Below are 57,671 nucleotides of genomic sequence, written 5' to 3'. Positions count from 1 at the left end.
ACTTCTACTTGAAGTGCAAGAGCTTTTTTAGAGAATAAGTTGTCAGCATTTAAGTTATGTTCACTTAGTATTCTGCTATCTAGCTCTTTTTGCAGGTTGAATAGTTTCTTCAAATTCATTAATAAAGCCGCCTTTCTATAACTGTTATATAACATATATTTTATATTAAATTCATAAATAATAAAAGATTATATAAACGATTACATGAAAAATTAATTAAATTCATGATAATTTAATAATAAAAGATAATATTACCTATTAATTAAGTAAATTTATATATAAATTAAGAAAACCTAGTTAAGATCTATATACCATATTAGGTTTGTATTAGTACATAAATTTTATTTTATCCGATGACTAGCCGATGTAACACTCCACCTTCTAAAGGTGAAGATAACTGTAAACAAATGAGTTACATAATAATTCGTTTGTTTACAGTTATTGTAAGCATAAGTAAATTCAGATAAACAGAGTTCTTTGTTTCAGGTGGAGTTTTTTTCTCCAGCTGAAACTTACTAACAGAGTTCTTAGTATCGGTATTTTCGATACTTAGAAATCGTTGTCCAGGGACGTGGCAGCCGTTATCTCCCACTTTGATAAAAGATGGGAGATAACGGCTGGTAGTCATCGGATAAATTGATTTTAGTTTCCTAAAATAGGCAATGTATTAGCACCCTTAGGCATTAGTATAGTTTCCAAATTTTTGCCTTTTTTCTCGTAGACTATGTTAAGAGCCTCATCAATAGTACTAACTACTTTTATGTTTGCGTTTTTTACCAAATTCTGATCTATATCAGAAACCATTATAAAATCATATTTTTCTGCTAGTTCACAGACATAGTATCCTATGAATTTTGATATACTGTATCTTTCTCTAAGAGATTTTTCTCTATCTAAAATATTATCATAATTTAATATTATATCCTTAATATCTGAGTCTCCACCAAGGCCTTCCCTACATTGGGATATAAGAATTAAAGCAGCACCATCCTTAGCGGCTTCATTCATATTAATCAGTGTTTTACTACTTTGATATAAATTTATATCCTTAGGATATCCACCAGCACTTCCAATAACAAGATCAGCTTTTTTATGAATTTTAACTCCATCTATCTTATTTACTAAATCTCTACCTACTGCATGAGCTTCTACATAATCACCTGAAACTGCAGCTGCAATATTGCCATCCGAACCCATAATTACATTAAACATAAAGCTAGGTTTAACAAATGCGGTAGCTTCCAGCATGTCATTATGCACAGGATTATTTGCAATACTTCCTGATCTAACCAGTGGATTACTTCCATCACCTATATTCTCTCCAAGAGAAAGGGCGTGATTCGACATAATAGTATCATAGCCGGATATTCCAGGAAGAATAGATTTTTTACCACCTGCCCATCCAGCAAGCAAATGATAGACTATTGATCCTGTTATTACTATATGATCACATTCCATGGCTATTTTATTTATCCAGACAGGAGTTCCGTAACTTGTTTCACCTAGATATACTAAATTATCCTTATCAAGACAATCATGGTCAATAACATCAAATCTCTTATGTAATTCAGCTCCCAATAGATTTTCATGTTCTTCTTCAGTCTGTTTTCTATGAGTACCTGTAGCACTTAAAAAAATAATATCCTTATCTGGTATATCAGCATTATTGAGCTCTTCCACAATGGCAGATAGAAATTTATAAGGTTTTTGCCAAGCTCTGGTAACATCTGAAATTACAATACATATCTTCTCACCACTATGGACTATATCCTTTAGTCTTGGACTGTTTATAGGATTTGCAAGAGAATCTAGTATGATCTCGTCTTCAGTTTTCCCTAAATTAAATGGATTACTTTCTATTATCTGTACAATATTGTTTTCATCAATAGGAAAAGTAATATGTGTATCTCCATATTTCATATCAATGTTTTTCATATAATAAACTTCCTTTAAATTTAACTTTAGAGTCATCAATAAAATAATTAATAATTATAAATTTATTTTATTGATGCTGCTTTAGCGTATAAAAATTAATATACAGGAGTACAGTATTTAGAATATTTAGGATTTTTGCTTGAAGTTATTTCAAAGAACAATTCTTTAATTTTCTTTGATATTTCGCCTTGCTTTCCATCACCTATTACTCTGTTGTCTACTTCAATTACAGGAGTAACCTCCATAGCTGTTCCACTGAAGAAAACCTCATCAGAAGCATACAGTTCAGTTCGTGTTATACTTCTTTCAACTACTTCAAGATTCAATTCATTTTTTGCAAGTTCCATAACAGTGTCTCTTGTTATTCCTTCAAGTATATTATCGCTTGGAGGAGGAGTTATAAGTTTTCCCTTTTTAAATATAAATAAGTTTTCTCCAGGACCTTCACAAATGTTGCCATTACTAGTTAAGAATATAGCTTCATCATATCCATTTTGCTTTACTTCAAGAGAAGCAAGTGCGGAATTAAGATATGCTGCTGTAGCTTTAGTTCTTGGAGGAAGCATATTGTCTTCAAGTCTTTGCCAAGAAGTTATAGCTACCTTAAGTTCTTCCTTACCAGTGTAACTACCTAATGGTTGACAATATATTACTAGTCTATCATCTTCATCCATTAAAGTTGGTCCAATATCCTCTCCACCTTTATAGGCTATAGGTCTTATATAAGTTGTAGATTTAAAATTGTTTTTCTTTAAGAGTTCTACAGTTAAAGAACATAATTCATCTACTGAATAAGGTAATTTAATGTTAATAGTCTTGCAGGACTGTAAAAATCTCTGATAATGTTCTTTTAGTCTGAAAGCATAAAGTTGCTCATCTTCCTCAAGCCAATAAGCTCTAATTCCTTCAAAGCAGCCTAAGCCATAATTAAAGGCTTTACATCTAATACTTATACTTACCTCGCTTTCAGGAACTATTTTACCGTTGTAAACTACATAAGAATTATTCACAAAAAAACCCCCTTATAAAATTTTATTAATTGAGGCATCTTCAAAAAAAACCTTGACTTCTTATTTATTTTCAGATGCCATATCAAAAAAAGAGCAGACAATGTCCCTTATGGGGCGAAGTCTGCTCGCGGTACCACCCAAATACTTACTTGAAAATCATAACGGCCATGCCGGCTTAGCTTACTAAGAATTCAGCTTGCAACTCAAGGGTGATTTTCGGTAATACTTAGTTTGTGGGCTCTCACCTAACCCCACTCTCTTTAAAACATTTATATTACTTACTTTTCCCAATCATAGTTTTTATATGTAAATAAAATTATACAATTAATAGTATATTCGCTTTACGCTTAAATATACTATCTGCCAAAAGTTATGTCAATACTTAAATGAAAAATATATTTAATCATCAATTTATCCTAGGAAAAGGGGCTTAGAATTGATGATTTAATATTCTTTTAATGCAAAACTTTTAATTGTCATAGTTTTTTTATTATTAATTGGTTTCCAAAGTTCAAGTCTATCTATTCTTGCTACTTTTTGTGGATTAGCATTTTGAGTATTTTGACAGGCAATTTTATATTCATCTGTAGACCATTTTCTAACGGCATAGTTTGTGTTGGCTAAGGAAACATGTAGATCCCAACTATTGATATCTTCTCTTACCTTAAAGTGATGAATTTTTAAATTTTCATTAATATGCCTTACTAATCTTGTTATGTAACCTTTATTTTCTACCTTCAAATTTACTGATTTATATGGAGGATCAAAACAAATAACTCCATTAAGTTCTACCCTGAACCTTTTGTAAGGCTTCATTATATCTGATACTATTTTATCAAGCTTATCAATATCAGGGTCATCAATGACCTCAAGAGTAATGTGCAGCACAGGAAGTTTTCTATATAACTTATATTTTTTACATATATTCCTCTGTATGCTTTCAACAAATGAATAAGAATCTTTATCAAATAATGCCACTAAATAATACTTCATTTATATTCCTCCAAGTGTGATATATAAAATGATTGAACAAATTAATTATAACATATAAGGCATCTGAATAGAAATAGCAAGTAAATTTTTGAATTTTGTTAGTCAAACTATATAATTATTATTAAGAAATTGTTGGTTAGCATCCAGGTAAAACCAATGAAATTATGGCTTAGTTATATATTTAACAGTATAAGCTATATAATTAAATAAGAGAACATTATAACATGAATTATTTAACTTTAAACTTAATATAAATGGTATAAAATGATAGGTTTATTATTTTAAAATTAATTACAAAAAAAACTGTAATTATGCTATAATATAATTCGTGGTTATCTTAAATAAGAATTTATGTAAAATTTATATATATATAGTGAGGATGGATAAGGGAATGGACAAATTAATTATAAAGGGCGGTAAAGAGCTTTTTGGAAGTGTAGAAATAGGTGGAGCTAAAAATGCGGCAGTAGCAATTCTTCCAGCAGCTATTATGGCTAGTAAAGATATATGTGTAATAGATAATATTCCTGAAATAGAAGATATTCAATGCGAAGAGAGAATTATTGAAAGTCTTGGATGCAAAATTACTAGAGTTAAAAACTCAGTTACTATAGATAGTACTATGTTGAAAAATGTGAATGCAAATACTGATGATGTGAGAAAAATGAGAGCTTCTTATTATTTAATCGGATCACTTCTTGGAAGATTTAAAAAGGCAGCGGTGGAACTCCCTGGGGGATGTCCTATAGGCGTTAGACCAATTGATCAGCATATAAAAGGATTTGAAGCATTAGGTGCCAAGGTTAATATTGAGCATGGTACAATAACTGTAGAGGCAGAGAGACTTATAGGAACGAATATATACTTTGATGTTGTAAGTGTAGGCGCAACTATAAATGTGATGCTTGCAGCAACTTTGGCTGAAGGGACTACAGTGCTTGAAAATGCAGCTAAAGAGCCACATGTTGTGGATGTAGCTAATTTTTTAAATACTATGGGAGCCAATATAAAGGGTGCGGGAACAGATGTTATAAGAATAGTAGGAGTTAAAGAACTTACAGGATGTAATTATAGCGTTATTCCAGATCAAATTGAAGCAGGTACATATATGGTTGCGGCAGCAGCTTGTGGAGGCTCTGTAACTATAAATAATGTTATACCTAAACACCTTGAGTCTATATCAGCAAAGCTTGTAGAGATGGGTGCAGAAGTTATTGAACTTGATGATTCTGTCACTGTTAAGTCAAATAAAGGTTTAAGAGGTGTAAACATAAAAACTCTTCCTTATCCTGGATTTCCAACAGATGTGCAGCAGCCTATGAGTACACTTTTATGTGTTTCAGAGGGAAGAAGTATAATAAATGAAAGTATATTTGAATGTAGATTTAAGCATATAGATGAGCTTAAGAAGATGGGAGCCTGCATAAAAGTTGAGGGGCGAATTGCTATAATAGATGGAGTTAAAAAGTTAACAGGAGCTGTAGTTAAAGCAAGTGATTTAAGAGCAGGTGCAGCCATGGTTATTGCTGGTCTGATTGCTGAAGGCACTACAGAAGTTACTTCAATAGAGCATATTGATAGAGGGTACCCTCATATAGAAAATAAATTTAAAGCCTTAGGGGCTGATATAATAAGAGTACCTATAAATTAGAACATAGGACTTTTTAGGATGTAGGAGAAAATTATGAAATTTTGTTCACTTTACAGTGGGAGTAGTGGTAACAGTATATTTATTGCATCTGAAAATGCAAAAATATTAATAGATGCAGGTCTTCCGGGGAAACATATAGAAGAGGCCTTAGCTAAAATAGGAGAAAGCCCTAAAAATATAGATTGTATATTTGTTACCCATGAACATACAGATCATGTAAAGGGAGTAGGTGTACTTTCAAGAAAGTATGATATACCTGTATATGCTAATGAACCTACATGGAAGGGCATGTTTAAAAGTGTCGGTAAAATAAAAGAGCACAATATTAAAATTATGGATAAAAATAATGTATGCATTAAAGATTTAGATGTAGTAGGCTATGATATACCTCATGATGCAGCAAAGCCTACAGGTTATTCTGTAATCTGCAAGGGCAAAAAAGTGTGTGTAGCCACGGACTTAGGATATTTTTCGGATCAGGTAAAAGAACAGCTTGTAGATGCAGAGGTAATACTTTTAGAAAGCAATCATGATGTAGAAATGCTTAAATTTGGACCATATCCATATAATTTAAAGCGGAGAATACTAAGTAATATAGGTCATTTGTCAAATGAGGATTGTGGAAAAGCTATTATGGATATAATGGGTTATAAAAGGAAAAAAATTATTTTAGGCCACTTGAGTAAAACAAATAATTATCCAGAGTTAGCCTTTAAGACTGTAGTAAATGTGTTGAATGCTTCTGGTATAAAAATAGATAAAGATATAGAAATAACTATGGCAAAAAGAGATATGCCAAGTGGATATACTGAATTCTAGCAATTTAATTCTATGACTGGTTATTATAAGCTTATATAAAACTTCACAATGGCATGATTTAAGTGGTGATCTAAACTGGGGAGGAAAATAAACCTTATTTACGCAAAGATTTATTTTATAGAGGAGAGTTTCCATGAAAAGAGTATTAGGTTCCAGTATGTGTATTGTACTGGTATGTTCTAGTTTAATGTTGAGTTCTTGTTCATTAAGGAATGAGAAAGCTAATGAAAACTTAAACAGCAAAATAGAAAATGTAAAGTTATATAAGGAAAATGGGCAGGCGATTGATTTAAATCTGTACTTTGATGCATCACAAAGCGAAAAAAAAGCAGAGATAGCTCAAGAGGAAAGATTAATTAAAAAGGATGAACTTATAGGAGAATTGATTATTAACGAGCTTATAAAAGGACCGGGCTTAGAAAGTAAGTTAAAACCTGTTCTACCTAAGAGCACTAAGCTTTTAAGTTTTTCTATAAATAATGATATTGCATTTATAAATCTCAGTGATGATGCCAGAGTTCCTATGACTCCAATTAAGGAAGAGGCGGTATTAAAGAGTTTAGTGGCATCTTTAGAACAGCTATCCTCTGTAAAAAAGATAAAAATACAAATTGACAATAAAGATACGGATACTCTTGGTGGGAATTTTGATATATCAAAGCCTTTTGGAAAGGATGATATAGATGGAAGAAGAAAAAAGTAAATATTTCTGTGAAGAGCATTTAGATAGAGCTTTTGATGACTATCTCGTAGAAAATGAAGAATTTCCTGATGTAATTGAGGTAACAGGACATAAATGTGATTATTGCGAAAAACAGGCTAAATATAAATTAAGTAGATAAAAGGAGAAATTACATATGAGTTTATATAAAAATTGGACAGATATGGTAGTGGAGTATGTAAAAACTAGAGGGGAAGCAGCTTTTTGGCAGGAATATGGAGCTATTGAAACAAAAGTATATACAAAGGTATTAGCTAATCATGACAAACATATAGATGGAAAAATTGAAGATTTGGCAAAAGAATTTGAAATTGATAATATTTTTTTCATGGGCTTTTTAGATGGAATAAATGATAGTTTGACTGAACCATTGGATTTAGAGAAACTTAGTGAAGATGATAATATAGTAATAAATATAGATTTCGAAAAATTGTATTTTAATATGCTGGAAGCAAAGGCAGACTATTTATACGAGCTTCCTCAATGGGAAGGAATTTTTTCAAAGGAAAAGAGAAAAGAAATACATAACAATTGGAAAAATTCAAAAACTGTAGTGAATAAAAATAAAGTCGGCAGAAATGAACCATGTCCTTGTGGCAGCGGTAAAAAATATAAGCAGTGCTGCGGTAAAAACTAAATAATATTTATACATAGTTATAAAGACGGTAACGAGAGGATTGATAGAGTATGCCACAAATAAGTGAGAGGTTAAATGGTTTTACAGAATCGGTTATTCGTAAAATGACGAGAATATCAAATAAATATGGTGCTATAAATTTATCACAGGGATTTCCAGATTTTGATCCACCAAAGGAAATTAAAGAGGCTCTTGTAAAAGTAGCAGAAGAAGGACCACATCAATATGAAATTACCTGGGGGTCACAAAAACTAAGAGAAGCATTGGCAAAAAAGCAGACAAAATTTATGGGCATTCCCATAGATCCAAATAAAGAGATAGTTGTTACCTGTGGAAGTACAGAAGCAATGATGGTTTCAATGATGACAGCTTGTGATCCAGGTGATAAAGTTGTAGTATTTTCTCCTTTCTATGAAAACTATGGGGCAGATGCTATTCTATGTGGGGCAGTGCCTATATATGTTCCTTTAAAACCACCGGAATTTAATTTTGATAAAGAAGAACTTATAAGAGCATTTCAGCAAAAGCCAAAGGCAATCATATTGTGTAATCCATCTAATCCAACAGGAAAGGTTTTTACCATAGAAGAACTTCAGTTTATTGGGAACTTAGCTAAAGAATATGATACCTTTGTAATTACAGACGAAGTATATGAACACATAGTTATGAAACCATATAAGCATAATTATATGACAGCATTACCGGGAATGTTTGAACGTACAATTTCCTGCAGTTCACTATCTAAAACCTATGCCATAACAGGGTGGAGAATCGGATATGTTATCGCCCCAGAAGGTATAATAGAAAATGCCAAAAAGGTTCACGACTTTTTAACCGTTGGTGCAGCAGCACCACTTCAAGCAGCGGTTTTAGCAGGGCTCAATTTACCTGATGAATACTATGAATCTCTAGGAGAATTGTATACTAAGAAAAGGGATCTTTTCCTTAAAGGGCTTGATGAGGCTGGCCTCAAGTATACAAAACCTGAAGGTGCATATTATGTTATGGTGGATATATCAGAATTTACTAAGGGTAGTGACATGGAATTCTGTGAATGGCTGGCAAAAGAAGTGGGAGTAGCAGCAGTACCTGGTTCAAGCTTTTTTAAAGAAGATGTAAATAACTACATAAGATTTCATTTTGCAAAGAAGGATGAGACCTTAATTGAAGCTGTTAAAAGATTAGCAACTCTTAGAGAAAAGGCAAAGAGTAGAAAAATTTAGTTAGAATCTGCTTAGATGCAATGAATATAATTTATTGCAATATATGAGGTAAATAAACATGAAATATTCCTATGGAAACAAGAATAATTCAATATTATCTTTTTCTGATATGAGTTGCAGCAATCTGCGAGCTGACTGCGAAAACTGTTTCGGCTTTTGTTGTGTTGCATTGTACTTTTCAGCTTCAGAAGGCTTCCCTATTGACAAAGATGCTGGTAAGCCTTGTATTAACCTACAATCAGACTTTCGATGCGGCGTTCACAAAAGTCTCAGAAAGCTGGGACTTAAAGGGTGCACTGCCTATGACTGTTTTGGTGCGGGTCAAAAGGTTGCTCAAGTCACCTATGGTGGGCATGACTGGCGGCAAGTTCCAGAATCCGCTAAGCAAATGTATGAGGTCTTCCTGATTATGCGTCAGATCCATGAAATGCTCTGGTATCTGGCAGAATCACTTACGCTGCAACAGGCCCATCATATCCAAGATGAACTCGGCTCCATGCTTAATGAGACTGAACGACTCACTTGCCTCAGTCCTGACTCCCTCATAGCACTAGATTTGACAGCACACCGTGGACATGTTAATACTCTACTTCTACAGACTAGCGAATTGGTGCGAAGCAAAGTTCCCCGTGGGAAGAAGACTTCTTCAATGCACCAAAAGACTCTTGGTCGAGGATTAGACCTTATTGGCGCAGATCTCAGAAAAAAAGATCTGAGATGTGAAAATTTGAGAGGAGCCTACCTTATTGCGGCTGATCTCAGAGGCGTGGATTTGAATGGGGCTGATCTCATCGGAGCTGATTTGCGAGATGCTGACCTTAGAGGAGCTAACCTCACCCATAGTATCTTTCTTACCCAAGCCCAGATTAACACGGCGAAAGGTGATTCTCACACAAAGTTACCCATATCACTTACTCCACCAATATACTGGTCAAAATGATTATAGGAGAATAGCATTGTGAATATAACTCTAATTACAGTAGGAAAAATAAAAGAAAAATATCTTAGGGACGCCATAGATGAATATAGGAAAAGGCTTTCTAGATATTGTAAGCTAGATATAGTAGAAGTTCAAGATGAAAAGACTCCCGATAATGCCTCTTTAAAGGAAGAAGAAAGCATAAAGGATAAAGAGGGAGAAGGCATACTTAAATGTTTAAAGGATAATGCTTACGTGATAGCTTTGGATTTAAAGGGTAAAATGTTATCTTCTGAGGAACTATCGGATTTTATTAAAGACCTAGGTATAAAGGGAGAAAGTAACATAGCATTTGTTATCGGTGGATCACTGGGTTTATCCTCAGTAGTTTTAAAAAGAGCAGATTATAAACTGTGTTTTTCTAAGATGACATTTCCGCATCAGTTAATGAGAGTTATATTGCTGGAACAGATTTATAGAGGATTTAGGATTATGAAGGGTGAACCGTACCATAAATAACGTAGATTTTTTCGGTAAAAATGTTGGAGGACTTACTGTGAGAAGTAAGTCCTTGAAGCAGACTATAAGAAAGATGTGACAGAACTAAATCTAAAATTAAGTTACACGTGTCTACACTAATATACTAACATCAATAAAGTCAATGACAAACTGTGGAGGCAGATTGTCAAAAACAGGACAGACAATGCCGATTGTTTCATCCTGAAAACTCAAATTATCATTATTAATAACCTGCGGGATACTGATAAGATTTGCGTCAAACTGCTTTGCTACATACAGACTATTGCCAGTGGCAGTAAAATAAAATCCCATTGTTTTTCTCCTTCTGTCCACAAATTATTAAATCTCTATCGAATAAAATTGGTCCCAATCCTAGTCTCTTTTTCTGGTAAGCCGAACTTTTCTTTTCCTAATGAAATACTCTTGATTAAAAATGCCATATTTTTACCCAATGTACGCATTGTCTGCAATCCTTCTTCGTCTTTTCGAACATCATCTGGTGTATATCCATGAACACTGTTCCAGTATTGACTAGAAGCAACTGGCATACCTGAAATCGTAAAATATTTATTGATTTCATCAAAAGTAGCTGAGCATCCACCTCTTCTTGCTGAAACAACTGCTGCACCAACCTTCATTGTTTTGTCAAATGGAACACTATAAAATAATCGATCAATAAATGAGACAAGAGTTCCGTTTGCCGAAGCAAAATATACTGGCGAACCAATAACTATTCCATCACACTCTTCAAATTTAGGCGCAACTTCATTAATTAAATCATTAAATACACATTTTCCATTCTTTTTACATTGACGACATCCAATGCATCCACGAAGATCTTTATTGCCAACATGAATGATTTCAGTATCGACACCTGCTTCATTTAAAGTTTTTTCTACTTCTGTTAATGCTGTATAGGTACATCCATTCATATTTGGACTGCCATTAATTAATAATACTTTCATTTCATTTCCCCCCTGGATACCTTTTCTATTGTATATTTCGTCTTTTATTAATAAGTTCCACGAAGAAATCAACAGTACTTGCTTCTTGATGTGAAAAGAATAAACTATTACCTGTATCTAATGTCTTTATTGCATCCATATCCTCCTTAGACAACTCAAAATCAAATATATCGAAGTTTTCATGCATTCTTTCAATATGTGTAGATTTTGGTAAAGCAACGACATTTCTTTGAATTAACCATCTTAAAATAACTTGAGCTGCTGACTTTTCATATTTTTCACCGATACTAATCAAAGTAGAATTAGTAAACATATTATTTTTGCCTTCACCAAAGGGAGCCCATGCCTCAATTTGAACTTTGTTCTTAACCATATTCTCTTGAGCCTTTATCTGTTGGTTCAACGGATTTGTTTCTACCTGGTTTACCTGAGGAGTGATTTCGTTAAAAGCACAGATATCAGACAGTCTGTCAGGATAGAAATTACTCACTCCTATAGCTCTTATTTTCCCTTTTCTATACAGTTCCTCTAAAGCACGATAAGAACCATAATAATCATTAAAAGGTTGATGCAACAAAACCAAATCCAAATAATCCGTTTTTAACTTTTTCATTGATTCAAAAACAGATGCTTTTGTTTTTTCATAACCATAGTGTTCTATCCATACTTTCGTGGTAATAAATAATTCTTCACGAGGTATGCCACATTTTTCAATAGCATTTCCCACTGATTCTTCATTAAAGTATGATTGTGCAGTATCAATTAAACGATAGCCCACCTTAATTGCGTCCAATACACATCTTTCACACTCTTCTTGGGATACCTGAAAAACTCCATATCCTAAAAGAGGCATTTTTACCCCATTGTTTAATGTTACAAATTCCATTTTTTCTTCCTCCTAAATTATAAATTTATATTAATTTTATTGTTATCTCTCTTTCAATTTTTATTCTTCTTGATTCATAACGTATTTTGTCGTACAATACGATTATAGTTCACGGTTGTTACTACCGGTCAATACTTGAAATATCTTTTTTTGGGGGGGAAAATAATATGTATACAATGAAAGAGGCATGCCAAAAAGTAGGCATGACATATGAAACTCTAAAGTTTTATTGCAATGAGGGATTAGTCCCAAATGTGAAAAGAGATAAAAACAACTATAGAATTTTTGATGATAGAGATATTAATTGGATTAACAGCCTATTTTGCCTTAAAAAATGTGGAATGAGTATTAAAGATATGAAAATCTATCTTAGCCTATGTCTGAAAGGTCAATCAACCATTCCTGAACGCAAGAGAATGTTAAATAAACAGAAAGTAGATTTAATGAATAGAATACTAGAATTGAACGAATGTGTTGATTTTATTGACAATAAGCAACAATTCTATGATGATGTACTTGTTGGAAAAGTTAAGTATAATAGCAATCTAATTAATATTGAGGATTAAAGCATCCCCAAAGATTCATGCGACAACATGCTTGACAAACACCGATTAATTCCATTTACTCTCCTCCTGTCTAAAATCGCACGTTTTCATTTACCTATTCGCATGGAAACCCCTGCGATTTAAGCAGGAAGATTTATATGAAAATATAATACATAAATATAGTAAGAAAAATGCCTTAAAACACTAAAATGTCGGCACTACCAGCAATGCATTAGAAAATAGCATTGTAATAGTGCCGATACTTACGGCTGATTTTGTGGGCTGAAACAAATTTTACTATAAGAATATAGGTAATTAAGAGGATAACAAATATATTGGTGTTAGCGGTTGCAAATAGCCAAAAGTGTGCCAAGAATTGCTACCCCCTTTTGTTTTTGCTCTAAATAGATTTGCACTTTGTTTTTTGCTAAAACCCCATTAGCTTCTTAACATTGTTGCAATTTTCTTTAGATGTAAGTATCTCTAAAAGGTTGAAAGCCACATCGAAAGCAGTTGAAGGATTATAGGAAGTGATTATATTTTTATCTACAACAATAGGCTCATAACCAAGAACATTTGCACCAAATTCAGATAATTGTTTTTGTCTTTTACCATTTCCTAAATTATACGTTGTGGCATTTCTACCAACTAGTACTCCGCTTTTCCCAATAGGAAGTGCACCAACACAAATAGAAACTATTATTTTTCCTGCTCTGTTAAATTCTCTGATTAAGTTTAAAAAATCTTCACTAAAAGCATCTTCATAAAATCCTGCTTCTTCAAATCCTCCTGGTATTGCAAGTGCATCAAATTCATCAATGTTAACTTCACTGATGTGTATTTCAGGAATCACTGTGAAGTTAAAGGCGCATTTCAATTTTTCTCTTATTCCAACAGTTATTAAATCTGTAGTACCATCACCGTCTGATTTATTCCAACCTATAACATCAGTAAAAACACTTGCTTCTACGGCTTCAAAACCATTGGCAAGAAGTAATAATACTTTTTTCATACTTAACATCTCCTTTAATTATATATATTTGAGACTTAGTTTTCTTAATTATAACTCTATGTGTACTATAAATAAAATTGAAATAAATGAAGCAAATAATCGAAATATATGATACTGTAATATTATATATTTAAAGTATAAAGGAATGAGATTTATGGAAATTAGGCATTTGCAAACATTTATAACTATAGTTGAACTTGACGGATTTACAAAAGCAGCAGAGCATTTAGGGTATGCTCAGTCCACTATAACATCTCACATTCAAATTTTAGAAAATGAGCTAGGAGAAGCCTTATTTGACCGTTTAGGTAAAAAAATTATTTTGACTAATGTAGGTAAGGAGTTAGTTCCTTATGCTAAACAAATGCTATATGTATATAAAGAAATTAAGAACATGACATCAGAACAAAATGGTGTATCCGGTGATTTAATTATTGGAGCAGGAGAATCATTAACCATATATCGTTTAGGAAAAATTTTAAAGGAATATAAAAAAAATTTCCCAAAGGTAAACATCATTTTAAAGGATTCAATTTGCAGCGATTTAAGAAGTAAATTACACAGTGGAGAATTAGATATTATCCTTACTATTGAACCAGAAATTATGGATACAGATTTAGTTGTTAAAAATTTAAAAGATGAATGTATGGTCATTATTGGTGCACCAGATGCAGATTTAGAATTTTTATCAACAAATTTTGAAGGTGAAGCAGCAAGAGAAAGTATCATATTTAGTGAAAAAGGATGTAGTGCTAGAATAGCCTTTGAAAATTACTTAAAACAGAAAAAAATAAGGTATGTAAATCCTTTAGAATTTTCAAGTATAGAAGTTATTAAAAAATGTGTAATGAATGGGCTGGGAATTTCTTTGTTACCTTATTATACAGTTAGAAATGAGATAAAGGAAGGAAGGCTTAAGATGATAGAAGTAACAGAACCATTCAATAAGTTTAAAACTCAACTTGCGTATCATAAAAATAAAAGTATATCATTACCAATGAGTAAATTAATAGAAATTACATTAAAAAACTCTAGTAATTGGAGATAAAGATAGAGGGTATTCATAAGTTAAGATGAATTCAATTTGAGGGTATTAATAATATACTTGATAAATGCATTCTAAATTTATAGATTTTTGGAAAGTATACATCGTTTTATTATAAATAAAGTAATATATTAAGTTTGACTTAAATGTGATTGGTAAGGGTCTACGTTAAAATTGTAACGGTGAACCATATCATAAATGACGGGGACTTTTCATTAGTAATAGTTAGAAGTAAAGAGTTTAAATCATTTTATCAAGGTTATGAAACGTTTTTTTAAGTTATTTTTCTTCAAAAAAATTAGGTTAGGCGATTTTGAAACTAAGACAGGTTCTAAAAATGGAAAACCTTTTAGCGGGCTATACCGGTAGCATATATTCTTATCTTAATATACTTTCACTAAGTAGTGATGATAAAATTATTGATAGCTCTTCCGGTGAAGACTTTTCTGTTAATAAATAATTTTTACATAGCATTAATGCATTTGTTACTAAAATGTCAGCAAAAATATCGGCAGCAAAAATAGGCTTTATATAATTGATATTTGCCTCTATTTTTAAATTTTCTTTCACTATATCTGTTAATTTGTTTATAACTTTATCACTGTTTCTATTTAATACTATTCCAATAATCATAATCTCTTTGTTTTCTAAAATGAATTTAAATAAATTCTCCAGAACATTCTTAATCCTATTGCTACTCAATGTATTTTTATCAATTTGTGTTAGTCTAAGTTTTCTAACTTCACTTTTTAGTTTCATAGTGCATATATTTACTAATTCATCAAATATAGCTTGTTTACTTTCAAAGTATAAATAAAAAGAGGGTTTTGTTAGATTAGCTCCCCTTACAATTGTATCCACCTTAGTATCGTTGAAACCCATTGCTGCAAATTCATGGGCTGCAATAGACAATAATTTATTTTTTGTTTCTATACCTTTTAATCCTATTTTCAATTAAAACACTTCCTATTATAGATATTAAGTTACTAAAATGCTATCGAAAGTAAAGTACTGATTATATTATATTATATATGTAAGTAGTTTTTCTAGATATATTAGAACTTGATATATTTTCTTGGCTAAGGGAAATAGATAGAAAGGGAGAAAAGTGAATGGGGGATGTAAAATTTATAAGTATTATTTGGTTATTGCCACTTGTATTTATGTTACATGATTTTGAAGAAATTATATTAGTAGTTCATATAATTCAATGGATAGTATTTAAAAAATATATACCTGCTATTTCAACTACAGTTCCAGCTTAGTATTAATGTTAATTAAAAATAAGGTAATATGGAGAGGGAAATATGATTTGGATATTAAAAAAAGTATATTATAGAACAATTCAGGCAGTAGTTAGAACAGGAACTAAACTTGTTAAGTTCAAAGAACCTAAATTAGTGTCTGGTGCAGGTAGTGTAAATAAGTTATCAGATATAATGAAAGAGCAGCATATTGATAAGGCACTAATTATAGTAAGCAAAACTATAATGAAATCAGGATTATTGAATAATTTTTTAGAAAAGCTAAAAGAAAATAATGTTGATTATGAGATTTATGATAGTGTAAAGCCTAATCCAACCATAGGAAATATTGAGGAATGTCTGAAAGTTTATCAAAATAGCAATTGTAATGCTATAGCTGCAATTGGAGGAGGTTCTCCAATTGATTGTGCAAAGGTGGTGGCAGCAAGAGCTACTAATAGTAAGTTACAAATTAAAGATTTAAGAGGCTTTTTAAAAGTAAAAAAACCTATACCACCTCTTTTTGCAGTGCCTACTACAGCAGGAAGTGGTTCAGAAGCTACCGTTGCAGCAGTAGTAACAGATTCAATCACACATGAAAAATATGCAATTGCAGATTTTAAACTTGTACCGGATTTTGCAATATTGGATCCAGAATTAACTGTTGGGGTTCCACAACATCTCACTGCTTCAACTGGAATGGATGCATTAACTCATGCTATTGAAGCTTATGTGGGTAAAAATGGAACAAGTTATACAAATGACAAAGCACTGAAGGCAGCAAAAATAATTATAGATAATTTAGAAATTGTATATAAAGATGGAACCAATGTTGAATGTCGTAATTTTATGTTAATGGCATCAAATTATGCTGGAGAAGCCTTTACTAGGGCTAATGTAGGATATGTACATGCAATAGCTCATAGTATTGGTGGTTTGTATGGAGTAGCTCATGGTCTAGCTAATGCCATAATACTTCCTAAGATGTTGGAATATTATGGAGAATCAGTTTATGAAAAGTTATCTAAAATTTCTATTTATTCAAATTTAGGGAATAAAAATGAATCCCAAGAAGATTTAGCTCTAAAATTAATATCAAAGATAAAGGATATGAATAAAAATATGAATATTCCTTTAGGCATTAAAGAGCTAAGGGAAGAGGATATACCGTTAATTGCGCAAAGAGCTATTAAAGAAGGAAATCCAGGCTATCCAGTACCTAAAATAATTAGAATTAATGAGTGTGAAGAACTTTTAAGAAATTTAAAGTTATAATAATGACTGGCTTTAGGAGAGATAACATTCTTTTAAAGCGTATCATAATCTAAGTAAATTACAAAATATATGTTTATCTTTAGTTATATTTTATATAAAATTTTGGTAAAATATAAATAAGAAACGATTAGTGTTAGTAACATGAAGAATTCTTTAAACATCTATTTTGTTTTAGGAATGTTAGATGAATAAAATAATGATTTGATTAAGAAAAAAGCACACTAATCGTTGCAGTTTGAGTGCTTTTTCTTTGCCTTCAATTTTTTTCTACATGACAAAGGATAAGTCTTCCTATATAATAATAAAGTGCTAAAAATTTTGAAGAGAGGTTAAAGAATGCCATGAAAAGAATAAATGAAATTTTTAGTGATTATGCAGCAAATGGTAACATAAATACTGCCATTGTAGAATCGGTAGTATTAAGCAAAAAAAGCAAACGTCTAGATATGGAAATCAGTTCAGATAAATATATTGAAATAAGAGAATTTGAAGATCTTAACAGGTTTATAAGGAAAAGATTTGCCTTAGAAGATTCTATAATTTCTGTAAAGTATACTGATGGAATGGATAAAAAGCCCATAGAAGAGGAACTTAAAAATATTGTGTTTTTACTGGCAGATAAACAGCCTGTCTTAAAAACAGTGCTAAATAATAGTGAAATTAAAGTAGATAAGAATACCATAAATTTTAATTTTAAAATTGCGGTATCAGGTTTTTTAAAAGCCATGAATTATGATAAGCAGCTTCATAAGGCAATAAAAACCCTTTACGGTACTACATATAATATAAATTTTGTTGATAATATAAGCAGTGAAGAATTAATACTTCAAGAGGAAGCACGTGAACAGGAAATACTTGCTATTTCAAAGGAAGTTAAGGCTGCTCTAAGCAATAATGCTCCTAAATTACCTAAGGAAGCTGCAGATAAAAAACCGGAAGTAAAAGCAGAAACCGATGGTGGTAAAAAGGTTGATTCATCCTTAATATTAGGCAGAAACGCTAAGATTAAGGAACCTGTAATAAAGATTACTGACATTACACCGGATGAGGGAAGGGTAGCTTTAGAGGGTGAAATATCCAATATGGAAGCAAGGGAATTAAAGAGCGGAAAAACATTAGTTTCCTTTGATCTATATGACGGCTCAAGCTCCATGACTTGTAAGTCCTTCTTGAAGCCCGGTGAAGATGGTGAGGTATTATCTAGGCTTAAAAAAGCTAAGGGCGTTAGGCTTGTAGGAAATGCAGGTTATAGCAAATTTTCCGGGGAAGTTGAGATGATTGCCAATACTATAATAGAAACAGCAGGCGTAAGGAGAGCTAAGAGGCAGGATAATGCAGAGGTGAAGAGAGTAGAGCTGCATATGCATACACAGATGAGCCAAATGGATGCCATGACCAGTGCTACTGATTTAATTAAAAGAGCCATGAGTTGGGGAATGAAATCTATTGCCATAACGGATCATGGAGTGGTGCAGGCCTTTCCAGAAGCCCATAAGCTTTTAGGAAGAAATAATCCTGACATGAAGGTGATATATGGAGTGGAAGCCTATTTAGCACCGGATAAAAAGCCATCAGTAACAAATCCCAAGGGACAAAGTATCGATACCACCTATTGTGTGTTGGATTTGGAAACCACAGGCTTTTCACCAGTAACTGAAAAAATTACTGAAATAGGAATAATGAAACTTCAAGATGGAAAGGTAATAGATAAATTCAGCTGCTTTGTGAATCCTGAAAAACCGATTCCAGCAAGGGTTATTGAGGTTACTAATATAACTGATGATATGGTAAGAAATGCTGAAACCATAGAACAAGTTTTCCCTAAGATGTTGGAATTTATTAAGGGTAGTGTATTGGTTGCTCATAATGCTGGATTTGATGTGGGCTTTTTAAAGCATAATGCTAGAGTTTTAGGCTATGACTTCGATTTTACATATTTGGATACCTTGTCCTTAGCACAGGAGATTTTCCCTGATTTTAAAACCTATAAATTAGGAAGAATTGCTAAAAACCTTGGTATAAAAGTTGAAGTTGCTCACAGAGCCTTAGATGATGTTGATACTACTGTTAAGGTGTTTCAGGTAATGCTTGAAAAGCTAAAGGAAAGAGGAGCACAAAGCCTTGAGGATATAGATTTATATGGTTCAGATGAAGAGGCTAAAAAACAAGAATATAAAAAGCTTAGAACATATCATGCAATAATATTTGCAAAAGATTATGTTGGTTTAAAGAATTTGTATAAACTTGTATCTTACTCAAATTTGGATTATTTCTACAAAAAGCCACGTATATTAAAGAGCATGTATAGAAAATATTCAGAGGGATTAATCCTCGGTAGTGCCTGCAGTGAAGGAGAATTGTATCAGGCAATACTTCTTGGAAAATCTGATGAGGAAATTGAAGCTATTGCAGAGGAATACGATTATCTGGAAATCCAGCCTCTAGGGAATAATGATTATTTAGTAAGGCAAGAGCAGGTACCTGATAGAGAATTTCTAAAGGAAATCAATAAAAAGATTGTACACCTTGGAGAAAAGCTGAATAAGCTTGTAGTGGCTACGGGTGATGTTCATTTCATGGATCCTGAGGATGAAATATACAGACGTATACTGGAAGCAGGGCAAGGCTTTAAGGATGCAGATAATCAGGCTCCTTTATATTTAAGGACCACTGAGGAGATGCTTCAGGAGTTCTCCTATTTAGGAAGGGAAAAGGCCTATGAGGTGGTAGTTACAAATACTAATAAGATAGCGGATATGTGTGAGCAGATAAGTCCAATATCACCGGTAAAAGCTACGCCGCATATAGATGGCTGTGAGCAGACCATTAAGGATATTACTTATGAAAAGGCCCATGAACTGTATGGGGATCCTATTCCTGAGCTAGTTCAGCAAAGATTGGAGAAGGAGCTGGATTCCATTATAAAAAATGGTTTCTCCGTAATGTATATAATCGCTCAAAAACTAGTATGGAAATCAAATGAGGATGGATATTTGGTTGGTTCCAGAGGTTCCGTTGGTTCTTCTGTAGTAGCATATATGACTGGTATAACGGAAGTAAATGCACTGCCTCCTCATTACAGGTGTCCAAAATGCAAGTATTCGGATTTTACGGATTACGGCTTTAAAAACGGTTTTGATTTGCCGGATAAGACTTGTCCTGTATGTGGAGAAAAGCTGTTTAAGGATGGCATAGATATCCCCTTCGAAACCTTCTTAGGATTTAATGGAGATAAGGAGCCGGATATAGACTTAAACTTTTCAGGGGAATATCAGGCAAAGGCCCATAGATATACAGAGGTTATCTTTGGAAAGGGCACAACCTTTAAGGCCGGAACCATAGGTACCATAGCGGAAAAAACAGCCTTTGGATACGTAAAAAAGTATTTTGATGAAAAAAATCTTACAGTAAATAAGGCAGAAATCATGAGAATCTCAAATGGCTGTACAGGAATAAAAAGAACCTCAGGGCAGCATCCTGGTGGAATCATAGTTGTGCCTAAGGGAAGAGAAATTTTTGAATTTTGTCCCGTTCAGCATCCTGCTGATGATTCAAATTCGGATATTATAACAACCCATTTTGACTATCACTCCATTGATCAGAACCTATTGAAGCTGGATATACTGGGTCACGACGATCCAACAGTTATAAGAATGCTGCAGGATATAACCGGAGTAGATCCCCAAAAGATACTTATGGATGATAAGGAGACAATGTCTATATTTTCGTCTACGGATGCTCTAGGTGTAACACCGGAGCAGATAAATTCTAAGGTGGGAACTTTTGGTATTCCTGAGTTTGGTACCAAGTTCGTACGAGGAATGCTTTTAGATACAATGCCAAAAGCCTTTACAGATTTGATATGTATATCAGGACTTTCCCACGGTACTGACGTATGGCTGGGAAATGCCAAGGACTTAATTGATCAAGGAATAGTTACCTTAAGTGAGGCAGTATGTACAAGAGATGATATAATGATTTATCTTATTAAAAAAGGTTTGCCTCCAAACTCTGCCTTTAAGATAATGGAAACTGTACGTAAGGGAAAGGCGCTTAAGGATCCTAAATTTGTGGAATATGAGGCTTTAATGAGGGAACACGAGGTGCCAGAATGGTATATAGATTCCTGTAAAAAGATAAAATATATGTTTCCTAAGGCTCATGCAGCAGCTTACGTAATGATGGCCTTCAGAATAGCCTGGTTTAAGGTTCACATACCTAAGGCCTATTATGTAGCATTCTTTACCATAAGGGCAAAGGCCTTTGATGCAGAATTTATGATTTTTGGAAAAGAAAAGGTTAAAGCAAAGATGAAGGAAATTGAAAGTATGGGAATGCAGGCTCCTCCTAAGGATAAGGATATGTACGATGACCTAGAATTGGTCTTGGAAATGTACGAGAGAGGTATTAAATTCCTTCCTATTGATTTGTATAAGTCCCACGCTACACAATTCCTGGTAGAGGAGGAGGGTTTAAGGCCGCCTATAAATAGTATATCAGGTATGGGAAATGTGGCAGCAGAAGGTATATATAATGCAGTACAAGAGGAAACGCCTATAAGTTCTGTAGAAGATCTAAAGAAACGTGCTAAAATAGGAAATTCCGCTATAGATTCACTTAAAAAGTTTGGATGTTTAAAAGGTCTTCCTGAAAAAGATCAATTGAGCTTTTTTGATGTAGTTTAACAGGTTAAAGCTCATACTATGGGGTGATAGTGCCAAGTACTATTCAACTAAAGTAAATCACTTTTATCCGATGACTACCATCCGTAATACTCCCATCTTCTATTAAAGTGGGAGATAACGGCTGCTACGTCCCTGGATAACGATTTCTAAGTTTCAGCTGGAGAAAAAAACTCCACCTGAAACAAAGAACTCTGTTTATGCAGTGATAATAAGTAAAGCAGCTCTGGGAAGTTTCTGGGGCTTTATTTTTATTATTAGTTATAAAAAATAGTAGCAGCCAATTGTTATATAGGCTGCTATTTTTTTGAGACTACCTTTCTACAAGAGTACATTTAATTTTTTTCATTATTATATAATCAGAAATACTAAACATATTATCTATAAGCTCAGTTCTAAAACTGCCTGTTCCTTTCGCATCTTGAGAAAGTTCACCACATATCCCCATTAATACTGCTGCAAGAATAGTTCCATAAAGTATATCTCCAGAGGAAATATAACTTGCTGTAAGTGCTGTAAGCATACATCCTGTGCCGGTTATCATTGAAAGCATCTCACAGCCATTTCTTATTAAATATGTGTATGTACCATTTGTTATCACATCTACAACTCCTGTTACGGCAATAACAGAACTTATTTTCAGTGACAATGCTTTTAACATACTTATACTTTCATAAATATTTTCATCTGTTATAATATCAGATTGTCCAACATCAATTCCCTTTGCATCACTTTTAATATCACAAAGTGCTTTTATTTCAGACATATTGCCCTTAATAACATTCGGGTGACACGCTTCAATAAATTTTTTTGCATAATCCAAGCGAAGTTTGCTACAACCTACACCTACAAGATCAATTATATGTGGAATTTTCTTTTCATTGGCTGTTTTGCCTGAAATAAGCATTGACTTCATTCTAACATCCGTTATATTCCCAAGATTAACCGCTAATCCTTTTGAAACAGCAGTAATTTGTGAAACTTCTAGAGGATGTTCTGCCATAATAGGCTTTGCACCAGCAGCGAGTACAACATTTGCACAATCATTTATCGAAATTGGATTTGTAATGCAATGAATGAGTGGTTTTTCTACTCTAACATTACGCTTAATTTGCAGTAAGCTCTCTATCATCATCTCTTGATTTATCATATACCTTTGCCCCCAGGTTTTTCTGAATTTTTGTAAGTACACCTATTTTATTTAGTGCTCTTAGGAATATGAAAGCAATTGTTCCTCCAATAATTGTTGCTGTAAAAAATAATGGTATATAAAATAACCATGTAAGTCCTGCTTTACCCCAGATAAATCTCATAACAGGATATGATGCTACAGCTCCGATAATACCTGTTCCTATAACTTCACCTAAAACTGCAAAAATTATTTTTCCATTAGATCTCCTATATAGAATTCCAGATAATGCGGCTCCAAATACTGCACCAGTTAAAGCTAAAGGTGGAATTCCCATTAGTGTCATTCTTAGAATTCCTATAATTACAGCACATAATAGTGCATACCATGGTCCAAGAATCACTGCACATACAATGTTAATAACGCTAGACATAGGACACATTCCTTCCAAACGCAATATTGGTGAAATTACAACTCCCATAGCAACCATTATTGCCAGCATGATTTTGCTTAATAATTTTGAGTTTCTTTCCATAATAAAAAACCTCCCTAATAATATTTATTTTCCTGCTATGTCATATAGAAAATAAACACATCATGAAGGTATAGCTGCAGTGCACCTAAATAGCAATTTCCTATATGACATAAGCCATACAAGTCGGTCGAAGCTCAAAAGCTTCCTCTCACCTTGAAACACAAGTTCCATCGCTATTTGGTTGTATTTTTGCTATATAAGTTCAAGACGCTTCTCTATCACTTACCAAAGAAATAATCTTTGAAGCATAAAAAATAGAATACACCAAAATAAGGCATATTCCATTTATACTCATAAAATATACAAGTAAAAGTACAAATTAAATATTTCCTTACGTCGGTATTATCCGAATCAAGTTATGGGTCGAAGTGTAAACTTCCTCTCAGCCTGTATCCAGGCTCCCCTTTTCGGAAAAATTATATCACATGCTTTTAATAATTTCAACAAAATTTGATAAGCGTTTAAATCTAGGTGGTATTGATAAAATAATATAAAAATGATATATTGAATATATAATTTTTAAAAGGGTGGTGTCTGTTTGTTAATTGTTCTGTAATAAGCATTTATTAATTTATTTAGTATAGTAAATTTGTTGGTTTTCCAACTTTATTTGTTATACCTATAATGCCTTAAAGAAAATACAAAACTGACACTTAACGGGTTATATATTACAGGTATAGTATTTTGCTATGCCTGTTTTCTTTTTTGTAAGGCAGATATTAACAATAACTATGTTAGTACAAAATACAAGGAGGATTATATAATGGTTAAATTTGAAATGTGCAAATTTAATAAGATTAAGGAAAAAGTATGTAGATATTATAATGAAAATGATATACTAGTTGATTCATTTTGGGAAAAACATGTTATTAAATCTAATTTCTATAATATAATATTCAATGGAGAAATAATTGGATATTGTGGTATTTGCGATAAGAGACTAATAACATTATTTAATTTAGAGAAAAAGTATAGCTATTTAGCACAAGAGATATTTATGAAGGTAAAATACCTTGAAGAGGTATCAGAGGCTTTTGTTCCTACTGGAGATGAACTTTTACTAAGCCTTTGTTTGGATAATTTTAATAATATAGAGAAACAAGCATATTTTACTAGAGATTTAAATATCAATAATGTTGTTAATAAGGAATATATAAGTTTGAGAATTGCTACAGCTTCAGATAAACAAATAGTAGAAAAATATAGTGATGATTTTTTTGATGATATAAATAAATATATAAGTAAAGGATGTATTTATATAGCAGAAAAAGAAAACGAATTAGTAGGCTTTGGGGTAATTGAAGCTGGTATAATCAGAGAGGATTTACAAAGTATTGGTATGTTTGTTAGGAAAGAATTTAGAAGGTTGGGAATTGGAACTAGCATATTAAATGGATTAAAAGATATTGTAAAAACCAGAAGGAAAAAAGCAATATCAGGATGTTGGTATTATAATCACAATTCCTTAAAAACACAATTCAAATCAGGAAATTATTGTTGTACTAGATTACTCAGAGTAAAGTTTTAATTTAGCTATATATAATAAAAATAGGGTGTTTGTAGCACCCTATAGTATGCAATTTTAGGTAACTGGCATCAATATATTTTCAGCTAAAACTAAATACTATACTTGTAATAATTCATTACAGACTTTTTCTCAAAACCACAAGATTTATATAAATTTAGGGCAGTATTGTTCTGGCATTCCACATCCAATTCTATATTATGTATATTCTTGCCATTTATTAAGCTTAAAGCTTGCTTTAGTGCTGATTTTCCATAGCCTTTACCTCTGAAATCAGGCAATATTCCAAAACCACATATAAAAGCTGAATTATCACTGTAGTCCATTCTAATTTTTCCTATAATTTCTTCCTTTAATTTAACCATATATGTGACCTGGTTTATGATTTCCTCTTCCTCTGGAAAACTCTCACTTTCTTCTGTATCATTAAAAAATAGTGCATTCTGTCTTGCTATTTCCTTCCAGTCAAACTTCTCTGCTTCTCTTAAACTAATAGAATTTATGCTTTCTGAAGAAGCTTTGATAAGTAATTTCATTCTATACTCTGAAAAGTCATATTTTCCTCCAAAGGTCTTTATAAACTCAACTCCTGAGCTGGATTCACCATCTGATAATAGCAACAGCTTATTAAACCCTCTATTACGGCATTCCTCTATTGCAAGTTCAAGGAGCTTTTTAAATAGTCCTTTTCTTCTCCAATCCGGATGAGTCATTCCATTGATTTCACCTATATTATTTCCAAAGCTTGAAATGCCAAGGTAGGCTACCAATATCCCATCTATATAATAAAGAAATTCATTAATAGTTTTTAAGCCTATTTCAGAGTTCTTAGGTATATTTAGTTTATAATCTAATTCTAACTTTAGATTGGTTTTGTCTTTTGAACTGCAAAGTTCCTCAAGTTGACTTATCTCTTTATACTCCTTTTCTGATATATATTTCTTTAAACAAATGGCTTGATTTAATACTTTTTCAGACATTTTAAAATCTCCTTTTTATGTTATTTAAACGCTTCTAATCTCTAAAAATGGGCAGAAAAATACCGCAGAAAGCAACCTCAAAACTGGATGCTATCTGCGGACATAAAAAACAGGAACACCTGTAGTGATACTTGTCCTTAATAGTCAGTATATTATGAAAGGTTATCGATAATTGCGGAAACACAAACAAAGGATACAGCAGTCCTTAAAATCACGTTTTCGCCCATATTTAGTTTTATGAAGCAATCACCTTTAAATTAGCTATCATATAACATTTCTCCTTTCATAAGAACATATTGTATTTTTACAACAGATCTTTTTATGGGTAAAATTATATCATTGCAAGAAATTTATGTCAATTGATAAGTTAAAAAGTGGCTATATTGTGCCCGTTACGAAGAAATGTAACATAAATGAGGTAGACTTTTGTAGTAATGTGCTGCGATATATAAACTCTTTCAAGACTTTAGGTGACATATACATGAATTATGGGTTGCTTTTAAATAACTATAACTGCTTGTTTACAATAAAAATCTAGTAGGTTTAGTCTAGTACAATAAATAACTAGAAATTGATAGACACTTATTATCAGGATATACTATAATTGCATATATAAGTTAAATAAATTTCAAAGTAGTCATTGCTTTTATAGGATGCGTTTGAAAAAACTTATATAGTCCCAGATAAGAAAGGGGTATAGTTTTTATGAGAAGATATGTTATTTATGCTTAGCAAGGGCTATAGCATAATAATTAATGGTTAATAATATGAAAGCCTTTGCTTAATCCTAAGATAATACTATATTTAGGAGGGCATTATGAGCTATATTAAAGCAACAGATGTGTTGCCAGGAGAATTGTTGGATTTAATTCAGAAATACATTGAAGGTGAATACATTTATATTCCAAGAAAAGAGTGTAACAAGAGGTCTTGGGGAGAAATAACCAAAAGCAAAAAAGAAACTAATGCAAGAAATGCAGAAATTTATGAGAAATACAAAGAGGGTGTATCAACGAAAGTTCTATCTGAAATGTATTATTTATCCGCAAAAAGTATCCAAAGAATTATTTTGAAAATAAAAAAAGAAAAGCAACAAGTAAATGCGCCATAAGGTAGAAGCTTAATGGCGTATTTTTATTTCAGAAAAATGGTGTAGGTTGATGCACTGATATATCGGATGATATCATTTGAATATAGTTAAGGCTGTTTATAATAGGAGGAAAAATGATGGACTCGGTAAAAAATATGAAAATTGAAACAAGCAGGTTAATTATTGACCATTTATGAGAGAGCAAGTAGTTAAAAGAATTTGCAAGGTCATATTTTTTATTGAATGTGGTTGTGAGATCTATGGCATATTAGATTATTATCCATTGGATTATAAAGCCTACTACCTGAAAAAGATTTTGAGAGGATGACGGCAATGGAAGAAGTATCGATTAATTGTAACAAATATACTTTTATAAAGGAATTTAAGGACAACACATTGCTTAGAAATAGCTATAATGCATTAACACAAAAAACATATGAATTTAATTTTGAACAGTGGTATCAAGAGGGATATTGGGGAAGCGGCTATAAGCCGTATTCACTACTGGATGGCGAAAATATTGTCGCCAACGTTTCGGCTAGCATTGTTGATTGTTTGGTTTTAGGAGAAGCTAAAAGATATATACAAATAGGAACGGTAATGACTGATTCTGCATACCAAAATCAGGGACTAGCTAGGTATCTTATGGAAAAGGTCATAGAAGAATGGAAGAATAAATGTGATATGATATATTTATTTGCTAATGATAGTGTATTAGATTTTTATCCTAAATTCGGTTTTACAGCTGCGAATGAATATCAATATTCTAAAACAATTACAAAGGATAATGAAGTTATAGTTGCAGAAAAGTTAGATATGTCTTTAGATAATAACAGAGAGTTGGTTGAGGAAAGAGTTGCTAATTCAATCTCAATATCAAAGCTAACAATGCTGAAAAATGTGGGATTGATAATGTTTTATTGTACTTCATTCATGAGGGATAAAGTTTACTACTTAAGAGAACAGGATGTGATTGTAATTGCCGAATTTAAAGGTGATACATTATACCTTCAGGATATATTTTCGCTATCAGAGGTTGATTTAGATAATATTATTAAGTCACTTACAAATAAAGAAATAAAAACAGTAGTTTTAGGATTTACACCTAATGATGTAGATGGCTATTATGTAAATTTATTGCAAGAGGATAATACAACTTTATTTGTCATGAAGGATAAATCAGACTTATTCCAAGATAATAAATTAATGTTTCCTATATTGTCTCACGCATAATGAGCATTATTCTTGGTAGTCAATAAAAAATTTATATCAGAAGATTTGTATAGAACTCACTAAATTTATTTATGGACTAGTGAACAAGAGTAAAATATTATGAAGCAAAGATTAGTATATAAGCAGGGGAGAGGAACAATATGAGAATAGAAACAGAGCATATAATAATTCGAGATTTTGAGAGAAAAGACGCAGAAAATCTTTATCAGATTGTAAGAGAGAAAAATATTTTTCGCTTTATGCCTGATTGGGCAGAAAATAATGATTCTCCACAAGCCTTTTGGGGATATATTGATTGGCACCAAACTCAAAAAAATTCAACAGATGTTTATGAGAATAAAAGATATGCAATTGCCTTACCTGATACAGATGAGATGATTGGAATGGTAGGCATGGGGCTTGAAGATACAGTAAACGAAGTTGAAGTAGCCTATTTTATGTCGGAAAAATATCAGAAAAATGGATACACAAAAGAAGCTGTAAATGCTTTAGTGGATTGGTGTTTCAATGTGTCAGATATAAAGTATCTTATATTGACCATTGATTGTGCAAATATTCCTTCTTGTCACCTTGCAGAGAAATGCGGTTTTGAACTATTTGAAAAACGGGCACCAATTGGGCATAAACAACCCAATATGGAAAGTGATAGTTATTTCTACTATAGAAGATACAGAAATTTAGCATAACCATTAGCATATTTATTACGCGACTTCTTATCTGATTGAGGAAACGTTAAGAGTATTGCTGGATGAAAAATAATAAAATTTTGTATTTGTAGGATTTTCTTTATATGATATAATTTAGTAGGATTTTGGTAAATACGAGATAACTTTAATAATCTTTATACGAGTTTATTACAAGATGTCTCGTTTAATTTATAAAGTATTGGGTGAACAAAATGGATAGAATACTTATTATTGAAGATAACAAAGATGTAAATCTGATGTTGGCGGAAACATTAAATTGTGAAGGATATCAGATAAAGTCTACCTATACTGGAATTGAGGGAATGAAGGAGGCAAAGACAGAAGAATTTGATTTGATTCTGTTAGATATTATGCTTCCTTACAAAAGTGGAGATGAGATACTAAAAGAGATTCGAACATTTTCAGATGTACCTGTGATCATTATTTCTGCGAAGGATATAGTAGGAACTAAAATTGATTTATTGAAGCTGGGGGCCGATGATTATATTACGAAGCCATTTGATTTGGCAGAAGTTGCAGCCCGTGTAGCATCAAATTTGCGACGTTCTCATAAGCAGGAGAAAATGAATAATGTCTTGAAGCATAAAGATATGGTGCTGGACGCCAATACAAAACGGATTATGGTGAATGCCAAAGAGTTAGACTTGACAGCAAAAGAATACCTTATTATTGAGTTATTAATGCAAAATCTAGGAAAAGTATTTTCTAAGGCCAATATATATGAATCCATATGGAAAGAAGAATATCTTGGTGATGACAATGCTGTCAAAACACATATCAGCAACCTGCGAAACAAGCTGAAAAAGGCAAATCCAAATGCCGAATATATTGAAACGGTATGGGGCTTAGGCTATCGTCTGTATAAAGAATAAATTATCTCTTTCCCAACACTTTCCTTGTGACTCTTAACCTTTTCTAAACCTTTGGTTTTTATACTGATATCAAGAAGGGAAAGGTGATCAAAAATGAAAGAATATGTTTTGAAAGCAAACAACCTGACGAAAAACTATCACGGTGTCAACGTTTTGCATGATTTATCAGTAACTTTGGAAGGTGGTAAAATATATGGCTTAATTGGACAAAACGGTGCCGGAAAATCTACGCTTATGCGGCTTGTCACAGGGCTTAGTTTTCCTACCAGCGGCAGCATTGAGCTTTTCGGTCATACCGGTGAAAAAGCTTTGCAGATAGAGCGAAAAAGGGTTGGCTCTATGATTGAATACCCCAGTCTTGCTCCTAACATGACGGCAAAGGAAAATATTAAACTTCACAGAATTATGAGAGGTATCCCCGATAAGGAAGTGGAGGATGAATTGTTAGAGCTTGTGGGTCTTGCCGGCACTGGCAAAAAGAAAGCAAAAAATTTTTCCCTTGGTATGAAGCAGCGTTTAGGAATTGCTGTTGCTCTGCTTGGCAATCCTGAACTGCTTATTTTGGATGAACCCATAAATGGGCTTGACCCGTTAGGCGTAGTTGAAATACGCAATCTACTAAAAAAGTTATGTGAAGAACAGCAAATGACAATCTTAATTTCAAGTCATAATTTGCCTGAGCTGTATCAAACTGCTACTGATTATATTATCATTCACAAAGGTGAAATCAAGCAGACCTTAACCCTTGCACAGCTTGAAGAATGCTGCAAGCATCATCTTCTCATAAACTGTGAGCAGCCAGAAAAATTAGTTAGCATTTTGGAAATGAAACTGAATACCACCAACTACAAAGTTATGCCAAATAAAGCTGTTAAGCTGTATGATTATTTAGACGAAAAAGAACGAGTAGCAAGAGTCCTCTTTGAAAACGGGATTATCGTTACAAACTTTTCAAGTGAGGGTGACACTCTTGAAGATTACTTTATTTCTATTGTTGGAGGTGGCAGGAATGTATAATCTTATTTTGGCTGATTTATTTAAATTATGCAAAACAATGGCAATTAAGATTCTATTTGGAATCACAACTGTTAGTGCAGTGATCATGGCGGTGATGGCATATATGATACCACAGGGTAAGATTGGTGCCAGCATGACCGGAATCGGGTTTATGTTATCTGATATAAGCATGATAAGCATTCTTGGCGCTGTTATCGCAGGGGTTTTTATCTGCGGTGATTTCGATAATAAAACAATCCATGATGCTATTGCAAGTGGCTGCAGCAGGGGTGAGGTTATTGGTAGCAATCGTATTTTGCTGTGCCATAGTGTTCATCCTGCTCCCCTATGCCATCGTAACGGGTATTGCTCTTGGCACAGGTTCCAAGTTCAGTATGGGCTCCGCAGTATTGGGCTTCCTGCATCTACTGACATCAGAAGCTGGTACAGACTTTTCTGCATCAGAGATATGGAAACTGTTGGCTGTTATATTAACCTTAATAATCGTATATGTGGCACAACTGATTGTCTGTGTACCACTTGCCCTTGTGCTTAAGAAGCCAGTCCTGGTGGTTGCTATTTTTTATGGTTTTTCAATTCTTTGTGGGCAGCTGATGGGATTAAGAAATAGTTCTAAGGTGTTTGATCGTATTTTCGCCTGTACGCCATATGGAGGTAACTACTCTTTTGTGACATTGGATACGGGAACGGGAGACATCTTCAAGGCAATCTCTGTTAGTTTGATATTTATTATTGCAATGCTTGCTGTTACGTACTGTGCATTTAGAAAATCGGAAATTAAGTAGATGAAAGGTCGGTGAAAATGTTGGCAATTGTGGTTGGTGTTTTGAGCATATTAATTATATTATTAGTTGCGTATATCATCTTTTTCCAGTTGCAATTACGTAACATTAACCGGCAGTTGACTAAACGGCTAATGGAGCATACACGACAGCCTATCAGTTTGGAACTGATCAACAAGGAACTTAATACTTTGGCTGCCAATATCAATAAGTGCCTGAAGGCGGAGGAAATTCTTCGCCTTGACAGCATTCGTGAGGAAAAACATTTTAAAGAGATGATTGCAAATATTTCCCATGATTTAAGAACACCTCTTACTGCAATAAAGGGTTATCAGCAACTTATAGAAAAAGGTAAGCTTTCAGAGGAACAACAGCGAAAACTTAAAATTGCACAAAAACATACCGAGGAATTGGGGCGGTTGATTGAACACTTTTTTGAGTATTCCTATCTCATAAACGCAGAAGTAGAACTCAATATAGAACGAATCAATCTGACAAATCTTGTGACAGAGTGCCTCGCAGTGTCAGTTCCAACATTGGAAGAAAACAATTTGACTGTACACCTTGAGGAAACTCATCCTATTTTTGTCTTTGCAGATAAAGAAATGGTCATGAGGATTATCCAAAATTTAATTCGCAATTGTGTTCAGCATAGTAATGGGGATATAGAGGTGCGTTTACTTGCTATGGAAAATGCAGTTATATCCTTCAGAAATCCTGTGAAAAATACTTCTGAAATTGATGTGAAACGGATCTTTGATCGTTTCTATACCGGTGATAAAGCACGGAGCAATAATACTGGGTTAGGTTTGTCCATAGTAAGGCTGCTTGCTGAGCAGATGGGTGGCAGTGCAGGAGCGTCATTGCAGAACGGATTACTTGATATTCAAGTAAGTCTGCCATTGTACAATAAGGAACTACAATTAATGAACCAATTGAAGAATTACAGCAGATGTTGAAAATGTAGAAAATAATGAGGAAATTGAATTCAATGCATTTGAGGAAAAATATAATAATAATAAGAATAAATGAATTAACGCTATTATTACTTTATTTTAGTTTGCTTGAATATGCCTTAAGTATAACTGATAAATTTTATAACATGTACTTACCATCAATCATATAATAAATTGAAGTATGTAAAAGGTGGTAAGCTAGTTGATTATACATGTTGTCAGGCCGGGAGAGTCTCTCTACTCTATTTCTCGTTTATATAAAGTTTCTCCTAATAAAATAGCTGCAGATAACGAACTAAATAACCCTAATAGACTAGTAATCGGTCAGACTTTGGTAATTCTTGAAGGAACAAGAAGACATACTGTAGCTCCCAACGAAAGCTTGTATACAATAGCAGCTGCTTATGGATTAACCGTTAATGAATTGCTTGCTGCAAATCCTCAAATAACTAATGCTGTTTTGATATATCCAGGACAAATACTCAATATACCATCTAGAACAAGGAAGTTTGGAACTATTGAAGTAAATGGATATGCTTTTCCAAATATAAGTATGGAGGTTTTGAAAAAGACCTTGCCTAGTTTGACATATCTAAGTATATTCAGTCATGAGGTAAAGGAAGATGGTTCCCTCAGTGAGATTAATGACACTCCTTTAATTGAAGCAGCAAGGCAGGCTAAAGTGGCTCCTCTTATGGTTATAAGTAATCTTTTGCCAGGAGGTGGATTTAGCAGTGATCTGGCACGTAGGATTTTGTCAAGTGAACAGCTGCAGGATACACTGCTTAATAATGTTATTGCAACATTAAAGGCGAAAAATTACTACGGATTAGATATCGATTTTGAGTATATATATCCTGAAGACAGGGAACTATATAATAATTTTCTCATGAAGGCTGTGGAAAAATTAAAGCCTTTAGGGTATTCGGTTACAACTGCATTAGCCCCTAAAATATCAGCTAATCAACAGGGAATTTTATATCAAGGACATAATTATCCAGTGCACGGTCAATTGGTATCCCATGTCATACTGATGACTTATGAATGGGGATACACTTATGGGCCTCCAATGGCAGTAGCACCTATTAATTCTGTTAGGAGAGTTTTAGATTATGCTGTTACTGCTATACCTAGGGATAAAATATTAATGGGTATACCAAACTATGGATACGATTGGACACTTCCCTATGAGAGAGGTACTAGAGCAGCTACTGTCTCCAATGTAGGGGCAGTTGATCTTGCAGCAAGAGTAGGTGCAGAAATAAAATATGATAGGTTGTCTCAAGCTCCATACTTTAATTATTATGCTAGTAATGGAAGAGAGCATGTAGTTTGGTTTGAGGATGCCAGAAGCATCAGAGCAAAGCTTCAATTAGCTAATGAGTTTAGGTTTGCAGGTATAAGCTATTGGACCATAGGGCGATACTTCCCTCAGAATTGGCTGGTTTTAAATTCTTTGTACAATGTTAAAAAGGTTATTTGAGGCAAATTTTAATAAGAATCTAATAAATATCTGTCATGTATAATAATCTATTGCAAAATGTTATTTTAATGAAGATACTAATAGTGGTTTAGTATCTTTATTTATTTTTGTGACAAATATTGAGCAATAATTTAATTGTGAAAAGACTCTGTAGTTATATAGTGTAAATAATAAATCAGATATAACTAGTATAGTCTATTCATAAATAGATGACCTGTAGCCAAGTACAGATTATCTCTAAGTTATAGAAGATATGACAATTTTGTATACTAGGTTAAATTGAATAATTGTAAAGCAATATGATATGATAAATATTGTAATCTATTAGGATGGGAGGGGGAGAAAAAAACGAAATTATTAGAAAAAGTAAATAAAATTCCTGCAGGGACAATGATTGTACCACTATTTGTAGCTGCTATTTTAAATACATTTTGTCCTTCAGTTTTGAGAATAGGAAGTTATAGCCAATCTTTAATCTCTAATGATGGATTAAGAGTGATGATGTTTTTGACATTACTCTTTACAGGGACGCAAATGAGAGTTAGTGACATCCCTGAATCTTTAAAACGTGGAGGAAGCCATGTATTATTTAAATACTTGGCAGGTGCTGGAGTTTATCTTCTCATATTGCATTATTTCGGATATAAAGGAATATTTGGGACATGCAGTTTGGCGATTTTATGCGCTTTAACAAATAACAATAGCAGTCTGTATATGGGACTAGTACAAAGCTACGGAGATCACGCAGATCTTGTGGCAAGACCAATATTTAATTTTAATTCCGGTCCTATGTTATCTCTATTAACTATTGGAATTTCAGGGAATAATGGAGTTGGATGGCAAGAATATGTAACTATTTTATTGCCTCTATGTATTGGTATCATATTATCTACTATTGATAATCAAATTAAAATAGCAACAAAGCATGGAATTGCAATAATACTACCGGTTATGGGCTTTATTTTAGGGTCAAATATTGATCTTTCGAAAATTATAGTTTCAGGCTTTGGTGGAATATTCCTTTTTATTATGGTACTTGTTGTAACCGGACCAGTTGCGCTTATTGTGGATAGAGTTTTGTTAAAAAGGCCAGGTTATGGTGGTATGGCCACTGTATCTGTTGCTGGTAATACAGTGGCAGTTCCGGCAATGATTGGACAATTAGTGCCAAATTTTAGTGGCTATGTAAAGCTGGCAACTGTACAAATATCTTGTGCGGCTGTTTTATCAGCCATTTTATGTCCATTTATTGTACAATGGTTTGCAAAACGTTTTGGATGTCCAAAATATGAAGAAAACTTTGGCAAAAGTAAAATAGAAATGGAGGTTTAATCGTATAAGCCTCTGTTTTTTAGCAAGAACAGCAGAGATAAGTGAACAGCTTTTATCAGATTTTATTTTTCTACTGAAAAATAAGAATATACTCTGTAATGAATACACTGAAAAAGAATTGCAATTGGATGAAGCTTTTATAAAGGGTTATAAATCAGAAGCGGATGAAAATAATAAAGGAAGCAATATTTGAATTGAAAATTTCTTCAGTATATAATAAAAGTGTAAAAATTAATCTAGGGTATAAATTAAGATAATAAATAAGTTGTATATACCTCAGACATGTTTAGGAGTTGATTGAATGGAATACACAGAAATCGATAAGACAAATCTTAAAAAATTGTCTACAGTTGCATTGGGAACTTGGGCCATTGGTGGATCTGATTGGGGAGGAACTGATGTTAAACAATCTATTTCCACAATTCACCATGCTTTAGGCTTAGGTATTAATGTGATAGATACCGCTCCAGCCTATGGTAGAGGGGAATCAGAAAAAATAGTTGGAGAAGCCATTAAAAATATACCGCGAGATTCTTTTTATATAGCTACTAAAGTTGGATTAGACTGGTCCAAAGGAGACGGTCTGGTTTATCGTAATAATACAAAAGAAAATATTTTGAAGGAAATAGATGACTCTTTAGAGCGTCTTCAAACAGATTACATTGATATTTATCAAATTCATTGGCCAGATCCACTTACACCTATTGAAGAGACTGCATTGACAATGAAAAGTCTTCTTGATGCAGGAAAAATTCGTGCCATTGGTGTCAGTAATTTTAGTGTTGAACAAATTGAAACATTTAAGAAATTTGCACCTATTCACACAGTTCAACCACCTTATAATATTTTTGAGCAGGATTTCAAAAATGAATTATTACCTTATGCAAAAAATGAAAATATGACAGCCTTATATTATGGCAGTATTTGCCGTGGTTTACTTAGTGGGCGAATGACAGTTGATAGTAAATTTAATGGTGATGATTTACGTAATGCCGATCCAAAATTTCAGCCGGATCGTTTTCCTAGTTATATTAATGCTGTAGAGGCTTTAGACAAATGGGTAAAAGAAAGCTACGGAAAATCTATTATTAGCCTAGCAATTCGTTGGCTTATTGATCAGCCTATTTCTGGTATTGCACTATGGGGCGCTCGTCGTCCTGAACAATTAGATGCCATTGAAGGCGTTGGTGGTTGGAAATTGACAGAAGAGGATTATAAAACTATTGAATCAATTGTAAATAAATATGTAAAAGAACCTGTTGGGCCTGAATTTATGGCTCCTCCTGCACGTACATTATAATAATGAAACAAAGAATGATAAAACTTTTTTGTTTTGCTATTTAAAGTATACAAAGAACTATTTCCGAAATAAAAAAATAAAAGTAGTAATTAAATGTGTCATAATGGAAATTTGCTTTATGGCACATTTTTATTTCTGAATTATTATTAAGGTTGTTGTTCAATTGTTAGGAATAATATAATTTTAATATGGTATTAAAAATTTGTGTAATTTATTTTTGAGATGATAAAAAAATGTAGGTATTAAATCTGTAAAGAAATTTGGACAATATGGAAATGTAGATATTTTACGGGCAAAAGAATAAGATAATCATGACTAAAAAGAGAAATTGGATGACACCTTGTTTATAAAGTCTAAAAATAATTCTTTAAAAGAAGTGGTATTCCCTATGACATCTCATACATAAAATATTCAAGTTTTATAAAAGAAGTAGGTATTAACTTGCTTTATATACTGAACTGTGTTATTCTTAGTAAGAACTTAAATTAATAGTTAATAATGGAACACAAATATATTTCAATTAGTACTTAATAAATATAGTATGTTGATATCGAGATTTTATTAGTGAGTTATTGCCATGAGTTTAAGAACAATAAAATTTCGGAGGTATACATTTATATGAATGGTACAGTAAAATGGTTTAATGGAGAAAAAGGATTTGGATTTATTACAGGAGAAGATGGAAAAGATGTTTTTGCACATTTTTCTCAAATAAATTCAGATGGTTACAAATCACTTGAAGAAGGTCAAAAAGTTTCTTATGATGTTGTTAAAGGACCAAAAGGACCTCAAGCAGAAAATATCACTGTTCTTTAATTAGTAGGTATTTTAACCCCTTGAATAGTCAGTCTATTTAAGGGGTTTTTTAGTTGCCTATAATTAGAATACAAGACAAAACAAAAATAAAAATACGTAAAAACAATAAACAGGGCGGCCAGTTTGATTAGATGTAATAAGGCACAAAAGTGGCAGTCACTTATAAAGGAGAAAAATGTTATTTGAAAATTTAAATATTATTGACCCTATTTTGAAAGCTTTAAAAAGCGAAGGGTATACCAGTCCTACGCCTATACAGGAACAATCTATTCCAGCTATACTTGAGGGAAATGATTTGGAGGGATGTGCCCAGACAGGTACCGGAAAAACAGCAGCTTTTGCTATACCTACATTGCAGCTTCTTTATAGCAAAAAAAGAGCTGAAAAGGGACCTTTAAGCATTACAGCCTTAGTATTAGCTCCAACTAGAGAATTGGCTATCCAGATTGGAGAAAGCTTTACTTCCTATGGAAAATATACGGGGCTAAAGAATGCTGTTATTTTTGGTGGAGTTTCACAAAAATCTCAGACAGATGTATTAAAGGCAGGGGTAGATATTTTAATTGCAACACCCGGCAGACTACTAGATTTAATGCAACAAAAATATGTAAGTTTACAGCATATAAAGTTTTTTGTGCTTGATGAGGCAGATCGAATGCTTGATATGGGGCTTGGACATGATGTGAAAAGAGTTATAGCAAAACTTCCTAAGAACAGGCAGACAATGTTATTTTCTGCTACTATGCCTCAGGGAATTTCGAAATTAATAGATTCTATTCTCATAAACCCAGTAAAGGTAGAAGTAACTCCTGTTTCATCTACTATTGATACTATTAAGCAGTCAGTGTATTTTGTTGAAAAAAGAAACAAGAAGTCTTTGCTTATTTACCTGTTGAAGGATAAAGCCTTTGAATCTGTTCTTGTATTTTCTCGAACAAAACATGGTGCAAATAAAATAACCGGGGACCTTATTAAAGTGGGAATAAAGGCTCAAGCTATTCATGGAAATAAGTCACAAAGTGCAAGACAACTTGCTTTAAGTAATTTCAAGGAAAAGAAAATAAGAGTTCTAGTAGCAACGGATATAGCTGCAAGGGGTATTGACGTAGAAAAATTGTCTCACGTAATAAACTTTGACTTACCGGATGTACCAGAAACCTATGTTCATAGAATCGGACGTACTGGAAGAGCTGGAGCAGAAGGTGCTGCACTTTCATTTTGCGATCCTGAAGAAAGAGAAGCTCTAAGAAATATTGAAAAAGTTATATCAAAGTCAATACCGGTAATTGAAGGTCATCCTTATCTTATAAGTAATTCAAGTACAGTTATAAGAACTTCAGGTGTAGTAAAAAATAATGATCTTAGAAAGAAAGTATATGACGGCAAAAAATCCCAGAACAATTATTTTAGGAAAGCTAAAAAGAGCAGCTAATAAAATGTGAGTCTAATATATTAAAAACCATAGTATTCTTTTAAGGTAAGTTTACCAAAGAAGAACTATGGTTTTAATGTTATTTTATTATAATTTGAACTCTGCCTACTTTATCATCAGTTAGCCTTACTTTTATTCCTCTAGGATGATAGGGGGAATTTGTAAGTATATCTTTTACAGTTCCTCGTGTTAATTTTCCCGTGCGTTGATTTTCCTTCAATACAATATCTACTAGCATTCCTGCGTGAACATCTTCTCTCACTTTACCATTCATATATTAGTACTCCTTTGTATTCAATGTTATAATCATACCACAAGAAATTACTGTAAACAAATAAACAACTATTTAAATAAACTAAATATAAAAATGTTTACTTATATATAGACAAATATATAATTTGCATATATAATACAAATTAAGAGTAAAACGTATTAATATTGAAAGGAATAAAATTTTATGGATATAAAATCAAATGAATTATTTTGGGGTTCTACAATAGATGAACTAAAAGGTGGTTTTGTGGAAGATGATGATGAGTACAAATGTATAATTTGTGAAGAGATATTTCAAAAGGGGCGTATATATGAAATAAATTCAGAATTATATGATGCAAGGAAAGCAGCAGAACTTCATATAGAAGAAAGGCATGGTTCCATGCTTCAATATTTATTAGGAATGAACTCCGCTTTTTTAGGATTATCTGACATCCAGAAAAAATTATTAAACTTAATAGCAGAGGGGTTATCGGATAAAGAAGTTGCTGTAAAACTTGGAGTTGCCCAATCTACTATTAGAAATCATCGTTACAAGCTTAGGGAAAAGGAAAAGCAAGCAAAATTATTTTTAGCACTGATGGATTTACTTTCGAAGAATACAAATAAAAAGATTAATAAGTTAGATAAAGAAGTTATATGTGATGCTCATAAGACAGCAACTACTTTAGATGATAGATATAATATCACTGATAAGGAAAAAGAGGATATCATTAAAACTTACATTGATGAAAATGGAGCATTAATAAATTATCCAGCTAGAGAAAAAAAGAAAATTATAGTATTAAAAGAGATAGTAAATAATTTTTCTAAAGGTAAGATCTATTCAGAAAAGGAAATTAATAGAATTTTAAAGAGAATATATGAAGATTATGCAACTATAAGAAGAGCTTTAATTGAATATGGATTTATTGAAAGAACAAATGATTGCAGTAATTATTGGATAAAAGAATAAATTAATGTGTTTAAGAAGAGTGTGTGTGGTATGATAAAAAATTATTTAGAATTAAATAAAATTGAGGCAGAGAAACTAATTGAGTTTATAAATAGAAACGTAGAAAATAAATTATCCTTTGAAGAGATGGATAATTTATTTAAATCTGAGGAATACGATTTTGGCAGAGGAGTTATTTTAAAAATCAATGAAGAATACATTGTTGGGAAGGCACTAATAATATTAAAAGAATGCAGTAAAAAGGGAATAGCCTATGTAGTTAATTTGGATATAAATGAAGAGATAGAGAATAGAAAAATAGCTGCAGGTGAAATAATAGAGGAAGTCAAAAATATTGCTAAAGAATATGGAGCACGGGAAATATTTTTAGGAGCAAGAGATAATAGAATAATTAGAATTTTAAATTCTCTAAACTTAAATAAGCAATATTCGGCAATAAAAATGACTTTAGAGGATAGAAAAATCAAATATTCTCCTCTAAAGCTAGTTACATTATCAGATAATAATAAAAAAGAGTATTTAGCCATTTATAATGATTCATTTAAGGAAGTTCCCAATGGAGCAACGCTGACAGAGAAAGAAATAGATGATTATTTAAATAAAGCAGATGAAAATAAATACTACTACATAGTTTTAATAAATAATGCTATGGTGGGCTTTTTGGAGTTTAATATTAAAGATGGTGTAGGTGAATTTGATTTAGGATTAATTAAGGCTGCCAGAGGGAAAGGATATGGAAAGCAGCTTTTAGAAACTGCTATTAATTTTCTCAACTCAAAGGAAGTGACAGAAATTAGCTTGACTGTTATCACAAAAAATACGTTAGCTTACAATATATACAAGAAAAGAAGATTTAAAGAAAATAAATTAATTAGTGATTGGTTTGTACTTGGTTACGAATAAATGACTATTATAAGATTATCGTTGATTACTTTATATCCTATTGAATTTCAATAAAGATAATAAAGCTTCAAGAGTTAGAATTCCTGCCCATTCAATTTTAGAATTTTCCCATTCAGCTAAATATTTGTCCCACTGCCAGGTTGGCAATATCTTACCAGCTTCTTCAAGCTTGTTTACTAAATAATCTAAGTTTTGATCTATAAATTTGTGTTCAATTCCAAAAAAGTTTTCAGAATCAAATTCTATAAACTTTAACGGAGTGGGCACATAACTTATCCATTCAGATTCATTTGTGTTAACTAGTTCAGAAACAGCTAATTTTAGTGTGTCTGCAATTTGTATTGCAAATTCTTTATCTATAGTATTATACATGCGAATATAACAAAATATTTCATGCTCTGAGTTAAATTCTGTACGTTCATTCAGTCTATTTATAGAATAATTTATTAATGAATAAATATCTAGGTTATTAAGATGATTTTTATATTTATAAATATATCCTATTAGTTCAGCTGAAGGATTTCCCCATGAGTAATCAATAACTGTCATATTAATATCATTTCTAAATTCCCACCAAGGGGCATGAGGATATTGGTTAACGTTGCTTGGAACACTATACCAGCCATGTCTATTAATATCAAAAGTTGTCTCCAGATATTTGACAGTTCTAGCTATCATAGTTTGTGCTCTGTCATTATTGGATAACATATTTAAATATCTTAAACCAATGGATGTTGCCATAGGAGAGGACTGTATAAGTTTAAAATCAGGTTCAAGGCCATTACCAAATCCTCCATCTGAATTTTGATATGTTTCTAATGAATCTAATATATTATCACTATTTGAATCATTAAAATAATAATTGAATATAGATCTTTCCAATGGCCTGGCTTCTTCATTCATATATTTATTTATTCGGTGAAAAAGAGTTTTTGATAAATTTTTCATATTAAATCCTCCATGTATTAAGCCCTCTTTATTAAACTGTTTTATATAGAGAATTATACCATATTCTCCTATTTAGTTTATCATTATTTAATTCTGAGTAATAATTATAATATAACAAAATTTATAAAAAAGGGAAATGATTCATAAAATTTATGCTGAATTCTTCAAAGCCTTTAAAGGAGAATATATAACAAAAAAATATTGAGTAAATCATTTAGCATAACTTAAAAAAGTAGAAATTCTAATTTTAGGTATATTGCTTAATTACATAGAATGGTATATAATAGGCTTAAAATAGGTGATTCGAGCCTTAAATTTGATCTTACATAAATGGTTTAACAGTGAACAGCTAGTTAAAAATGAAATTATGTATACTAAATAGATAGGAATAGTTATGTTGTGGAAGTTAATTATCATTCAAGGAATAGTTTTTATTGTAACTTTATTTTTTTGCAAAATAGTTATTAAATTATTACAAAGATACTTATTAATGCGAAAATATAAATTAACACGGGGTTTTTCTTATATAATAACATGTCTGATTATACTTATAGTGGGAATACTTTTTGGAAAAGAAGTTTTGTATGCTCTTTTATAATCATACAAAAAGTTTAGGATATTGTAAGACTATAAATTTGAATGTTAAGTAAATTATGATTAAGGGAGAAGTAAAATATGCCAAAGATTATGTCAGTGTTTGAAAAGCTTAATCTAGTTGAAAAGGCTAGCCAAGAAACAACTAATACTTCTGATGTAGATAATGTTAATATTGAAGAGAAAATTAAGCCTAAAAATGTTGAAGAAGATAATAATGAGATTGAACTTCAATATTCTGAATCTTATAATGAGGACAAGAAAATTTCAAATAGAGTTGATTCTAATCAAAAAAGCAATTTAACTATTAATGAGATATATTTATCACATGATATAGAAAATAGTAACGTTGATACAATTTTTATGTTGGGAAATTTTATTAATGCACTCCCTGAAAATTTGCCGCATGAAGTTAGAAAAAAATCAATAATTAGTATTATTAATTCTTCAAATATGGATTTAAATAAACTTATTTCTGACGGTGAAAAAAGATTGAACATTTTAAAGCAATTTTCAAAGGAAAACTATGATTCAACTACTATTGTAATAGAAGATTATAAGAATCAAATAGCAAAACTAAGTAAGCTAATTAGTAATTATGAAGAACAAATACAAGTTAGTGAAAATTTATTAAAAGAACAAAATAATATAATAAAGTATGAAACAGAAAAAATAGATAATATTATTAATTTTTTTAGTAATAACGATTAATAACATAGTATTTTTGCTAAATTACTAAGCTCTAAATAGTCTAATGATGAAAGTTAGGCTATTTATTATATATTACACTATTTATTTGATAAATTACCAAAGATAAGAGGTTTTTTTATGTTGAAAAGAAGTTATCGTGTTACTATTGCTGCAAAAATTCTAATTTTAGAAATTTTACTTTTTTCTGTTGGTTCAGTGTGCGGTATGGGATGGAAAGTGTATAACGATAATAAAAAATGGGACAGCCTATTATATCAAGGTGTAAAGGTAGATGGTTTACATTTAAATAGTAGAAATATAGAAGAAGACAAAGCTTTAATTAAATCGCAATATATTGATCCATTAATGAAGAGAAATATAAGTATAGAGGCAAATAATAAAATTTATACTTTGGAGGATTCAAAGCTAATAAAAAAATATAATATTGAAAGTAATTTTGATAAATCCTTTAATTTGGAAGGACATCCACTGACATTCTATGAAAAAAGTAAAATTTTGAATAAAGGAATTACACAGTTATATAATGTAATTTTTGTTTATGATGAAAATTACATTGATGAACGTATAGATGCTATAGAAAAGGATATTGATAAACAACCTGTAAATGCAAGTGTTGAAAATATAGATAACGGAAAGATTAAAATTAGCCAGGATATCAAAGGATATAAGCTTCAAAAAGATAAACTTAAAGAAGAAATTAAGAAAAAAATTAATAGTAAAAGTATTAGTAATATAGAAATAAATGCACCGATTACAGTATCTACAGCGGTTATTAGTGCAGATAAGCTTTCGGCTATTAATTCAAATATTTCATCATTTAGTACAAGTTTTGTTTCTTCATCATATGCAAGATCTCATAATATCGAACTTTCTACAAAATCAATAAATGGAAAGATTCTTATGCCTGGCGAAATTTTCAGTTTTAATGATTGTGTAGGTGAAAGAACAGCGGATAGAGGTTTTATGGAGGCACCAGTTATAGTAGGTGATAAATTTGATTCTGGAATTGGTGGCGGTATTTGTCAAGTATCAAGTACATTATATAATGCTATACTAAGAGCAGGAATAAAACCTATAGAAAGGACTCATCATACTATTCCATCATCCTATGTGGAATTAGGATTAGATGCTACAGTTAATTGGAATGATATAGATTTTAAGTTTAAAAATACGTTAAATTACCCTATTTATATACAAGCGTATACTGAAAATAAAAATCTATATATAAATATTTATTCAGATTCAAGTTTATTAAGAAGAAAATATATTATTTCAAGCAATGTCTATGAAACAGTACATCCAGTGATGAAAACTATAAGTGATTCTAACTTACCATTAGGACAGACTTTTATCATACAAGAAGGACATGATGGTTATAAAGTAAAGATAACACAAGACACATATGAAGAAGGGGTATTAGTGGCATCTGAAATTATTTCTGATGAATTATATTCTCCAATCCAAAGTATAAATAAAGTAGGTACTAAAACATCTAAATGATAGATGTTTTAGTATCTTAAATAATCAAGATATACTAAAATAGTCACAAAAAAGATGTATAATACATCCTTTTTTATATAAAATCTTTGGTCTTACTTAAGTAATTTAGATAAATTTACTATCTTTATTATTCCAGGTGAATTAAGCAGCACAATAATTTCTGAAAGCTTGTAAAGTCTCATGAACACACACTCACATATAAATTATTAATAGTAAGCTTTTCTAGATAAGTTTAGTATTAGTTTTAGATAGCAGATTAACTACTTCTTCATGAGGAGCAGCTTCGGTAATTATTGTGCCAATATCGTATAAAGTAGCAAATTTAAAAGTTCCATCAATATAAAATTTATTGTTTTCCATAACTAAAAAGGTTTGTTTACTCACATTGATAACGGATTTTTTAGTGTTGCCATCCTCTACATCAAAAGTAGTAATACTTTTATCAAGTATATTAACTCCACAACTTCCTATAAAACATTTAGTTGGCTTATAGTTAGATATGATTTCAATAGTCATGGAGCCTGTAAATCCATCTAAGTCTTTGTTTAATACTCCGCCTGTACATATAACGTTAATATTGTTGTCTGATTTACCTAATACTGAAACAATGTCAACCATATTAGTTACTACGGTGAGTTTTTTCCTACTCTTTGCAAGTTCCTCTGCCAGTAATATGTTTGTAGAGGATATATCCAAAAAAATAGTTTCATTTTCATTAATTATATCTACTGCTTTTTTAGCTATAATTTGTTTTGAAGGCAGGTTAACTGTCCTTCTCATTTTAATAGCTTGATTTGGAGCAGATTTTCTTATGGGAACAGCACCACCATAAGTCCGCTTTAAAAGACTTTTTTCTTCTAATAGCTTCAGATCTTTTCTGATACAGTCTTCGGTAACATTGAATTTATCACTCAAGTCTTTTACTACTAACTTACCCTCTCTATTTAAAATTTCAAGTATATCGTCATGTCTTTCTTGTGCAAACAATTTTTATCCACTCTCCGCTTAAAAATTAATTAATATATAGATTTCATTATTAAATTATAGCATAAATAAGAAATAATAAAAAGTAATAATATATATGTATAGCCTGCATGTTGTGAATTGCAGATTCAAGACTGTAATTTATAGTTATATATATCTAATTTTATAATTAAGCATTGTTTTAAGCTGCAAGGTTTTTTAAGCTTTCTTGAGCATGAATCTTATATATCAAGTTGTTTATCTATATATTGGCATGTGAAATAAATAGCAAGTCAAAACTGCAAAATATATAGTTGTTAGTTTTATTTAACATATTTTTTTGTTATATAGGTGTTGAATTTTTGGCAAATTAAGTATACAATACAAATAAAGATAAAATAATAAAAATTAAGAATAAACAATTGCAATTGGAGGCCAAAAAAGTGAAGGGAAGAATTGAAAAATTAAAAGGCCAATTATTTGAACATAAAAGAGAAATTTCCTTGGAAAGAGCTCTATTATATACGGAGAGCCATAAGCAGACTGAAGGTGAAGCTGTAATTGTAAGAAGAGCAAAGGCCACAGCGCATATTCTGGATAATATTAAAATTTCAATACGTGAAGATGAATTAATTGCTGGTAATAGAACCATTAAACCAAGAAGCGGTATAATTTCTCCTGAGATGGATCCCTATTGGATATATGAAGAATTGGATACTATTCACTGCAGACCTCAAGATTCGTTTTATATAAGTGAGGAAGATAAGAAAATATATAAGGAACAGTTATATACCTATTGGCAAGGTAAGTCCATGAAGGACTTTATAAATTCTAAAATTAGTAGTAGTGTAAAGGCAGCTGTAAAAGAAGATGTAATTAAGCTTAACCAGACAGATAAGGGACAAGGACATATAATTATGGACTTTGAAGGTTTGCTGAAAAATGGTATAGAGGCTGTTCTATTAAAGGTTAGAAGAGAATCATCACAGTTTCCGCATAATAATTTTTATAAGGCAGCCATAATAGTACTTACTGCCGCTGAAAGACATATAATGAGATATTACAGCTTAGCACTAAGCAAGGCAGAAAATGAAGAAAACGATTTACGGAAGACAGAACTTTTTGAAATTGCTAGAATTTCTAAAAAAGTTGCTTTAGAAAAGCCTGAAAGTTTTCAGGAAGCGCTGCAGCTTCTATGGTATGTAAGTATAATAGCTCAGTATGAATCCAATGCAAGTTCATTATCCTTAGGGAGATTTGATCAATACATGAATAGGTTCTACACGCAGGATCTAGATAGTGGTATTTCCAAGGATAAACTTAGAGAAATACTTGAGTGCTTTTGGGTGAAAGCCAATGATGTGGTGTTGATAAGAAGTGCTTCCAGTGCCAAATATTTTGCAGGATTTCCAACGGGTTATACCGTAGCTTTAGGAGGTCTCTTAGAAAATGGTCGTTCTGCTGTAAATGATTTATCTTACCTTTGCCTTGATACTTATCATGATATACTTCTTCCGCAACCCAATTTAGCTGTAAGAATAAATGAATTTACAGAAAGAGATTTCTTAAATAAAACTGTAGAGACTATAAAGCTTGGCACTGGTATTCCACAGGTATTTAATGATGAGGTGATTATTCCGGGCTTTCTAAACAGAGGGGTTTCACTAGAGGATGCCAGGGACTATAGTATTGTAGGCTGTGTAGAGTTATCTATACCGGGAAAAACTTATGGGCTGCACGACATAGCTTTGTTTAATCTTCTAAAGATAATGGAGATAACACTAAAGGAAAATGTAGACAGGGAAGATATAAGTTTTGAAAATATATTGAAGTTAATAGAGGAAAAGGTAGATAGATATGTAAAACTTGTAGTAGAAGGCTCAAATATAGTTGATATAGGCCATAGAGAATATGCTCCTGTGCCCTTACTCTCCTGCTTTATAGACAATTGTATTGAAAAGGGCAAGGATATAACCTATGGAGGAGCAAAATATAATTTTTCTGGTGTTCAGGGGATAGGTATAGCAAACCTTAGCGATTCGTTATATTCACTTAAAAAGAGTGTATTTGAAGAAAAAAGGATAAGTTTTAAAAATCTTGTTAATGCACTTAATAATAATTTCCAAGGGGAAGAATATGAAAAGCTTAGGGTAAGACTCATAAATAAATATGATAAATACGGAAATGACAATGATGAGGTTGATTATTTGAGTTCAGATATTTTAAGGCATTTTGAAGTGACTATAGAAAAATATGAAAACCCAAGAAATGGCTTATTTACTCCAGGGGCATACACAGTATCTGCTCATGTGCCACTAGGAGCGGCAGTAGGGGCTACCCCGGATGGAAGGAAAGCTGGGGAGCAATTGGCAGATGGTGGGCTATCACCTATGGTGGGCAGGGATAAATTAGGACCTACTGCTATATTAAAGAGCGTAAGCAAGCTGGATAATTATTTGACCTCCAATGGTAGTCTGCTAAATGTGAAGTTTAGTCCAAAGACTTTGGAGGGAGATGAAGGGGTAAATAAGATGGTAGATTATCTTTTAGCCTTTATGAAGTTGAAGCTTCAGCATATACAATTTAATGTTGTATCAGCAGATACTCTAAAAGAAGCTCAAAAGTACCCGGAAAATTATAAAGGACTTGTGGTTAGAGTGGCTGGTTACAGTGCTTTCTTTGTAGAACTCAGTACAGAGATCCAAGATGATATTATTGCAAGAACAGAACATTTATTATAGGATGTGTTAAGCATGAAGGGATTAGTTTTTAACATACAGAGATATTCACTGCATGATGGACCGGGCATTAGAACTGTTGTATTTCTAAAAGGCTGTCCTTTACATTGTCCCTGGTGTTGTAATCCAGAATCTCAAAGTTTTGAAATAGAAAAGGTTAAAATAAATAATTTATGTATTCACTGTAAAAAGTGCAGCCATGATGTAAGTGAATGTCCAACTGGGGCAATTGTGGAATTTGGCAAATATATGACTGTGGAAGAAGTTGCTGCTGAGATTAAAAATGATATGATATTTTATAATACTTCAGGTGGAGGGGCAACTATTTCAGGAGGGGAGGCCTCAGCACAGCCTCAGTTTACACTGGAGCTTTTAAAAAGCTTAAAGAAGTGTGGAATTAATACAGCTATAGAAACCTGTGGTCAGGCGTCAATGAATAATTTACTGGAAATGTCAAAGTATCTGGATTTCATTCTATTTGATTTAAAGATAATGGATAAAGACCGGGCAAAAAAATTACTTGGAGCAGACATAGAATTGATTAAAAGTAATGTTAGTATTTTAGTGGAAAAGGGTATAAAGGTTATTCCTAGAATTCCACTGATTCCAGGCTATACCATGGATAGTGAAAATATTGAAAGAATCGTTAAGTTTGTAAAGGAGTTAGGTTTAAAGGAGGTGCATATATTGCCATTTCATCAATATGGCAGCAATAAATATGAGTATATAGGAAAGAAATATGAATTAAAAGCTATAAAACCGCCATCTGAAAATAAGATAGAAGAAATAAAGTCCAAAATGGAGGAAGACGGACTGAAAATAGTTGTTGGCGGTCTATAATAAAAAATAAATGATAAGGGTGATATGAGTATGTTATATTTATTGGACACTGCAAATCTGGAACAAATTAAAAGAGCTTTTGACCTATATCCAATGAGTGGGGTAACTACAAACCCAACTATAATTTCAAAAGAAAAGAGAAATTTCATAGATATACTGAAAGAAATAAGACATGCAATAGGTGAAGATAAAATGCTTCATGTTCAGGTTATAAGCCAAAAGGCAGAAGAAATAGTTAAAGAAGCTGAATATTTGCAGGAGGTCATAGGGGGAAATATTTATATAAAAATTCCTGTTATTCCCGAAGGAATAAAGGCAATGAAAATTTTAAAGAAAAAGGGAATAAAGATAACTGCTACGGCTATATTTACAGCGGAGCAGGCTTTTATGGCAGCTATTGCAGGTGCTGAGTTCGTTGCACCCTATGTGAACAGAATAGATAACATAGCCGGAAATGGTGTGGATGTTGTAGTGCAAATAGTTCAGTTATTTAAAACTCATAATATTGCTGCAAAAGTGTTAGCAGCATCCTTTAAAAATGTACAACAGGTACATCAGGTTGCATTAGCTGGAGGACAATCAGTAACAGTCAATGCTGAAATAATGGATAAATTACTGAGCCATCCATTAACGGATTGGAGTATAAAACAATTCGTATCAGATTGGGAAGGTGTTTATGGAAAAGGCAAATATGCTTATGATGTAAAATAATATTAATGACAACCATATTAAAATCTCACTGCTCCATTTAATAGCTATGGTGCAGTGAGATTTTTGCTTATACAAATCATATTATAATTATTAATTGTATAAGCAAATACAATTTTTATCGATTTCAATCTATACTGTTAAGAGATACTTTTTCTAAGTCTCTGCTGGAAATATAGGCTGCTTCAATTACCTTTTGAGCTTTCAAGGCATCTTTAAAAGTTGGGGTGATTGAGTTTTGTTTATTAAAATATAGTTCATTGGAAAAATTTACCAGAGAAGCCATATGGCAGTCCTGATGAAATCCAAAGGAATTTTTTTCACCAGGATAATTTTGGAGTATGTGCTTTCTGTCCTGGGCACTTCTAACTTCAATTGAATTCTTATCATAGTTATATATGTCTATTGTGTAGGGGCTGTTGGAATTCATCTTTATGCTGCCCTTACTGCCATGTATAGTAAAGGTAGTAGGCTCTTCTAGATCAGCAAAGATCCTTGAAACTTCTAAGCTTCCTTCTACACCATTTTCCAGTGAAAAGCTGCAATGTGCTATTTCATCTACTTCTGTTCTGTCTTTAAAGAAGACTTTAGTTTTGGCATTGACAGATTCAATATTGCCAAGAGTGAAATGTATAACATCAATAAGATGAACACCTAGATCCAGTAAGGCACCGCCGCCTGAACCTGCATGAGTTCTCCAGCTCCCTTTTTTATTAGGATTGAGATAGCTTTTATGAAACAGATTTATTTTAAAATCTATGATTTCGCCTATAAGGTTTTCTTCCACAGCTTCCTTAATCAATCTTACTGCGGGCATGAACCGATACATAAGTGCAGTAGCATTTCTAACTCCACTTGCTTCTACAGCGCCGGATATCTCAAGTGCCTCTTTGTAATTAGATGCTAAAGGTTTTTCACAATATATGGACTTATTATATTTAAGCGCTTTTAATACAATATCCTTATGACTGTCATTTGGGGTACATATATCAACAAAATGTATAGCTGGATCCTTTAAAACCTCTTCTAATGATACTGCATTGATACTGCCGGGAACTGTATATGGAAGTGGAGTTCGTGTTACTACATTTTTTAAGTTTAAATTAAAGGGTAAGCCTAGAGTTAAGTTTGCTATGTAAGTACCTATGGCATGGGTTTTTGCTATTCCACCAAAGCCCACAATAGCATAATTTATATTGGAAGTATTGTCATAAATTTCATTAGAAATGGTATTATTGCACATATTATCACCTCCGTTAAATTATATCATAGAAAACGATAACAAACAATGATGACAAGGCTTGATAATAGATTGAAAACAGAAAGGTTTCATAGCTAAAGTACCTATAGAATCAGCTTAAGGTGATGTATGAACATCAATAAATATTTATTAAATTTGAAAATGGCTCATTTGTTTATTAAAAATTGAATTTTAATAACATATAGTAGAGAACTGCCTCTCAATACATATCTATGCATTGGGAGACAGCTCTCTGTCTATAGAAAATTACTAATACAAAATTCTAGAATAATTACTTCTATTGTTTTAATCATATCTTATATCAATTTTACAATATCAAAATTACCTCTGAGTAAAGTCCAGTTCTGAGGGAATGGGAACCCCAATGCCCAGTAGCTAATACCTTTTAATCTGTAGTCTTTAACTGTATCAAATTTAGCTTGAGCACTTCTGGCGTCTTCAAACCAAACTTCGTGCCGCCTTCCTTGATTATCCGTATATCTGAAGAAAGGTGATTGACTAACGGGATCATAATTTATTCTGACTTCATATCTCACAGCTCTTGATATAGCTTCCTGCATACTGAAGGTTTCTGCCTCCATGCCCGGCACATGAGGAATAATCCAATCTCTGGCATAGATCTGAAAGCCAAAGAAAATCTTATCTCTTGGTATAACAGTAACTGCATAATCAAGTACTTGTTTTATCTGGTTTAATGGTGAAATAGCCTGAGGTGGTCCCGCTCTATATCCCCATTCATACGTCATAAGTACAACAAAATCCACAATTCTTCCATGGGCTTCGTAATCGTGAGCTTCATATAATAATCCTTGCTGACTTGGGCCTGTTTTTGGAGCCAAAGCTGTGGATACAAAGAAATTTTCAGCGTGCAGCCTTTGAACTGTAAGCACAAGAAATCTATTATAGTTCTCTTTATCGGTTGGCAGTACATTTTCAAAATCGATATTTACACCTTGATAGCCTTTAACTTTCATTGTGTTAATAATGTTAGTAATAAGCTTATCTCTAACCTCGGGGGTTGATAAAACTACATGGGCAAGATTATGACCTAATTCTGTAGAGGTAAAGTTTGTTATTGCCATCATTGGCACTACATTTTTGGCATAGGCGGCATTAATTAGTGCAGAATCATCTATAGGTTCTAGAGTTCCATCCTCTTTAATTCTATAGGCAAAAGGAGCTAAATAGGTTAAGTAAGTTCCTTCATCCCTTACAACGGATACACCATTTGCAGTAAAATCATAAATATAGCCATTTACATAGATTGGAGTCTTTTTTCTAGGAATAATAAGTACAGTGCCTGGATATATAAGGCTTGAATCTTGAATACCATTTGCATCTATTAAGCTTTCAAGGGAAACTCCATATCTTTGTGCAACTTGTGATAGGGATTCACCGGGCTTTACTGTGTATCTAATTGGTGGAATATTTAACTGAAGCCCTGGATAAATATTCTCAGGATTGCTAAGTTTATTTTCCTGAACAATTTCCTGTACTGAAATACCATAATTTTGTGAAATTTGCCATAGGGATTCACCAGCTCTTACAGTATGAACTATATATTCTGTTGGAATTACTAAAGATTGACCAATAAGCAGTTTGTTAGGGTACTGAAGTCCATTAGCACTAATTATTCTAGCCATTGATACCTTGTAACGATTTGATATTTGCCATAGGGATTCTCCCGATTTAACTACATGAATAAGCATAAAAATCTCCATATTAGTACTTTATACTTATTAATTTATGAAATATAAAGAAAAAGGTGATTATAATATATAGAAAGAGGAACAATTTTATTTATACAATTCTGTTAATCGAAAAATAGTTTTGAGTGAAGTATATCTAGCGCACGGTAAATATCTTCTAAATCCTCTTCAGAAACATCTTTAATGCGACTAAGGAATTTGGCTTCAATGTGCTTAAAAGCTTCATTCATCATTATTTCTCCATCCTTTGAGAGACGGATAAATTGTTTCCTTCGGTCTTCTATATCATCAATTTTTTCTATTAAATTGTTTTTAGTTAATTTTTTTAATTCACGGCTGGCATTTGGCATAGACATATCTTGACACTGGCTAATTTGGCTAAGTGTAACAGACTGATTAACAGCTATATATTGAAGAATATTAAATTGAACCGGTGTAATAATATCTGATTTAGCATCCCTTGAAAACTCATGTGTAATGCGATTTACTGAGGTTATAAATGCCACTAGTTTATTAAAAAGAATTTTTTTATCCAATAATAATCACCTCTATTTATAACATATCAAAATAGATATCAAAAAACAATTATCATTTGACAAGTAAAATTGATTATGATATTATTTACTTATCAAATGACAAGTAAATGAGGTGAAATGATGAAAATACTAGTTATTTATACACATCCAAATCATAATAGTTTATGTTATGCATTTTTACAAAAAGTACTAAAAGGTAGTAGTGAAAATTCTAATATTAAGGAGATACAGGTATTAGATTTATATGAGGAAGGTTTTAATCCACTGCTTGTATTTAATGAGAACAAACGAAGAAGGGATATGCATTGTGATCCTAACTTAGAAAAGTATAGACAACAAATTATATGGGCGGACAAAATTGTCTTTGTATATCCAATATGGTGGGGAAGACCGCCTGCTATGCTTTTAGGATATATAGATCAAATATTTGCATCAAATTTTGCATATAGGGATAAGGGTGGGCTTTTACCAGAAGGCCTATTAAAAGGGAAGTCTGTAGTATGTATATCAACAATGAAAGGACCCACAAATTATCCATTAGTTTTCTTGCATAATGCTCATAAAGTTTTAATGAAAAAAGCATTATTTAATTATGTAGGAATCAAAAAAGTAAAATTCTTTGAATTTGGTAATATGGAAAGTCCAAAGGGAAAACAGGAGCTAAAATTGGATAAAGTGTACAGTTATTTTAAACAGATAGATTGTTAAGGAAAATTTTTAATATGCTCAGCTTATTTCACATAATACATTAAAAGAAGTATAACTAGATGATTAAGGAAAGCAGGATTTGTTTGACCACCAATTAGTGTAATATATTACAACTAACTGGTGGTTATAATTTGCTACATGTATAAATTTATTGTATTCTTGCACTACTATTATAAGAGATTGCTTTAATATTTTCGCTAATTTCTTCACGAAAGTAATTTATCAAGTATTTTATTAATACTAGCATTATTTAGAGAACTAAAGCACTTCTCTGAAATTATTACATAGTTACAGTTATTAGATTTGTTTTTTAAATAACTATAAATTATTTGAGCTTCATCGATGTCTTCTTTACCAATTCCCGTTAGATTTTTTGAGCCTTTATCTTTAAAGTAAAATAAAATATTATTTTTCATAATAGACTTTAAATTTTCAATAGCTTTAATTGAATATTTTTCACTAAAAAGCAATTTATTTCCTTTGATAAGAAAAAATTTAATTATGTTATCACCTAAAGGCTCAAGCAAAGCAATATTTTTATTTTCTTCTGCAAATTCTATAACTTTAACTTTATCAATCAGATAATTTACTGCGCTTATATAATCTCTATATTTAGCAGCTTTTTCAAAATCAAAGTTATCTGATAGACTATTCATCTTGTGTTCCATTTCCGTAAGAAGACTTTTATCATCCCCTTCCAGTAATTTTATTATTTTATCAAATATATTTAAATATTGTTTGCTTGGAGTATTATCCAAACACATACCAAGGCATAATCCCAGAGAATAATTAAGGCAAGAGGAAGCTTTTCTGGAATTATTGCTGCAAAATATTTTGCAGAATTCCTTTATACCCTCAATTCCTCTTTCTACTGTATTTCTACTTGTATAGGGTCCAAAGTAAATATTTCCATCAATTTCACTGGACTCATTAGAGATTTCAATACTTGGATATTTTTCATTTACTATTATCTTTATATAGGAATAGGATTTTGGATTTTTCATTTGCCTGTTATACATAGGTTTAATTGTCTTTATCAATTTGCATTCCAATATAAAGGCTTCAAATTCCGTATCTGTAAGTATATAGTCAAAATCCTTTAGATTCTTAACTAATTTTAGCACCTTTGGAGAATGTGATTTTGAATTTTGAAAATACGATCCTACTCTATTTTTTAAATTTTTTGATTTACCTACATAAATTACACTATTTAGTGAATCCTTCATAAGATATACCCCTGGGGAAGAAGGAAGATTTTTAACTTTTTCTTTTAGACTCATATTATATCCTCCAAAAATATATGATATCTAGAGTTTATCATGATCTTTAAGAAAGTTGCAATAATGCAAAATTTATTAATATTGTAAAGCTGTAAATTATAGGATTATTAATTGCAATTTATTTTTATTATTGTAATAAGGATTAAATACATTTTTGTATCAAAATTTATTCTTGACATTACTTTGATATCAAAGTATAATGAAAACATGAAAGCAGATAGAAGTATATATTTAATAGGAAGAATACATGAAAAGGCAAATGAGTTTATTCTAAAAGAATTAGAAAAAGTAGGGCTTAAAGATATAGCACCTTCCCATGGGGATATTTTGGCAACGCTATTTCAACATGATGAGTGTACCATGACTTATCTTGCAGATAATATTCATAGAGATAGGTCTACAGTGACAGCCCTTGTAAATAAGTTGATTAAGCTGGGATATATTTCATCAAGGAAGGATCCTAAGGATAACAGATCAACTATGGTATTTTTAACTGAAAAGGGGAGAAAATTAGAAACTAGTTTTAAAGAAATTTCCTTAAAGCTTTATGCTGTAGAATATAAGGGAATAAGTGAAGCTGAAAAAGAAATTTTTAATACTATATTGAATAAAATTCATGGTAATTTTTAATATATAACTGCGATAAACAATAAATATCAATACTGAGAACTCTGTTGGTAAGCATCACATGAAATAAAAGCTGCACCTGATGTTTAGAACTTTGTTTGTTGTAGCTTATATAGACTTCACAAGTTAAAAATTGAGATATTTAGGCGTTTAATGAGTGAAATCAATGTTTTTTCAATATGTGATATATTAAGTTTGAATTTAGTAATCTTATTGGGTACTAAATTTAAAAATTGTTTTTAGAAAGATACTTTGATATAAAATTTTTTTAAATATATATTTTGATATCAAAGTAAAATAATAAATATTGACTGCCATATTTGTGTGGTCTTGTATAAATAAAGCTATGACAAGGAGCTTTGTATCTTGTGCATTATATTGATTGGAGGAATTAAATATGAATAATTTAGTAATTTTTGCACATCCCAATGAAAAGAGTTTTGGAAAGGCTATGGTAGATTCGGTGGTAAAGGCGTCTAAAGAAAAGGGTGCAGAGGTAAGGGTAAGAAATCTATATGAAATAGGTTTTGATCCTATACTTAAACCAGAGGATTTCGTTGCTTTTCAAAGTGGAAAGATTCCAGAAGATATTGCTGGAGAGCAGGAGCATATTAAATGGGCTGATGTTATAACCTTTGTTTATCCTATTTGGTGGACTTCTCTGCCAGCTATATTAAAAGGATATGTGGATAGAGTATTTTCTTATGGCTTTGCTTACGAATATGTAGATGGAGCTCCAAATGGTTTATTAAAGGGTAAAAAGGGGTTATTGTTCTCTACTACGGGTACTCCGGATGCCATATATTCTGAAAATGGAATGCATAGTTCAATAAAACAGACTACAGATCAGGGAATATTCAATTTTACTGGAATAGAAGAAGTTGTTCACACTTTCTTTGGAGGAGTTCCTCATGTAACTGAAGAGGTACGTAAAGGTTATTTACAGGAAGTTGAAAAGGTAGTTAAGCGAAATTTATAATAAATGATATTAAAAAATTGCAATATATAAGTGAAATTTCACTTATATATTGCAATTTTTTAGCTTTAACCTGACTAACTTGGCGTAAGTCTCCCACTTCTTCAAGTGAGAGCCCAACGCCAAGTAAGCCATGCATTTGCAGTTCTAAAATTCAGATGGGGTAAAAGA

54 protein-coding genes, 2 pseudogenes, 1 riboswitch and 1 other annotated feature (1 of these 58 running past the window's edge) are annotated in these 57,671 nt (G+C 32.0%); of the genes and pseudogenes, 36 read left to right on the top strand and 20 right to left on the bottom strand.

Going from position 1 to position 57,671, the window contains the following annotated elements; all coding sequences use genetic code 11:
• The 5 genes from ABF633_RS08605 to ABF633_RS08585 form a co-directional block, all read right to left on the bottom strand.
• A protein-coding gene (locus tag ABF633_RS08605; protein WP_415523274.1) for a dUTP diphosphatase crosses the window boundary here: on the bottom strand, positions 1-119 show its beginning. 367 nt of this gene lie to the left of the window's left edge; the window shows 119 of its 486 coding nt (coding positions 1-119); it begins with the start codon at positions 117-119; the stop codon falls past the left edge of the window.
• 293 nt (positions 120-412) lie between these two features.
• Complete coding sequence (locus ABF633_RS08600) at positions 413-628, bottom strand: hypothetical protein (RefSeq protein WP_415523273.1); 216 nt, start codon at positions 626-628, stop codon at positions 413-415.
• Between the two features lie 14 nt (positions 629-642).
• Positions 643-1,935, bottom strand: coding sequence for a nickel-dependent lactate racemase (gene larA, locus ABF633_RS08595; RefSeq protein ID WP_415523272.1), 1,293 nt, complete (start codon positions 1,933-1,935; stop codon positions 643-645).
• 95 nt (positions 1,936-2,030) lie between these two features.
• Complete coding sequence (locus ABF633_RS08590; protein ID WP_415523271.1) at positions 2,031-2,945, bottom strand: branched-chain amino acid transaminase; 915 nt, start codon at positions 2,943-2,945, stop codon at positions 2,031-2,033.
• Positions 2,946-3,052: 107 nt separating this feature from the next.
• Positions 3,053-3,249 (bottom strand) — a binding site (T-box leader).
• A 140-nt stretch (positions 3,250-3,389) separates the two neighbouring features.
• A complete protein-coding gene (locus ABF633_RS08585; protein ID WP_415523270.1) occupies positions 3,390-3,938 on the bottom strand; it encodes a 2'-5' RNA ligase family protein in 549 nt (182 codons plus the stop codon).
• A 391-nt stretch (positions 3,939-4,329) separates the two neighbouring features.
• On the opposite strand from ABF633_RS08585, the gene ABF633_RS08580 reads away from it, so the two are divergent.
• The 8 genes from ABF633_RS08580 (at position 4,330) to rlmH (ending at position 10,427) form a co-directional block, all read left to right on the top strand.
• The gene (locus ABF633_RS08580; protein WP_415523268.1) at positions 4,330-5,589 is read left to right on the top strand and encodes a UDP-N-acetylglucosamine 1-carboxyvinyltransferase; all 1,260 of its coding nucleotides are present in this window, start codon (positions 4,330-4,332) and stop codon (positions 5,587-5,589) included.
• Positions 5,590-5,622: 33 nt separating this feature from the next.
• A complete protein-coding gene (locus ABF633_RS08575) occupies positions 5,623-6,408 on the top strand; it encodes an MBL fold metallo-hydrolase (RefSeq protein WP_415523267.1) in 786 nt (261 codons plus the stop codon).
• Between the two features lie 133 nt (positions 6,409-6,541).
• A complete protein-coding gene (locus tag ABF633_RS08570) occupies positions 6,542-7,111 on the top strand; it encodes a GerMN domain-containing protein (protein WP_415523265.1) in 570 nt (189 codons plus the stop codon).
• Positions 7,092-7,250, top strand: a complete 159-nt coding sequence (locus ABF633_RS08565; RefSeq protein WP_415523264.1) for a CxxH/CxxC protein — start codon at positions 7,092-7,094, stop codon at positions 7,248-7,250. The genes ABF633_RS08570 and ABF633_RS08565 overlap by 20 nt, the downstream gene beginning before the upstream one ends.
• Before the next feature lie 15 nt (positions 7,251-7,265).
• Positions 7,266-7,766: an SEC-C metal-binding domain-containing protein gene (locus tag ABF633_RS08560; protein ID WP_415523262.1), complete on the top strand. Its 501-nt coding sequence runs from the start codon at positions 7,266-7,268 to the stop codon at positions 7,764-7,766.
• 50 nt (positions 7,767-7,816) lie between these two features.
• Positions 7,817-8,989 carry a pyridoxal phosphate-dependent aminotransferase gene (locus ABF633_RS08555; RefSeq protein WP_415523261.1) on the top strand — a complete coding sequence of 391 codons (1,173 nt, stop codon included), beginning with the start codon at positions 7,817-7,819 and terminating at the stop codon, positions 8,987-8,989.
• Between the two features lie 58 nt (positions 8,990-9,047).
• Positions 9,048-9,929 (top strand): pentapeptide repeat-containing protein, encoded by an 882-nt coding sequence (locus tag ABF633_RS08550; RefSeq protein WP_415523260.1) that lies wholly within the window; start codon positions 9,048-9,050, stop codon positions 9,927-9,929.
• Positions 9,930-9,947: 18 nt separating this feature from the next.
• Positions 9,948-10,427, top strand: coding sequence for a 23S rRNA (pseudouridine(1915)-N(3))-methyltransferase RlmH (gene rlmH, locus ABF633_RS08545; protein ID WP_415523259.1), 480 nt, complete (start codon positions 9,948-9,950; stop codon positions 10,425-10,427).
• A 111-nt stretch (positions 10,428-10,538) separates the two neighbouring features.
• Here rlmH and ABF633_RS08540 read toward each other — a convergent pair whose 3' ends face one another.
• The 3 genes from ABF633_RS08540 to ABF633_RS08530 are packed head-to-tail and all read right to left on the bottom strand — an operon-like array spanning position 10,539 to position 12,278.
• On the bottom strand, positions 10,539-10,760 hold the full coding sequence (locus ABF633_RS08540) for a hypothetical protein (RefSeq protein WP_415523258.1): 222 nt from the start codon (positions 10,758-10,760) through the stop codon (positions 10,539-10,541).
• A 14-nt stretch (positions 10,761-10,774) separates the two neighbouring features.
• Complete coding sequence (locus ABF633_RS08535; protein WP_415523298.1) at positions 10,775-11,392, bottom strand: flavodoxin family protein; 618 nt, start codon at positions 11,390-11,392, stop codon at positions 10,775-10,777.
• 25 nt (positions 11,393-11,417) lie between these two features.
• The gene (locus ABF633_RS08530) at positions 11,418-12,278 is read right to left on the bottom strand and encodes an aldo/keto reductase (protein WP_415523256.1); all 861 of its coding nucleotides are present in this window, start codon (positions 12,276-12,278) and stop codon (positions 11,418-11,420) included.
• 167 nt (positions 12,279-12,445) lie between these two features.
• On the opposite strand from ABF633_RS08530, the gene ABF633_RS08525 reads away from it, so the two are divergent.
• A complete protein-coding gene (locus tag ABF633_RS08525) occupies positions 12,446-12,844 on the top strand; it encodes a MerR family transcriptional regulator (protein ID WP_415523255.1) in 399 nt (132 codons plus the stop codon).
• Positions 12,845-13,250: 406 nt separating this feature from the next.
• Here the strand turns inward: ABF633_RS08525 and ABF633_RS08520 are convergent, their stop codons facing one another.
• Positions 13,251-13,835: a DJ-1/PfpI family protein gene (locus tag ABF633_RS08520; RefSeq protein ID WP_415523254.1), complete on the bottom strand. Its 585-nt coding sequence runs from the start codon at positions 13,833-13,835 to the stop codon at positions 13,251-13,253.
• 154 nt (positions 13,836-13,989) lie between these two features.
• Between ABF633_RS08520 and ABF633_RS08515 the strand changes: the two genes are divergently transcribed.
• Positions 13,990-14,883 (top strand): LysR family transcriptional regulator, encoded by an 894-nt coding sequence (locus ABF633_RS08515; RefSeq protein WP_415523253.1) that lies wholly within the window; start codon positions 13,990-13,992, stop codon positions 14,881-14,883.
• A gap of 375 nt (positions 14,884-15,258) precedes the next feature.
• On the opposite strand, the gene ABF633_RS08510 is transcribed toward ABF633_RS08515, so the two are convergent.
• Positions 15,259-15,834, bottom strand: a complete 576-nt coding sequence (locus ABF633_RS08510) for a TetR/AcrR family transcriptional regulator (protein WP_415523252.1) — start codon at positions 15,832-15,834, stop codon at positions 15,259-15,261.
• A gap of 158 nt (positions 15,835-15,992) precedes the next feature.
• On the opposite strand from ABF633_RS08510, the gene ABF633_RS08505 reads away from it, so the two are divergent.
• From ABF633_RS08505 to polC, 3 genes and pseudogenes are all read left to right on the top strand, one after another.
• Complete coding sequence (locus ABF633_RS08505) at positions 15,993-16,145, top strand: hypothetical protein (protein ID WP_415523251.1); 153 nt, start codon at positions 15,993-15,995, stop codon at positions 16,143-16,145.
• Positions 16,146-16,187: 42 nt separating this feature from the next.
• On the top strand, positions 16,188-17,399 hold the full coding sequence (locus ABF633_RS08500) for an iron-containing alcohol dehydrogenase (RefSeq protein ID WP_415523250.1): 1,212 nt from the start codon (positions 16,188-16,190) through the stop codon (positions 17,397-17,399).
• Positions 17,400-17,734: 335 nt separating this feature from the next.
• Positions 17,735-22,084, top strand: a pseudogene (gene polC, locus ABF633_RS08495) (DNA polymerase III subunit alpha); the annotation flags it as partial.
• Between the two features lie 310 nt (positions 22,085-22,394).
• Here polC and thiM read toward each other — a convergent pair.
• Together thiM and thiW are read right to left on the bottom strand one after the other, a co-directional pair.
• Positions 22,395-23,198: a hydroxyethylthiazole kinase gene (gene thiM / locus ABF633_RS08490; protein WP_415523297.1), complete on the bottom strand. Its 804-nt coding sequence runs from the start codon at positions 23,196-23,198 to the stop codon at positions 22,395-22,397.
• On the bottom strand, positions 23,188-23,745 hold the full coding sequence (gene thiW, locus ABF633_RS08485; protein WP_415523249.1) for an energy coupling factor transporter S component ThiW: 558 nt from the start codon (positions 23,743-23,745) through the stop codon (positions 23,188-23,190). Before thiW ends, thiM begins: the two co-directional genes overlap by 11 nt.
• A 311-nt stretch (positions 23,746-24,056) precedes the next feature.
• Positions 24,057-24,160, bottom strand: a riboswitch (TPP riboswitch).
• Positions 24,161-24,508: 348 nt separating this feature from the next.
• Between thiW and ABF633_RS08480 the strand changes: the two genes are divergently transcribed.
• The gene (locus ABF633_RS08480; protein WP_415523248.1) at positions 24,509-25,273 is read left to right on the top strand and encodes a GNAT family N-acetyltransferase; all 765 of its coding nucleotides are present in this window, start codon (positions 24,509-24,511) and stop codon (positions 25,271-25,273) included.
• Positions 25,274-25,362: 89 nt separating this feature from the next.
• Here ABF633_RS08480 and ABF633_RS08475 read toward each other — a convergent pair whose 3' ends face one another.
• A complete protein-coding gene (locus ABF633_RS08475; protein ID WP_415523246.1) occupies positions 25,363-26,250 on the bottom strand; it encodes a GNAT family N-acetyltransferase in 888 nt (295 codons plus the stop codon).
• An 817-nt stretch (positions 26,251-27,067) separates the two neighbouring features.
• Here ABF633_RS08475 and ABF633_RS08470 point away from each other — a divergent pair.
• From ABF633_RS08470 to ABF633_RS08415, 12 genes and pseudogenes are all read left to right on the top strand, one after another.
• Positions 27,068-27,361 (top strand): CD3324 family protein, encoded by a 294-nt coding sequence (locus ABF633_RS08470; protein ID WP_415523245.1) that lies wholly within the window; start codon positions 27,068-27,070, stop codon positions 27,359-27,361.
• A 312-nt stretch (positions 27,362-27,673) separates the two neighbouring features.
• Complete coding sequence (locus tag ABF633_RS08465; protein WP_415523244.1) at positions 27,674-28,573, top strand: GNAT family N-acetyltransferase; 900 nt, start codon at positions 27,674-27,676, stop codon at positions 28,571-28,573.
• Positions 28,574-28,713: 140 nt separating this feature from the next.
• Positions 28,714-29,259, top strand: coding sequence for a GNAT family N-acetyltransferase (locus tag ABF633_RS08460; RefSeq protein WP_415523243.1), 546 nt, complete (start codon positions 28,714-28,716; stop codon positions 29,257-29,259).
• A 212-nt stretch (positions 29,260-29,471) separates the two neighbouring features.
• A complete protein-coding gene (locus ABF633_RS08455; RefSeq protein WP_415523242.1) occupies positions 29,472-30,152 on the top strand; it encodes a response regulator transcription factor in 681 nt (226 codons plus the stop codon).
• Between the two features lie 93 nt (positions 30,153-30,245).
• Positions 30,246-31,169 carry an ABC transporter ATP-binding protein gene (locus ABF633_RS08450; protein WP_415523241.1) on the top strand — a complete coding sequence of 308 codons (924 nt, stop codon included), beginning with the start codon at positions 30,246-30,248 and terminating at the stop codon, positions 31,167-31,169.
• A 278-nt stretch (positions 31,170-31,447) separates the two neighbouring features.
• Positions 31,448-31,954 carry a hypothetical protein gene (locus ABF633_RS08445; RefSeq protein WP_415523240.1) on the top strand — a complete coding sequence of 169 codons (507 nt, stop codon included), beginning with the start codon at positions 31,448-31,450 and terminating at the stop codon, positions 31,952-31,954.
• A gap of 17 nt (positions 31,955-31,971) precedes the next feature.
• Entirely contained in the window at positions 31,972-32,910 is a 939-nt protein-coding gene (locus ABF633_RS08440; protein WP_415523296.1) for a sensor histidine kinase, read from the top strand.
• A gap of 199 nt (positions 32,911-33,109) precedes the next feature.
• On the top strand, positions 33,110-34,390 hold the full coding sequence (locus tag ABF633_RS08435; RefSeq protein ID WP_415523239.1) for a LysM peptidoglycan-binding domain-containing protein: 1,281 nt from the start codon (positions 33,110-33,112) through the stop codon (positions 34,388-34,390).
• A 354-nt stretch (positions 34,391-34,744) separates the two neighbouring features.
• A pseudogene (locus ABF633_RS08430) lies at positions 34,745-35,722 on the top strand (2-keto-3-deoxygluconate permease); the annotation flags it as partial.
• A gap of 301 nt (positions 35,723-36,023) precedes the next feature.
• Entirely contained in the window at positions 36,024-37,022 is a 999-nt protein-coding gene (locus tag ABF633_RS08425; protein ID WP_415523238.1) for an aldo/keto reductase, read from the top strand.
• A 618-nt stretch (positions 37,023-37,640) separates the two neighbouring features.
• Positions 37,641-37,838 (top strand): cold-shock protein, encoded by a 198-nt coding sequence (locus ABF633_RS08420; protein ID WP_415523237.1) that lies wholly within the window; start codon positions 37,641-37,643, stop codon positions 37,836-37,838.
• Positions 37,839-38,013: 175 nt separating this feature from the next.
• On the top strand, positions 38,014-39,270 hold the full coding sequence (locus ABF633_RS08415; RefSeq protein ID WP_415523236.1) for a DEAD/DEAH box helicase: 1,257 nt from the start codon (positions 38,014-38,016) through the stop codon (positions 39,268-39,270).
• A 79-nt stretch (positions 39,271-39,349) separates the two neighbouring features.
• Here the strand turns inward: ABF633_RS08415 and ABF633_RS08410 are convergent, their stop codons facing one another.
• Positions 39,350-39,544 carry a YwbE family protein gene (locus ABF633_RS08410; RefSeq protein WP_415523235.1) on the bottom strand — a complete coding sequence of 65 codons (195 nt, stop codon included), beginning with the start codon at positions 39,542-39,544 and terminating at the stop codon, positions 39,350-39,352.
• 183 nt (positions 39,545-39,727) lie between these two features.
• Between ABF633_RS08410 and ABF633_RS08405 the strand changes: the two genes are divergently transcribed.
• Both ABF633_RS08405 and ABF633_RS08400 read left to right on the top strand, forming a co-directional pair.
• A complete protein-coding gene (locus ABF633_RS08405) occupies positions 39,728-40,498 on the top strand; it encodes a DUF2087 domain-containing protein (protein ID WP_415523234.1) in 771 nt (256 codons plus the stop codon).
• A 30-nt stretch (positions 40,499-40,528) separates the two neighbouring features.
• Positions 40,529-41,401, top strand: a complete 873-nt coding sequence (locus ABF633_RS08400) for a GNAT family N-acetyltransferase (protein ID WP_415523233.1) — start codon at positions 40,529-40,531, stop codon at positions 41,399-41,401.
• Positions 41,402-41,431: 30 nt separating this feature from the next.
• Here the strand turns inward: ABF633_RS08400 and ABF633_RS08395 are convergent, their stop codons facing one another.
• Positions 41,432-42,349: a hypothetical protein gene (locus ABF633_RS08395; RefSeq protein ID WP_415523232.1), complete on the bottom strand. Its 918-nt coding sequence runs from the start codon at positions 42,347-42,349 to the stop codon at positions 41,432-41,434.
• 675 nt (positions 42,350-43,024) lie between these two features.
• On the opposite strand from ABF633_RS08395, the gene ABF633_RS08390 reads away from it, so the two are divergent.
• Together ABF633_RS08390 and ABF633_RS08385 are read left to right on the top strand one after the other, a co-directional pair.
• Positions 43,025-43,654, top strand: coding sequence for a hypothetical protein (locus ABF633_RS08390; protein WP_415523231.1), 630 nt, complete (start codon positions 43,025-43,027; stop codon positions 43,652-43,654).
• Between the two features lie 117 nt (positions 43,655-43,771).
• Positions 43,772-45,154, top strand: a complete 1,383-nt coding sequence (locus ABF633_RS08385) for a VanW family protein (protein ID WP_415523230.1) — start codon at positions 43,772-43,774, stop codon at positions 45,152-45,154.
• A 222-nt stretch (positions 45,155-45,376) separates the two neighbouring features.
• On the opposite strand, the gene ABF633_RS08380 is transcribed toward ABF633_RS08385, so the two are convergent.
• Positions 45,377-46,141, bottom strand: coding sequence for a DeoR/GlpR family DNA-binding transcription regulator (locus ABF633_RS08380; protein WP_415523229.1), 765 nt, complete (start codon positions 46,139-46,141; stop codon positions 45,377-45,379).
• A gap of 419 nt (positions 46,142-46,560) precedes the next feature.
• Here ABF633_RS08380 and ABF633_RS08375 point away from each other — a divergent pair, with 419 nt between their 5' ends.
• The 3 genes from ABF633_RS08375 to ABF633_RS08365 are packed head-to-tail and all read left to right on the top strand — an operon-like array spanning position 46,561 to position 50,406.
• Positions 46,561-48,858: a formate C-acetyltransferase gene (locus ABF633_RS08375; protein ID WP_415523228.1), complete on the top strand. Its 2,298-nt coding sequence runs from the start codon at positions 46,561-46,563 to the stop codon at positions 48,856-48,858.
• Positions 48,859-48,870: 12 nt separating this feature from the next.
• Positions 48,871-49,695: a [formate-C-acetyltransferase]-activating enzyme gene (locus ABF633_RS08370; protein ID WP_415523227.1), complete on the top strand. Its 825-nt coding sequence runs from the start codon at positions 48,871-48,873 to the stop codon at positions 49,693-49,695.
• Positions 49,696-49,725: 30 nt separating this feature from the next.
• A complete protein-coding gene (locus ABF633_RS08365; protein ID WP_415523226.1) occupies positions 49,726-50,406 on the top strand; it encodes a fructose-6-phosphate aldolase in 681 nt (226 codons plus the stop codon).
• A 124-nt stretch (positions 50,407-50,530) separates the two neighbouring features.
• On the opposite strand, the gene ABF633_RS08360 is transcribed toward ABF633_RS08365, so the two are convergent.
• From ABF633_RS08360 to ABF633_RS08350, 3 genes are all read right to left on the bottom strand, one after another.
• Positions 50,531-51,646 carry a Gfo/Idh/MocA family protein gene (locus ABF633_RS08360; RefSeq protein WP_415523225.1) on the bottom strand — a complete coding sequence of 372 codons (1,116 nt, stop codon included), beginning with the start codon at positions 51,644-51,646 and terminating at the stop codon, positions 50,531-50,533.
• A gap of 314 nt (positions 51,647-51,960) precedes the next feature.
• The gene (locus tag ABF633_RS08355; RefSeq protein WP_415523224.1) at positions 51,961-53,373 is read right to left on the bottom strand and encodes a LysM peptidoglycan-binding domain-containing protein; all 1,413 of its coding nucleotides are present in this window, start codon (positions 53,371-53,373) and stop codon (positions 51,961-51,963) included.
• 104 nt (positions 53,374-53,477) lie between these two features.
• Complete coding sequence (locus ABF633_RS08350; protein WP_415523223.1) at positions 53,478-53,909, bottom strand: MarR family winged helix-turn-helix transcriptional regulator; 432 nt, start codon at positions 53,907-53,909, stop codon at positions 53,478-53,480.
• 120 nt (positions 53,910-54,029) lie between these two features.
• Between ABF633_RS08350 and ABF633_RS08345 the strand changes: the two genes are divergently transcribed.
• Complete coding sequence (locus tag ABF633_RS08345) at positions 54,030-54,617, top strand: NAD(P)H-dependent oxidoreductase (protein ID WP_415523222.1); 588 nt, start codon at positions 54,030-54,032, stop codon at positions 54,615-54,617.
• Between the two features lie 206 nt (positions 54,618-54,823).
• Here the strand turns inward: ABF633_RS08345 and ABF633_RS08340 are convergent, their stop codons facing one another.
• Complete coding sequence (locus ABF633_RS08340) at positions 54,824-55,897, bottom strand: UvrB/UvrC motif-containing protein (RefSeq protein WP_415523221.1); 1,074 nt, start codon at positions 55,895-55,897, stop codon at positions 54,824-54,826.
• A gap of 183 nt (positions 55,898-56,080) precedes the next feature.
• On the opposite strand from ABF633_RS08340, the gene ABF633_RS08335 reads away from it, so the two are divergent.
• Both ABF633_RS08335 and ABF633_RS08330 read left to right on the top strand, forming a co-directional pair.
• A complete protein-coding gene (locus tag ABF633_RS08335) occupies positions 56,081-56,527 on the top strand; it encodes a MarR family winged helix-turn-helix transcriptional regulator (RefSeq protein ID WP_415523220.1) in 447 nt (148 codons plus the stop codon).
• A gap of 394 nt (positions 56,528-56,921) precedes the next feature.
• Positions 56,922-57,503 carry an NAD(P)H-dependent oxidoreductase gene (locus ABF633_RS08330; RefSeq protein ID WP_415523219.1) on the top strand — a complete coding sequence of 194 codons (582 nt, stop codon included), beginning with the start codon at positions 56,922-56,924 and terminating at the stop codon, positions 57,501-57,503.
• Positions 57,504-57,671 lie beyond the last annotated feature (168 nt).

This window comes from Clostridium sp., assembly GCF_047718555.1.
GTDB lineage: Bacteria > Bacillota > Clostridia > Clostridiales > Clostridiaceae > Clostridium_I.
This window is presented reverse-complemented; position numbering and strand designations above follow the sequence as displayed.

Bases quoted from the DNA above. Each gene is read 5' to 3' on its own strand.
- ABF633_RS08360 (WP_415523225.1), bottom strand. From the start codon at position 51,646: ATGTGCAATAATACCATTTCTAATGAAATTTATGACAATACTTCCAAT.
- ABF633_RS08370 (WP_415523227.1), top strand. From the start codon at position 48,871: ATGAAGGGATTAGTTTTTAACATACAGAGATATTCACTGCATGATGGA.
- ABF633_RS08390 (WP_415523231.1), top strand. From the start codon at position 43,025: ATGCCAAAGATTATGTCAGTGTTTGAAAAGCTTAATCTAGTTGAAAAG.
- ABF633_RS08345 (WP_415523222.1), top strand. From the start codon at position 54,030: ATGAAAATACTAGTTATTTATACACATCCAAATCATAATAGTTTATGT.
- ABF633_RS08580 (WP_415523268.1), top strand. From the start codon at position 4,330: ATGGACAAATTAATTATAAAGGGCGGTAAAGAGCTTTTTGGAAGTGTA.
- ABF633_RS08355 (WP_415523224.1), bottom strand. From the start codon at position 53,373: ATGCTTATTCATGTAGTTAAATCGGGAGAATCCCTATGGCAAATATCA.
- ABF633_RS08565 (WP_415523264.1), top strand. From the start codon at position 7,092: ATGGAAGAAGAAAAAAGTAAATATTTCTGTGAAGAGCATTTAGATAGA.
- ABF633_RS08410 (WP_415523235.1), bottom strand. From the start codon at position 39,544: ATGAATGGTAAAGTGAGAGAAGATGTTCACGCAGGAATGCTAGTAGAT.
- ABF633_RS08480 (WP_415523248.1), top strand. From the start codon at position 24,509: ATGGTTAAATTTGAAATGTGCAAATTTAATAAGATTAAGGAAAAAGTA.
- ABF633_RS08500 (WP_415523250.1), top strand. From the start codon at position 16,188: ATGATTTGGATATTAAAAAAAGTATATTATAGAACAATTCAGGCAGTA.
- ABF633_RS08550 (WP_415523260.1), top strand. From the start codon at position 9,048: ATGAAATATTCCTATGGAAACAAGAATAATTCAATATTATCTTTTTCT.
- ABF633_RS08535 (WP_415523298.1), bottom strand. From the start codon at position 11,392: ATGAAAGTATTATTAATTAATGGCAGTCCAAATATGAATGGATGTACC.
- ABF633_RS08450 (WP_415523241.1), top strand. From the start codon at position 30,246: ATGAAAGAATATGTTTTGAAAGCAAACAACCTGACGAAAAACTATCAC.
- ABF633_RS08470 (WP_415523245.1), top strand. From the start codon at position 27,068: ATGAGCTATATTAAAGCAACAGATGTGTTGCCAGGAGAATTGTTGGAT.
- ABF633_RS08455 (WP_415523242.1), top strand. From the start codon at position 29,472: ATGGATAGAATACTTATTATTGAAGATAACAAAGATGTAAATCTGATG.
- ABF633_RS08555 (WP_415523261.1), top strand. From the start codon at position 7,817: ATGCCACAAATAAGTGAGAGGTTAAATGGTTTTACAGAATCGGTTATT.
- ABF633_RS08395 (WP_415523232.1), bottom strand. From the start codon at position 42,349: ATGAAAAATTTATCAAAAACTCTTTTTCACCGAATAAATAAATATATG.
- ABF633_RS08525 (WP_415523255.1), top strand. From the start codon at position 12,446: ATGTATACAATGAAAGAGGCATGCCAAAAAGTAGGCATGACATATGAA.
- ABF633_RS08530 (WP_415523256.1), bottom strand. From the start codon at position 12,278: ATGGAATTTGTAACATTAAACAATGGGGTAAAAATGCCTCTTTTAGGA.
- ABF633_RS08505 (WP_415523251.1), top strand. From the start codon at position 15,993: ATGGGGGATGTAAAATTTATAAGTATTATTTGGTTATTGCCACTTGTA.
- ABF633_RS08465 (WP_415523244.1), top strand. From the start codon at position 27,674: ATGGAAGAAGTATCGATTAATTGTAACAAATATACTTTTATAAAGGAA.
- ABF633_RS08560 (WP_415523262.1), top strand. From the start codon at position 7,266: ATGAGTTTATATAAAAATTGGACAGATATGGTAGTGGAGTATGTAAAA.
- ABF633_RS08575 (WP_415523267.1), top strand. From the start codon at position 5,623: ATGAAATTTTGTTCACTTTACAGTGGGAGTAGTGGTAACAGTATATTT.
- ABF633_RS08415 (WP_415523236.1), top strand. From the start codon at position 38,014: ATGTTATTTGAAAATTTAAATATTATTGACCCTATTTTGAAAGCTTTA.
- ABF633_RS08600 (WP_415523273.1), bottom strand. From the start codon at position 628: ATGACTACCAGCCGTTATCTCCCATCTTTTATCAAAGTGGGAGATAAC.
- ABF633_RS08425 (WP_415523238.1), top strand. From the start codon at position 36,024: ATGGAATACACAGAAATCGATAAGACAAATCTTAAAAAATTGTCTACA.
- ABF633_RS08460 (WP_415523243.1), top strand. From the start codon at position 28,714: ATGAGAATAGAAACAGAGCATATAATAATTCGAGATTTTGAGAGAAAA.
- ABF633_RS08420 (WP_415523237.1), top strand. From the start codon at position 37,641: ATGAATGGTACAGTAAAATGGTTTAATGGAGAAAAAGGATTTGGATTT.
- ABF633_RS08400 (WP_415523233.1), top strand. From the start codon at position 40,529: ATGATAAAAAATTATTTAGAATTAAATAAAATTGAGGCAGAGAAACTA.
- ABF633_RS08340 (WP_415523221.1), bottom strand. From the start codon at position 55,897: ATGAGTCTAAAAGAAAAAGTTAAAAATCTTCCTTCTTCCCCAGGGGTA.
- ABF633_RS08475 (WP_415523246.1), bottom strand. From the start codon at position 26,250: ATGTCTGAAAAAGTATTAAATCAAGCCATTTGTTTAAAGAAATATATA.
- ABF633_RS08385 (WP_415523230.1), top strand. From the start codon at position 43,772: ATGTTGAAAAGAAGTTATCGTGTTACTATTGCTGCAAAAATTCTAATT.
- ABF633_RS08585 (WP_415523270.1), bottom strand. From the start codon at position 3,938: ATGAAGTATTATTTAGTGGCATTATTTGATAAAGATTCTTATTCATTT.
- ABF633_RS08570 (WP_415523265.1), top strand. From the start codon at position 6,542: ATGAAAAGAGTATTAGGTTCCAGTATGTGTATTGTACTGGTATGTTCT.
- larA (WP_415523272.1), bottom strand. From the start codon at position 1,935: ATGAAAAACATTGATATGAAATATGGAGATACACATATTACTTTTCCT.
- thiW (WP_415523249.1), bottom strand. From the start codon at position 23,745: ATGGAAAGAAACTCAAAATTATTAAGCAAAATCATGCTGGCAATAATG.
- ABF633_RS08440 (WP_415523296.1), top strand. From the start codon at position 31,972: ATGTTGGCAATTGTGGTTGGTGTTTTGAGCATATTAATTATATTATTA.
- ABF633_RS08515 (WP_415523253.1), top strand. From the start codon at position 13,990: ATGGAAATTAGGCATTTGCAAACATTTATAACTATAGTTGAACTTGAC.
- ABF633_RS08405 (WP_415523234.1), top strand. From the start codon at position 39,728: ATGGATATAAAATCAAATGAATTATTTTGGGGTTCTACAATAGATGAA.
- ABF633_RS08520 (WP_415523254.1), bottom strand. From the start codon at position 13,835: ATGAAAAAAGTATTATTACTTCTTGCCAATGGTTTTGAAGCCGTAGAA.
- ABF633_RS08330 (WP_415523219.1), top strand. From the start codon at position 56,922: ATGAATAATTTAGTAATTTTTGCACATCCCAATGAAAAGAGTTTTGGA.
- ABF633_RS08365 (WP_415523226.1), top strand. From the start codon at position 49,726: ATGTTATATTTATTGGACACTGCAAATCTGGAACAAATTAAAAGAGCT.